This window comes from Thiohalorhabdus denitrificans, from assembly GCF_001399755.1.
Classification (GTDB): domain Bacteria; phylum Pseudomonadota; class Gammaproteobacteria; order Thiohalorhabdales; family Thiohalorhabdaceae; genus Thiohalorhabdus; species Thiohalorhabdus denitrificans.
The window spans coordinates 458225-513770 of the sequence record NZ_LJCP01000010.1 but is presented as its reverse complement, the minus strand read 5'-3'; the positions used below and the strand labels follow the sequence as shown (position 1 = coordinate 513770).

The following is a 55546-nucleotide window of genomic DNA, read 5'->3' as shown; positions in this document are numbered from 1 at the left end:
GCCCCAGACCGGCCTCGGCGGCGGCCTGGATGCCCTCCAGCACCCGCTCCACGGGGTAGCCCACGTCGTTGATGCGGCGGAACACCGCATCGTCGATGGCGTCCAGGCTCACCGTGATGCGGTTCAGGCCCGCGTCCCGCAGGGCCTCCGCCTTGCCGGGCAGCAGGGTGGCGTTGGTGGTCAGGGTGATGTCCTCAATGCCCTCCACCGCGGCGAGCATGCCCACCAGCTCCTCCATGTCGTGGCGGACCAGCGGCTCGCCACCGGTGATGCGAAGCTTGTTTACGCCCAGGCCGGCGAACACCCGGGCCAGCCGCGCGATCTCCTCGAAGGAGAGGATCTCGGCCCGGGGCAGGAAGGTGTGATCGGAGCCGAACATCTCCTTGGGCATGCAGTAGACGCACCGGAAATTGCAGCGGTCGGTGACGGAGATGCGCAGGTCCCGAAGCGGGCGATGGAGGGCGTCGCGGGTGGTCATGGCGGTCGGGTTCCGTTGCAGGGGCGAAGTCCGAAAGGGGCGGCGGCCGAATACCCGAGGGACATTCTCAGCCATTTCAGACGATTTTAACCCTAGTGCAGGCGGGCATCGGCGTCAAACTACCCCGTCGGGTAGGGAATGCCCGTGCCCCCTGAAAAGAGGGGCGCTCCCGAGGCCTCAGGATGTCGCTGCAGGAAGACATCAGGGAAAACCCTGTATGTGGCGGCCGGGAATGGGGAAACGGGCCCGGGGGAGGCGGCCGGACAGAACCGGGCAGGGCGAGCGTCGGGAAAAGGAGACGAAACTTGCGGGGCGGAAAAGGTAACCCCCGGCCCCAAAACGGGAATCGGAACTGGCGCGCTCCTTGCAATCAAGGGCCGCCAAGACGTCCTACCCATGCCATTGGAGGACTTACGATGTGGAGTTTCCTTTTGCCCGGCCCTCTCGCCCGCTCGGAGTCCCTGCGTGCCTTCGCGGTGGCGGGATTCTCCGCCTTCTTCCTGTTCGCCGCGGTGGCCATGGGGGGCATGGCGTTCTTCGAGATGGCGCGCGGGGTCTACGGACTGCTCGCCGCGGCCATGCACGGCGGCGAATCCGTCACCGCCTTTATCCAGGGCCTGAACACCGCGGTCATTGCCATGGCCGCCTACGATCGGGCCGCCTCCTGGCGCTCCCCCCTGGCTCCGCCTGCTCAGAAGTAGCGCCGCATCTGGCTGACCACCACCCCCTGGATCTCCACCTGCTCGGGGGCGTATTCCTGCGGGGCGTGGTCGGCGTTGGCGGGGTGGAGGATCACCCGGTCCGGCCGCTGCTCGATGCGTTTTAGAGTGGCCTCCTCGCCATTGATCAGGGCCACCACCAGCTCGCCGTTGTCGGCACGGTCGCGCTGCTCCACCACCACCCAGTCGCCGTCGAAGATGCCCTCGTCGATCATGGAGTCGCCGTCCACCTCCAGCACGTAGCACGGCCGGTCGCGCCGTAGCTGGGTGGGGACCTCGAAGGTCTCCGGTTGGGGCAGGGCGGCGATGGGCTGGCCGGCGGCGATCCGGCCCAGGAGCGGCAGCTCGTCGTCGTTGTCGCTCTCGACGGGGATCAGGCGCACGCCCCGCTTCTTGCCGTCCATGGGCTCCACCAGCCCCGCATCCACCAGGGCTTGGATGTGACGGTGCAGGGAGCCCCGCGAGCGCATGCCGAGGGCCCGAGCCAGCTCGTCCAGGCTGGGCGGCGGCTCGTCGGCGTGGGCCTGAAGGTACTCGTAGATCTCGCGTTGCCGACGGGTCAGCGGGATGTCCATGGCGCTTGTCCCTGGATGGGTTTGTCGGCTAGTATCGCATACGGAGAACATATAGAGAACACCTCGTGAGCCAAAGCCTGGACAACCGCCCCCTGGACGTCGCCGACGCCGACCCTGTGGCTCGGCTCGCCGAGCGCCTCATGGCCAAATACCGTGGCCGCATTACCGGCCAGCGGGTCATCCCCGCTCGCGAGGGCGACTACGCCGATTTCCCCGGCGAGCTGGACCCCCGCCTGGCGGCAGCCCTGCGCGCCCGGGGCGTGACCCGGCTGTACAGCCACCAGCGGGCGGCCTGGGACCGGGTGCGCGCCGGCCAGCATACCGTGGTGGTGACGCCCACGGCCTCGGGCAAGACCCTGTGCTACAACCTGCCCGTGCTCCAGGACGTGCTCACCGTGGAGGCCAAGGCCCTCTACCTGTTCCCCACCAAGGCCCTGTCCCAGGACCAGGTGGCCGAGCTGACCGAGCTGAACCAGGTCGGCGAGCTGGGCGTGCGCGCCTTCACCTTCGACGGCGATACGCCGGGGGACGCCCGCAAGGCGGTGCGCACCCGCGGCGACATCGTCGTCTCCAACCCCGACATGCTCCACCAGGGTGTGCTGCCGCACCACACCAAATGGGCGCAGTTCTTCGAGAACCTGCGCTACGTGGTCATCGACGAGACCCACACCTACCGCGGCGTGTTCGGCGCCCACATGGCCAACGTCCTGCGCCGACTTCGGAGGATCTGCCGCTTCTACGGCACCAACCCGGTGTTCATCCTCTCCTCGGCCACCATCGCCAACCCGCAGGAGCTGGCGGAGCAGCTCGTGGAGGACGAGGTGGCGGCCATCACCGAAAGCGGTGCACCCGCCGGGGAGAAGCACCTGCTGCTGTGGAACCCGCCGGTGGTCAACGCCGACCTGGGCCTGCGCGCTTCGGCGCGCTCCCAGGCCACCCGCATCGTGCGCACCGCCGTGCGCGCCGGTCTGAAGAGCATCCTGTTCGCCCGCTCGCGGCTCATGGTGGAGGTGCTCACCAAGTACCTGAAGGAGGTTTTCGACAGCGACCCGCGCAAACCGGAGAAGGTGGCGGCCTACCGCGGCGGCTATCTGCCCACGGAGCGCCGGGCCACCGAGAAGCGGCTGCGGGAGGGCGACATCCACTGCGTGGTGGCCACCTCCGCCCTGGAGCTGGGCGTGGACATCGGCGCCCTGGATGTGGCGGTGCTGAACGGCTACCCCGGCACCATCGCCGCCACCTGGCAGCGCCTGGGCCGGGCGGGGCGGCGGGAGCGGGCCGCCCTGGGGGTGGTGGTGGCCTCCAGTCTGCCCCTGGACCAGTACGTCATCCGCAATCCCGACTTCTTCCTGGGCGCCTCGCCCGAGCACGCCCGCATCGACCCCGACCAGCTCCTGATCCTGCTCGACCACGTGCGCTGCGCCGCCTTCGAGCTGCCTTTCCGGGAGGGCGAGTCCTTCGGCGGTGAGGACCTCGGCGAGATGCTGGCCTACCTGGCGGAGGAGGGCATCGTCCACGGCGAGGGCGACCGCTGGCACTGGGTTGCGGACAGCTACCCGGCCAACAGCGTCAGCCTGCGCTCGGTGGCGGAGGGCAACTTCGTGGTGGTGGACGTCACGGACGGCGGCCAGACCATCGTCGCCGAGGTGGACTACGCCAGCGCCCCCATGACCATCTACGAGGGCGCCATCTACATGATCCAGGCCCAGCCCTACCAGGTGGAGACCCTGGACTGGGAGGGACGCAAGGCCTTCGTGCGCCGGACCAAGGCGGACTACTACACTGACGCCATCGACTACATCCGCCTGAAGATCCTGGAGGCCTTCGAGCGGGCGGGGCAGGGCAGCGGCGAGGCCGCCAACGGCGAGGTCCACCTGGTGCGGCGCATCGCCGGCTACAAGAAGATCCGCTACTACACCCACGAGAACATCGGCTTCGGCGACATCAGCCTGCCGGATCAGGAGATGCACACCACCGCCGTGTGGTGGCAGCTCGGCGCCGGCGTCCTGGAGGCCAACTTCCCCAGCCGCCAGCAGGCCCTGGACGGCTTCCTGGGCGCCGCCTACGCCCTGCACCACGTGGCGGCCCTGCGCGCCATGTGCGAGCCGGGCGACCTGGGCCGGGCGGTGGGCGACGGCGACGCCGAGTGGTTCGCCACCGTGGGCGCGAGCGGCCGCGGCCAGATCAAGCACTTCGACGGCAGCGAGGCTGCCCCCGGCTCAGTTTCGCCGGAAACAAAAGACCTCGGGGCGACGCGAAGCGGCGATCCGGAGGCCCAGGGCCGCTTCGTGCCCGCCCTGTTCCTCTACGACAACTACCCCGGCGGCGTGGGCCTGTCCGCGCCGCTGTACGACCAGCGCCAGGCGGTGGTGACCCAGGCCCGCGAGCTGGTGGCGGCCTGCGACTGCGCCCACGGCTGTCCCGCCTGCCTGGGGCCCATCCTGGCCTCCGATGCCGAGCGGGGCTTCTCGCCCAAGGGGGCGGCGGCGCGTGTGTTGGAGTTGCTGGGCGGAGGGGCGGAGCCGTGAGCCGCCTGAAGGGCCGCCTCGCCGACCTGCGGCGGCAGACCGGCCAGCGGCCGGATTGCCCTGCGCCGGATGCCGGCGCGGAGCCCGCCGGCCCCAGCCTGGCCGAGCGGGTGCAGCGCGTCGGCGGCGCCCGTCGCCCGCCCCGGGAGGACCTGGGCCCCGAGGATCTGGCCGAGCGCATCGGCGCCGAGTCCCTGGCCGAGGGGGTGCTGGTGCGCGACCGGCGTCTGCCCCTGGCCGAGGGCTATGAGGGTGCGGAGCTTGCCAATGCCGAACGGGCCCCGGAAGCATTGCCGGAGGCGGCCGGCCTGGCGCCGGAGCGGGCGGTGTTCCTGGACACGGAGACCACCGGCCTGGCCGGCGGCACCGGCACGGTGGCCTTCCTGGTGGGGTTGGCCCGCATCCAGGGGGACGCCCTGGCCCAGCGCCAGCTCCTGCTCACCCGCTTCGGCGGCGAGGCGGCCCTGCTGGCGGCGGTGGCCGATTGGGTGGGCGAGGGGGACCACCTGGTCACCTTCAACGGCAAGCGCTTCGATGTGCCCCTGCTCACCACCCGCTGCCGTATGAGCGGCCGCCCTGACCCCCTGGCCGGGCGCGACCACCTGGACCTGCTCTACCCCTTCCGCCGGCTGTTCGGCCGCCGTTTCCCCGACTGCCGCCTGGCCACCGCCGAGGAGCGGCTGCTCGGCGTGAGCCGGCCCGACGACCTGCCCGGAGCCGAGGCGCCCCAGGCCTGGTTCGACTTCCTCCAGGCCGGCGACGCGGGGCGCCTGCCGGCGGTGGTGCGCCACAACGAGCGCGACCTGATGGCCCTGTCCGCCCTGGTGCCCGTGCTGGACCGCATCCACGCCGAGCCCGCGCCGTGGGGCGGCGATGTGCTGGGCGCAGCCCGGGCCCATTTCCGGTGTGGGCAGGAGGCGCGGGCCCGGGAGGTGCTGGCGGCCAACCGGGAGCACCTCGACGCCGAGGGCCTGCGCGAGCTGGCGCGGCTTTACCGCCGCCGGGAGGAATGGCCGGCGGCGCTGGCGATCTGGGAGGCCCTGGCGGTGCGGGGCTGCCGGGATTCCCGGGAGCGCCTGGCCAAGTACTGGGAGCATATCGCCCGCGATGCGGGGAAGGCGCTGGGTTGGGCGGCGCCGTTGGCGGGGACCCCGGAAGGGGACCGACGGCTGGCGCGGCTGCGGGCGAAACGGACGGGCCATCCCCCGGGCGCCCCCGAGGGATAGGGCGGAAGGAACCGGGGGGGTGTCCTCCGGGGGTCAGCCCTGCGGGCTATGCTCCATGTCCCCGCAATACTCCCGCAGATGCGCCGGAATGTCCGGCGGACACTCCCCGCATCCCTGGTTGCCGGGGACGGCGTGATCGATGAATTTGGGGTAGGCTAGGTTGAGGTTGTTCATGATCTCCAGGAACTCCGCCTCGCTCTTGCCCTGGCCAAGACGCGGGTTGCGGCCCTTCTCCTGCCCGATGGTGGATACCCACCGGCCGTGGTAGTCGTGGCCGGGGTGGACCAAAGTGTCATCGGCCAACGTGAACAGCTTGTCGTGGATGCTGTGGTAGAGGGTGGAGGCGTCGCCGTTCTGGAAGTCCGTGCGCCCGCAGCCGTCGATCAGCAGGGCGTCCCCGGTCAGCGCCCGTTCCCCCACCACGTAGGCCATATGGTTATCCGTGTGCCCTGGGGTGTGCAGGGCCTCCACGCGGATGTCCTCCACCACCAGGGGATGGTCCTCGTCGACGCCCACCTCGGTGCAGGGCAGGCCGTCCAGGGACGGCCCGGCGATGCGGCTGCCCGCCTCCTGCTGGAGCATGCGGGCCGAGGTGATGTGGTCGGCGTGCACATGGGTCTCCAGGGTGTACGCCAGCCGGAGGCCCAGGTCCCGGATAACCTCCAGGTCCCGCTGCCAGGTGGGCAGTACCGGGTCCACCAGAACGGCCCGCCCCGTTTCCTGGCTGCCGAGCAGGTAGGTGTAGGTGCTGGATATATCCTCGAAGAGCTGACGGAAGATCATGGCGCGTCCTTGCGATGATTGCGGGTCCATATAGTGGGGCCGTTACCAGGCCCTTTCCGTTCCCGGGCAACAGGAGGCGAAGGACCGGCATTGACCCAGGGCGGAAAAGGCCATAAATTTTTTGTGTGAAAACGGCTGCCACCTTTTGGGGGAGGAAGCAATGTCCACGTCCGGATCCAGCCCGGGAGCCCGTCGATACTGGTGCCGCAAGTGCGGCAAGGAGGTCGTTCTGGAGAACGATGAAGACATCCTGCCGGTCTGCCCCGCCTGCGGGCACACCGAATACCTGCCCTGATCCCGTTAGGCCCCAGGAGCCCGGCTCGCTCCGGGGCCGCACCCACCCCGGCAGCCCCCCGTCCCCCCTCAGCTCGTTAGCTCTATCTCCGTGCCCGCCTCCAGGCGGATCGCATCCTCGGACAGGCCCCCGGGGCGGTTCAGGGAGATGCCCTTCTGTAGGCAGAGTGACGCCCAACACGGCGAGCAGGCGCTGCCGACCGTTGACACGGCGCCCAGGCGGTCCCCGGGGCCGAGGCCGTGGGCCTCGGCGAAGGCCTCGTTGACGGCCGGCTGCCGCTCTGGCCCGGGCTCCAAACACCGGACCATGTTCCCGGTCACCCTGTGGTAGCCTTTGGGCCTCCGGGTTCTTCGTCCCCACCGCCCACCGGGAGACTCGATGGCCCCCGCCCTCCGCCGAGCCCTAGCGGTCCTGCTGTTCGGGGCCCTGTGCGGTCTCGCCCTCTGGCTGCGGGACCTGTACCCCGGGGTCTCCGGTGTCCAGCGCGACTTCCTTCGCTTGGCCCCGTTCGTCCTTGGGGGCGTCGCCCTGGCCATGGCCCTGTGGTTCCACCGGGGCCGGGTGGCGCTCGCCCTGGGAGTGCTGCTTGCGGCCTACGGCGCCTTCTCCAGCCTTTCCGTGTACGGACCCGCCGCAACCGTGCTGTCCTCGGGAGCGGCCCTGCTGGTGCCCATCAATCTGGCCCTTCTGGGCCTGCTGCCCGAGCGCGGCCTGTGGACTGCCCGCGGCCTGATTCGGCTGGGCTTGCTCGGGGGCCAGGCCGGGCTGCTCGCCTGGGCGGTGGCCCACCCCCAGGGTGCCCTCGGGGAGCTGCTCCAGGGCCCCTGGACCGCGCCGGGGAGCCTGCCCGGGACGGAGCTGGCGCCGGCATCCCTGGGGGCCTACGCCCTCGGCGGCGTGGTCCTGCTGGGGCTCTGGCTGTACCGGGGAAGCCCCCTGGACGGGGGTCTGCTTGGCGCCCTGACTGCCACCCTGCCGCCGCTGCACACCGGGGGCGACGGGGCCACGACGGTGGTCTTCTGGGGCCTGGCCTGCCTGCTCCTCGGCGTCTCCCTGGTTCAGGAATCCTACCGTCTCGCCTTCGTGGACGAGCTCACTGGCCTCCCCGGGCGGCGGGCCCTGGAGGAGCAGCTCCAGCGCATGGGTCCGGGGGTGGTGGTGGCCATGCTGGACGTGGACCACTTCAAAAAGTTCAATGACAGATATGGACATCAGGTCGGGGACCAGGTGTTGCGCAAGGTGGCCGGACACCTGAGCCGGATGGAAGGGGGCGGCCGCGCCTTCCGGTACGGGGGCGAGGAGTTCACCGTCCTGTTTCCCGGCAAATCCCTGGAAGAGGCCGCGGAGATCATGGACAGGGTGCGCCAGCGGATCGCGGCGTCGGGGTTTCGGGTGCGGACCCCCGCGCGCTCCGGCGGCAAACAGGGCCCGGATCACCGCGGCCAGGGGGGAGGCAGGGAGGTGAAGGTGACCGTGAGCGTGGGCCTCGCCGGACGGGGCGCGGACCGGGCCGGGGATGTGCTCCAGGCCGCGGACCAGCTCCTCTATCGGGCGAAGAGGAAGGGGCGCAATCGGGTATGCCGGTAAGCGGGCGGCGGTCCGATCCATCGACTCCCCGGGGCCGTTGGCCGGTGGGGGTCGGGGTTCTGGCCGGGGCCCTGCTGGCCCCGGCGGTCCCGGCCCAGGAAGGGGGAGGGAGAGACGCCACCGAGGCCGAGCCGCAGGAGCTGGCGGAGGAGCTGAAGACCCAGGAGGAGCGCCTGCAAGAGCTGCGCCGGGAGCTGGAGACGCTCGAGACCCTGGTTCCGGGCTCCCGGGAGACGGCGGCCGAGGAGCCCGAGAAGCCCGAGGAGCCCCCTGTCGAGATCGGCGGCGCCGCGCGGCTGAACTACACCTGGCAGGAGTTCTCCCCCGGTTCCCGGGAGCGTGGGGGCGATCTGGGCCTGGAGCTGTTCCGCCTGGACGTGTCCGGCACCGAGGGGGGCATCGAATTCTCCGCCCAGTACCGCTGGTACCCCTACATGGACACCGTCCACCACGCCTGGGCCGGGGTCGAGGTGGGGGAGACCGGCACGGCGCGGGGGGGCATCATGCGCGTGCCTTTCGGGCTGCTGCCCTACGCGGCCCACAACTACTGGTTCGGGGTGCCCTACTACATGGGCTTCGCCGACGACTACGACGCCGGCGTCCAGTACCTGCACCGGCAAGGGGGCTGGGACCTGCGGGCGGCCTTCTTCAAGAACGCCGAGCTGGGCAGCCCCGCCAGCCTGGAGCGCTATTCCATCGACGTGGTGGAGGTGGAGGGCTCTCCCAACCAGGAGACCAACCAAGCCAACCTCCGCGCGGCCTATACCTTCGGCGCCGAGACCCCCTGCGAGATCGAGGTGGGCGCCTCGGGCCAGGCCGGGCAGCTCTACAACGCCGAAACGCGGCGCAACGGCGACCGCTGGGCGGCCGGGGGGCACATGGACCTGCGCTGCGGGCGCTGGAACCTCCAGCTGGAGGGCTTCCGCTACGCCTTCAATCCGGAGAGCCCGGCGGACCGCACCACGGACACCATCACCGTAGGCGCCCTGGCCACCTCCTACGAGCTGGCCAGGCGGGGCACGGTGGGGGTGGCCAACGTGGCCTACAACCTGCCGGTGGATTGGCCGCACATCGATCTGGTGACCTGCTACAACGATTACAGCATCCTGGCGAAGGACGCCGACAACGCCCGCAATTCCGCCCTCAACACCACCGGCTGTGCGGTGGGCTCCGGCCCCCTGTTCGTCTATCTGGACCTGATCCAGGGGCGGAACATGGTGTTTTTCGGCGGGGACGGCTCCCTCGGGGTAGATGGGGACGCGGACTGGGAGACCCAGGTGAACCTCAACGTGGGCTACTACTTTTGAGCACGAGCGAGCGACCCGGGAAAGCCGCCGCCGGCCGGCCTTCGACCGGATGGCCGGGACAGGCGGTGCTGACCGTTCTGGCCCTGGCCCTGGCAGGAATGGCGCCACCGGCAGCCGCCGAGGACGGGGAGCTGACCGTGGTGTCCTGGGGCGGGGCCTACACCCGGAGCCAGATCCTGGGCTACATCCGCGCCTACGAGGAGGAGACGGGCGTGGATGTGGAGGTGGTGGACTACAACGGCGGGCTCCGGGAGATCCGCAGCCAGGTACGCTCCCGCAACGTGAAGTGGGACGTGGTGGACCTGGAGCTGGCGGACGCCGTCCGCGGCTGCGACCAGGGCCTCCTGGAGGAGCTTGACCCCGACCGGCTCGCCCCCGCCCCCGGGGGGATGGCGCCCGAGGAGGATTTCCTGGAGGGAGCGCTGGAGCGTTGTGGCGTGGGCAGCGTCTTCTGGTCCACCGCTTTCGCCTACGATCCCGAGGACTACCCCGACCGGGCCCCGCGAACCGTTGAGGACTTCTTCGACGTGGACGCCTTCCCCGGACGGCGGGGAATGCGGCGGACGCCCAAGGGCAACCTGGAGTGGGCCCTCATGGCCGACGGCGTGGCCCCCGAGCGGGTCTACACCGTGCTCGACACCCCGGAGGGCCTGGACCGGGCCTTCCGGGTCCTCACCAGCCTCAAGCCCCACGTGGACTGGTGGCGCACCGGCTCCGAGGCGGTCCGCCTGCTGGAAAGCGGCCGGGTGGCCATGTCCACGGTCTGGAACGGAGCGGTCTACGACGCCAATGTGAACCGGGGGCTCGGCCTAGCGCTGTTCTGGGACCACCAGATCCTCAGCCTGGACCTGTGGGGGGTGGTCCGCCATTCCCCCAACCGGGAGCTGGCCCTGGACTTCCTGCGCTTCGCCACCTCCACGCGCAGCCTGGCCAACCAGGTGCGCTACATCCCCCACGGCCCGGCGCGCCGCTCCTCCCGGGAGCTGGTGGGCGAGGAGATGGAGGCCTACCTGCCCACCCTCCCGAAGCGCCTGGACGGCGCGCTGCGCCTGGACGCGCAGTGGTGGGCGGAGAACTTCGACCGGGTCAACGCCCGCTTCCAGCGCTGGCTGGAACGGCCCGTCCGGGTCCCCCGCTACCTGCCGCACTGACGTCCCGGGAGCGCCCCGCCATCCCGCACCGGGCTCTGCCCCTTCGCATGGGGACGGGGCCCTTCCGTTCCCCGCGCACCTTCCCCGTTCCGGTGAATCCACCGGTGTCCACCGAGTCTCAATGGTAGGGCTCCGGCCCGCGGCCAATTGAAAACGGATACCGGGGAGGAGCGCTCATGGAGGGCAAGCTCTCGGGACGGCGCGTCGCCCTGTTCGCCGCGGATCTCTTCGAGGACATCGAACTGTACTATCCCCTCTACCGCCTGGGAGAGGAAGGCGCGGAGGTGGTGGTGGTCGGACCTTCCCGGCGCACCTACCAGGGCAAGCATGGGCTGTCTATTGAGGCCCGGGCGGGCCTGGAGGACGTGCGGCAGGAGGACTTTGCCGCCCTGGTCCTGCCCGGCGGGTACGCCCCCGACCACCTCCGGCGCCAGGAGCGCCTGCTGGAGATGGTGCGCGGGGCCGACGGGGCCGGGAAGCCCATCGCCGCCATCTGCCACGCCGGCTGGGTCCCGGTCTCGGCGGGGATCGTCAAGGGCCGCCGGATGACGGGCTTCTGGTCCATCAAGGACGATCTGGTGAACGCCGGAGCCGCGTATGAAGACCGGCCGGTGGTGGAGGACGGCAACCTGATCACCTCCCGCTATCCCAACGACCTCGGGGCCTTCTGCCGGGCCATCATCGCCGCCCTGTCCGGATGACCACCGCCCGGATCGGCCGCTGTCCCCCCGCGGCGGGTACGGGGCGGCCTGCCTTGCCCCGTTTAACGCCCATGGGGTAAGGAGGGGAATGGGGGGCCTTCACCCGGTCCTCAACTTCCCCGCGACCATGAGGCGGCCATGCCCCGGAACGTGTTCGTGATCGGTCCCGATGCCTTCAACCAGGCCCGGCTGGAGGCCCTGTCCGTACCCGGGGATATCCGCTTCCATCCCTTGCTCGCCTACCAAAATGTCCGCGGGGACGCCTATCCTCTGGAGGAGCTGATCGACCGGGCCGAGCGGCAGCTGCGGGATTTCCCCGGGTCCGTGGACGCGCTTGTTGGCTTCTGGGACTTCCCCGTGAGCGACATGGTGCCCATCCTCTGTCGGCGCCTCGGTCTCCGCGGCCCCTCCCTGGAGGCGGTGGTGAAGTCCGAGGACAAGTACTGGAGCCGCCTGGAGCAGCGCAAGGTGGTGGCCGATTGCGTGCCGCGCTTCTGCCGCTTCGATCCCTTCGCCGCGGATCCCCGCGCCCAGGTGGACCTGGAGTACCCCTTCTGGATCAAACCGGTGAAGGCCTGGCGGTCGCAGCTGGGCTTTCGGGTGCGGGACGACGCCGAGCTCCGGGTGGCCCTGGAGGTGGTGCGGGAGCGCATCGGCCGGTTCGCGGAGCCCTTCAACCGGCTGCTGGGCATGCTGGAGCTGCCGGAGGGGATCCCTCCCGAGGAGGGGCGGTATTGCGTGGCGGAGGAGATCATCGGCGGCCGGCAGTGCACCCTGGAGGGCTTCGCCCTGGACGGCGCGGTGGAGGTCTACGGGATCGTCGACTCCGTCCGCTACGCCAACGAGACTACCTTCGCCCGCTACCAGTACCCCTCCGACCTCCCCGCGGACATCCAGGCCCGCATGATCGAGAGGTCCCGCGCCCTGGTGACGTTCCTGGGCCTGGACAACACCACCTTCAACATCGAGTTCTACTACGACGAGAAACGGGACCGGACCTGGCTGCTGGAGATCAATCCACGCATCTCCCAGTCCCACAGCGATCTGTTCGATAAGGTGGACGGCTACTCCAACCTGCGGGTCCTGGTGGACGTGGCCCTGGGGGGGCATCCCCGGCGCACCCCGGGGGGCGGGCCGTTCCGTTACGCCGCCAAGCACTTCCTGCGCCATTTCGAGGATGCCCGGGTGGCGGCGGTGCCGGGGGAGGAGGACATCCACACCCTTCAGGAGGAGGTGCCGGGGACCCTGGTGGAGATCCACGTGCGGCCGGGCATGCGGCTGTCCGAGCTCCCGGACCAGGACAGCTACAGCTACGAGCTGGGCTATCTGTTCGTGGGGGCCGAGGACCCCCGCCAGCTCCTGGAGCGGATCCGGCGCTGCGAGGAGCTGCTGCCCTTCGAGCTGGAGCCCGTGGGATAACGGGTCCCCCCTCCGCGGAGGTCAGGTGCGGCGCTCCAGGGTGGAGGTGGTGAAGGGGTAGGCGTGGTCGGGGTCCACCGGGTGGTGCTCGCTGCTGACCTCCCGCCACTTCCGGGGATCCGGGTCGGGAACGAAGGTGTCCCCCTCGAACTGGCCGTGGACCCGGGTGAGCAGGATGCGGTCGGCGAAGGGCCAGGCCTCCATGAACACCGAATGGCCCCCGGCTACCATGAGCTCCTCCTCGCCCAGGGCCTCCGCCATGGCCAGCCCCTCCTGCACCGAGCCCACCGGCACCACCTCCTCGCATTCCAGGGGGAAATCCCCAGGGCGCCCCGTAACCACCAGGAGGATACGTCCGGGCAAGGGGTTGGGCCGTTCGGCGGTGGGGCCCAGGGAATCGTAGGTCCGCCGGCCCATGAGGACCATCTTCCCCCGCGTCTGTCGGGCGAAGAAGCGCAGGTCGTCGGGCAGGGCCCACGGCAGTCGGTTGTCGACACCGATGACGCCGTTGTCCGACGCCGCCATGATCATGGTGATCTGCATGGTTCCACCCCCGCGCCCGTGCCGGGCTATGGACAGTGACTACCCCCGTTAGGCCAATTTCCCACCTCTCCCCCCGCAACGGAACACCTCCCCCCGGCCGGGAACCAATCTTGAAAGGGGGAGGTTCCGGGCCCCAGCGGCTCGCCGTCGCCCAACAAGCCGGCAATAGCGGGAAACGCCATGCTCTTCGAACAGTTCTATCTGCCCAGCCTCGGGCATGCCTCGTACTTGATCGGGTCCGAGGAAACGGGGGAGGCCCTGGCCCTCGACGTGCGCCGGGATGTGGACACCTATTACCGCTACGCCCAGGAGCATGGCCTGCGGATTCGTTACGCCGCCGATACCCACCAGCACAACGACTTCCTGTCGGGCATCACCGAACTGCGGCAGCGGGGTGACCTGGAGCTGCTGGCCAGCGCCCGCGCCGAGCTCGGCTACCGGGCCGAATCCCTCGCCGACGGCGACCGCCTGTCCATGGGGGAGGTGGAGCTCGAGGTCCTGCACACCCCCGGCCACACGCCGGAGCACATCAGCCTGTTGGTACGGGACAGCTCGCGGGGCGAGGACCCCCTCATGCTCCTCTCCGGGGGAGCGCTGCTGGTGGCGGACGTGGCCCGCCCGGACCTGCTGGGGGACTGGGAGCGGACCCAGAGGCACGCCCGCGAGGTCTGCCAGACTCTGCGCGACAAGATCCTGCCGCTGCCGGACCACGTGATGGTGTTCCCCACCCACGTGGCCGGCTCCCTGTGCGGCGGTTCCATCGGCAGCATGCTGTTCACCTCCCTGGGCTACGAGCGCCGCCTGAACCATATCCTCCAGTCCGTGGAGGACGAAAACGAGTTCACCCGGCAGTGCCTGAACCTGGAGGGGCTGCCCACGGTGCCCCCGTACTGGCCGCGGATGCGCCAGGGCAACCAGGCCGGGCCCGAGGCGCTGGGGGTCCTTACCGAGCCGCGCCCCATGGGGCCGGCGGAGGTGGAGCACGCCCGGGACGAGGGGGCCTACCTGGTGGACTGCCGGACCCCCGAGGCCTTCGGCGGCGGGCATGTCCCCGGGGCGCTCAACATCGGCCTGGGCAACGCCTTTCCCACCTGGGCCGGTACCGTGCTCCCGAAGGAAGCGCGCACGGTGCTCGTCCTGGACGACGCCTCCGACCTGTGGACCGCTACCTGGCACCTGCTGCGCATCGGCTATCCGGTGCCGCTGGGCTGGCTGGGGGGCGGGATGGCCGCCTGGCGCACCTCGGGCCGGGAGCCGGAGATGCTGCCGCAATGGACGCCGCGCGGCCTCGACGAAGAGCGGCGCCGGAACGGCGACCTGGTGATCCTCGACGTCCGCCAGCCCGGGGAATGGAGCGCGGGACACGTGCCCGGGGCCCGGCACCTGTCCGGGGGGGAGATCAACGACCGCCTGGAGGAGGTGCCCGAGGGCCGGCCGGTCGCCGTCTATTGCGGCAGCGGCTTCCGCTCCTCGGTCATCGCCAGCGTCCTCGCCCGCGCCGGGCGCGGCCCCATCTTCAACACGCTCGGCGGGTTTGGTGGCTGGAAGAACGCCGGCCTGCCGGTGGAGGATTGAGCCCGGCCTGCCGGCTTGGCGCCGGATGCGTCCTGGGGCAGGATGGGTGGATCCAGGCCACCCCGGGAGGCGCACATGGCGGTGGACGACTACGCCTTCGGCCGCATCACCATAGCGGGCCGGGTGTACACCAAGGACGTGCTCCTGCTGTCCGACGGCGTCCATTCCCCGTGGTGGAGGAAGGAGGGGCATTCCCTCGACCCCGGGGATCTGGAGGGCGTCCTGGCGGACCCGCCGGAGGTCCTGGTAATCGGCACCGGCTACTACGGCAACATGGACGTGCCGGAGAAGACCCTCAAGGCCCTGCGGGACAAGGGCATCGAGCCCCGTGTGGCCCGGACCACCCAGGCCGTGGAGGAGCTCAACCGACTGATGGGGGACTCCGCCCGTATCGCGGCCGCCCTGCACCTCACCTGCTAGCCCCTTCCGCCGATCGATCCCGCCGCATCCCATCCCCGGTTTGGGCCTTGGGGCGCCGCCTCCCGCGCCATTGGATCCAGGGTTCGGCGTCCCTTGCCGGCCGCATGGGCCACGCCAAGCCCCACGGCCTGTGGTACCGCCCGCCGGAGGGGCAGTTCCGGCGCGTACGGGTAGAGGAGAAAGAGATCACGGGAAAGGGTTTGGAGCTTGCCGCGGGGGTGGTGGTGATCCGGCCGGTGGCCGAGGGCTGCCGGTTCCTGTTGCTGCGCGCCTTCCGCTACTGGGACTTCCCCAAGGGGCTGGTGGAGCCGGGGGAGGTCCCCCTGAACGCGGCCGTGCGGGAGGTGGCGGAGGAGACCGGGATCGCCGATCTCAGCTTCCCCTGGGACCGGGACCGCTACGAGACCGAGACTTACAACCGGGGCCGCAAGAAGGCCGTGTACTTCGCCGGCCGCACCGCGCAGACGGAGGTGGTGCTGCCGGTGAGCGCGGAGCTGGGTTGCCCCGAGCACCACGAATACCGCTGGGTCACCGCCGCCGAGGGCCGGGAGCTGCTGGGGGACCGGGTGCGCGGGGCCCTGGAATGGGCCCGGAGGTACGCCGGCTGCCCGGAGGGTTAGAGATGCCGGGGACGGCTGCGCGCCAGCTCCCGGCCCTCGGCGTCCACGTAGAGGTCGCCCAGCTGCAGGCCCCGGATCCGGGTCGGGGGCACGGGGGTCCACAGGGTCAGCCTCCGGGTCCGGAAATCGAGGCGCGCCAGGCGGGCCAGCCCCAGGCAGCGGCCGTCGGCGTCCAGGACGCCGCACAGCAGGTCCCGCTCGAAACCGGCCGGGAGGCGTTTGGTGGTCCCGTCGGGGACAGGCCGGTTGCCTACCACCAGAGGGCCTTCCGGGGTCTCCTCGGCGTGTAGGAATCCTCCCGGGTCCACGGTCCGGCCCGAGAACAGCAGGCAGCGCTCCAGGTGGAAGGTCTCCAGGTCCAGCACCGCACGCCCGGCGTTCCGGAAATGGGCCCGGAAGGCCCGCTGCCGGGCCGCCTTGCGCTCAGCGGGGCTCCGGGGCCGCGCAGACGGGGCGGGGCGGAGCCGGTGCACCGTGGCCCCCAAGGGCGCGGGCACCGCGCCGGCCTCGCCTTCCGCCTCCAGGGCCACCACGTGGTCGGGGTCCAGGGCCTCCATCTGATAGTGCCGCAGGATCCGGCCGGGTCCGTGGACCAGGCCGTCGGTGTTGACGATGACCGGCTGGGCTCCGGCCTGGGCCAGAAGCCGCCCGGCTCCCACCGCCACGGGCAGGAAATGACCGCGTGGGCTCACGGCGCCCACGAAATAGAAGGCGTGCGGCCCGTCCTCGGGCTCCCGCCCGGGGGCGCGGAACCCCAGGGTGAGGGCCGCCGGGGGACCGAGGTCCTTCTGGCCGATGTCGGCGTCCAGTAGGGCCACCTCCTTGCCGGCCTCCAGGAAGCGGCCGGTCAGGTAGCGGCAGAAGCTGGACTTGCCCCGGTCCGCGGCTCCGGCGACCACGATCCGGCCCCCGCCGGCCGCCAGCATCGCCTCGGCGGCGCGTACCCAGTCTCGAGGGATGTCCAGGGGGGCGGGCTCCCCGGGCGGTGGGCTGGACAAGGGTGCTCCCTCCCGAGGGGTTGATCGGCAGTGGCTATTGGGCATGATGCACCACATGAACGAGCATGACTTCCTGATCGTGGGCGGGGGCCTTGCAGGCAGCCTGCTGGCCCTGGCCCTCCTGGAGCGCGGCCGGCGCGTGGCCCTGGTGGATCAGCCCCGGGCGGCGTCCGCCTCCCGGGTCGCCGCCGGCCTGCTCACGCCCATCGGTGGGCGCCGGCTGACCCGGGCCGGGCCCCTCGAGGAGCTGCTGCCCGCGGCCATTCGCACCTATCGGCGCGCGGAGGAGCGGACCGGGCGCGCCCTGCTGCGGGAGGTGGACACCCTCCGGCTGTGCCGGGGCGCCGAGGAGGCGGAGCACTACCGGCGCCGGCGCGCCGACCCGGATTTCCGGCCCTACCTCGGGGCGCCGGTGGCGGGCTCCGAGGAGGAGCCGGAGGCCTATCCCGTGCACGGGGGCGGGGTCCTGGATACGGAGGCCTTTCTGGAGGCCGCGGCAGAGATCGTCGCCGCGAGTGGGACCCTACGCCGGGGAGTGGTGGACCCGAAGGACGTCACGGTGGGCCCGGAGGGTGTGGCCTGGGGGGAGCTGCGCGCCGACCGGGTGGTCTTCTGCGAGGGCTACCGGGTGCGGGAGAACCCGTGGTTCCACTGGCTGCCGCTTACCCCGGTGAAGGGGGAGGTTCTGGGCGGTCGGCTGGAGGAGGGCCTTCCGGACCGGCCGGTAAACCGGAAGGTGACCCTGGTCCCCTGGGGGGATCAGGAGTTCCTGCTCGGCTCCACCTTCGATCGCCACAATGTGGACGAAGTCCCCACCGCCGCGGGCCGGGCGGAGCTCCTCCACCAGCTCCCGGGTCTGCTCGGCGAGCGGCCGGAGGTGGAGGTCACCGAACATCGCGCCGGCATCCGCCCCGCCCCCACCGATCACCATCCCCTGCTGGGCTGCCACCCCCGCGAGTCGCGCGCCTGCGTGCTCAACGGCCTGGGGGCGCGGGGGGCCCTGATCGGCCCCTACTACGCCGAGCGCCTGGCCGAGCATCTGGTGGAGGAAGCCCCGCTGCCGCCGAAGGCGGACATCGCCCGCTTCCGGGACCGCGCCTAATGGCCGCACGGGGGGCCGTGGGCCGGGCCCACCGGGCGGCGGCCGCATGCCTGTACCCGGGGGCCTGGGCGGTGGACGCCACCGTGGGCAACGGGCACGACACCCTGTTCTTGGCCCGGGAGGTGGGTCCGCAGGGGCGGGTGGACGGGGTGGACAGCCAGGCGGCGGCCCTGGCTGGCGCCCGCCGGCGCTTGGAGACGGCCGGAGCCCTGGAGCGGGTGCGCCTGCACCACGGCGGCCACGAGGACCTCCTGCGGCTCCTGCCCGACGAGGCCCGGGGCCGGGTCGGTGCGGTCCTGTTCAACCTGGGCTACCTGCCCGGGGGCGACAAGGCCGTGATCACCCGGGCCGAGACCACCTTGGCCGCCCTGGAGGCGGCCGTGGCCCTGCTGGCCCCGGAAGGGCGTATCGTCCTGGTGGCCTACCCGGGCCACCCCGGCGGTGCCGAGGAATGCGAGGCGGTGATGCACTGGGCCCGGAGCCGGCGTCCCGAAGGACTAGCGCTCCTGGAGCTGGATCCCCCCGACCAGAGCGGGGCGGCGCCCCGGCTCCTGGTGCTGGAGTCCCGGCCCGGGACCTGACCGGCGTTCCCGGGGTGGGGATTGCCGGGGACTTTTCCGCAGGGCCCCTCGCGGCCATCCTGGGCGCAGGGGTTCGAGGCAGGAGGGCGGCATGGATGTTCGGGTGGGCACCTGCGGGTTCGCCGAGGCTCAGGACCGGATCTTCCGGGACCTGGACATCCTCGAGGTGCAGAAGACCTTCTACCAGCCGCCCCGGGTCGCCACGGCGCGGCGCTGGCGCGAGCGGGCGGGGGCCGGATTCGCCTTCGCGGTGAAGGCCTGGCAGCTCGTCACCCACCACGCCGGCAGCCCCACCTACCGCCGCCTGTCCGAGCCCCTCGACGCGGAGCGGCGCGCCGAGGCCGGCGGGCTGCGCTGGAACCCCACTACCCGCATGGCCTGGGAGCGGACCCAGGGGATCGCCGATGCCCTGGCGGCGGAAGCGATCGTCGTGCAGACCCCGGCCAGCTTCCGGCCCTCCGCCGAGAACCTGGATAATCTGCGCACCTTCTTCGCCCGCGCGGACCGGCGGGGGCGGTACCTGGTCTTCGAGCCCCGAGGCCCGGCGTGGACGGACGGGCTGCTGGCGGAGCTTGCGGATGAGACCGGGCTGGTGCACGGGGTGGATCCTTTCCTACGGCCGCCGGCCACCGCCGGATACCGGTACTTCCGCCTTCACGGCCGGCCCGCCTACCACTACCGCTATCGCTACGCGGACGACGAGCTGGAGGAGCTGGCGGCCCGGGTGGAGGGAGCGGCCCCCGTGCGGATCCTGTTCAACAACGACGCCATGGCCGGGGACGCCCGCCGGCTGCGGCGCAGGCTGAATTTGACCGGGACTGCGGGATAGGGGATTGTGGAGGGTTTCCAGGGGGTTATAGTCGTAGGAACCCCCTGCAGACAAAAGGTCCCTGCTGTCATGCTCCAGCTCCTGGCCCGCCTCCTGAAGGCGCTGAACGCGGAGAACAGCCCCGCGCAGCTCGCCGGGGCCGTGGCTCTGGGCGTCGTCGCCGGTTGGACGCCCTTGTGGTCCCCGCCCAATCTGCTGGTCTTCCTGTTGGCCCTGGTACTGCGCATCAACCTGACCACCTTCATCCTTGCCTGGGGTCTGTTCACCGGCTTGGCCTACCTCTTCGACCAGTGGTTCCACGCTCTGGGCCTGGCGATGCTCACCAGCGAGGGGCTGCGCGGCTTCTGGACCGTCCTGTACAACACCGCCCTGGGCCGTCTGTCCGGCCTCTTCAACACCGTGACCCTGGGGAGCCTTTTGGCCTCCTTGGCGGCGGCCGCGATCCTCTTCCCCGTGACGGTTCTGCTTGTTCGCCGTTACCGGCAGCACGTCCTGGCCCGGGTCAGGCGCTCCCGGATCATGACCCTCCTGCGGGCCAATCGCTTGTACCGGCTCTACGCCGAGCTGCGGGGGTAGGGCGTCATGGGCCGGTTCGTGCGCTGGTGGGGTTTGGGGGTCTTCCTGGGCCTAGTGGTCCTCGCGGGTGGGGTCTGGTGGCTGTTCGCCGATTATTGGCTGGAGCGGGCGGTGGAGTCCGCCGGGAGCCGCGCGGTCGGTGCCCGGGTGGAGCTGCGCGGGGCCGAGCTGGACCTGTTCCCGGCCCGCGTGCGGCTGCACGGGCTCCAGGTAACCAACCCCCGGGACCCCATGCGGAACGCCTTTCAGGCCGAGCGGGTGGCGTTCGACATGGACCTGTCCTCCCTGGTCCTCGGCCGGACCCGCATCAACGAGGTGGCGGTGGAGGGGGCCGCCGTCCAGACCCCCCGGAAGCGCAGCGGGGCCCTGAAAGACGCCCCCGCACCGGAGCCCGAACAGGAGTTGAGCGGGGTTGGGGATTCTCAGGGTCTGGGGGAGCTCCGGCTCCCCGACGCCGAGGAGGTGCTGGCCGAGGCCGATCTCCAGACGGTGGAGGAGGCGGAGCGGCTGGAGCGGGACATCCGCCGGGCCCGGGAGGACCTTGAGGAGCGCGTCCGGGACCTGCCGGACCGGGAGGCCATCAGGGCCTATGAGAAGCGGGTGGACGCCCTCAAGGACACCGACGGCGGACTCGCCGGGCTGGTGAAGGGCGGTCAGGAGGCGGCCCGCCTGCGGAAGGACATCCGCGCCGACCTGAAGCGGGTCGAGGCGGTGCAGGCGGACCTGGAGGGCGAGGTGAGCGGTTCCCGCGAGCGCCTCGCCCGCCTCAAGGAGGCCCCCGGGCGCGATGCCCGACGGCTGGTGGAGAAGTACGAGGCGACTCCCGAGGGACTGGGGAACGTGGCCTCCCTCCTGTTCGGCGAGCGGGTGGGCCGATGGGTGGGGTCGGGCTGGTACTGGTACGCCACCCTGCGCCCCTACCTGGAGCCGCTGCGGGAGCGGATCGGCGGCGAGGGGGAGGTGACGGCCAGCAAGCCCCTGCGCGCCCTGGGCCTGGACATCCGCTTCCCCGAGGAGCCTGCCGAGCCCGAGACGGTGGTCCGCACCATCCGCCTGTCCACGCCGGAGGAGCCGCTGGAGGGTGGCCTGGGCGTGGAGGGCCTGGTGGCCGACCTGAGCTTCCAGCCTTCGCTGTGGCCCGAGCCCATCACCGCGGACATCCGAGGACGCCGGGCGGGGGAGGAGGCCCGGGTGCGGCTGGAGGCGGAGCTGGACCACCGCCGTCCCGAAAGCCCGGAGGACCGGCTGGACCTGGGGATCACCGGGGCCGACGCGGCGGGCTGGCGCTTCGGAGGCGACGGTCCGCTGGAGGTGCTCCTGGAGGAGGGCCGGGCCGACCTGGAAGGGCGGGCGATCCTGCGCGGCGAGGAGATGGATATCCGCCTGCAAGGCGACTTCGCCGATGCCCGGTTGGCCGCCGCCGGGGAAGGGGAGCTGGCCGGCGCCCTCGCCGAGGCCCTGGCGAATGTGAGGGAGTTCACCCTGTCCGGCCGAATCACCGGCACCCCGCAATCGCCGCGTGTGGCCCTGGAATCCTCCCTGCAGGAGGTTATCGGTCAGAAAGTGGAAAGGATGGTCGAGGACCGTCTGGCGCAGCTGGAGGGCGAGGTGCAAAACCTCCTGGAGAAGCGGGCCCGGCCCGCGCTCCAGGGGGCCGAGGAGGCCCTCGCCGGACTGCAGGGTCTGGAGGAAACCGTGGCCCAACGCCTCCAGGCTCTGGAGGACCTGCCGGATCTGGGCGGGTGACCGGTCGCCTCCCCGGCGTGGCACCCGGTGGGCGTGCGCCGGAACCGCTGTGCGGAACGGACATTCCGCTGCCCGCCAGGACCTTTGCCCACCTTCGCCGGCTGGATATTTCCCGCCCCCTGTGCTACCTATTGTTTCTATGAATAATTTTCTTTGTCCCCTGTCAGGATTCGGGGCCGGACACGGGAGACTCGCCCGAATTGGAGCAAGAGAGCCTGGCAAGCCAGGTCCCCATCGAATGGAACGCCGGGGGAGGCCGGCTCACTTTCCATGGTCTCGATGCGGTCCTCCTGTGGAAGCATCCCTCCCTGCTGTCCTTCCTGAAGCCCCTTCGCGAGGCCCTGGGCGAGGACCTATTCGCCCTGCTGGTGGCGAACGAGGCGAGCAAGGGCGCCCACGAGGACTTCCACCACCTGATGGCTGACCGCGGTGAGGATCTCGCCGAGGGGTTCGCCAACTGGGGGCGCGCGGCCTCGGGTGCGGGTTGGGGGGTGTTTTGGATGGAGGAGATGGATCGGGAGGGGGCGTGCGCCCGGGTGCGGGTGGACCGCCCCTGGGAGCTTTCCCTGTTCTGGCCGGAAAACCGCCAGAACGCGGTCCCCTTCCTCGGCGGAAAGCTCTCCGGGCTCTTCTCCCGGGCCTTTGCCGCCAACTGTCGGACCCGGGTCGCGGAGCTCGGCCAGACCGCCGACGGTCCCTATGTCCTGCTGGACATTGCCGCCTCCCCCGAAACCCTGGACGCGGCGCTGCAACGCCTTCTGGATAACAGCGAACCTTCCCTGGGGTCCCGGCTCCCGGCGGTCCGTCCCCGGCTCCGCGAGGAGCTGAACCGGTTCATCGAGGTGGTGGAGGCCACTGGGGAGTTCGTCTGGGAAACCGACAGGGGCTTCCGCCTCACCTATGTCACGGGGAATCTGGGGCGGGTGCTGGGCACGGACGCCAACCGGCTACGGGGCGAGGACTTCCGGGCGCTCCTTACCCCGGACAGCCGCGGGGCGCTGGAGCAGCTGCTGGAGAGAGGGCCGGAGGGCCGCTCCGGGAGGGAGTGCGAGGTCGCTGCATGGACCGCCGCAGGCGCGGTGCGCCATCTGCTCCTGGCGGCGACCCCTACCCGGGATCGGCACGGCGAGGTCACGGGGCTACGGGGCGTCGGTCGGGATTTCACCGACCAGAAACGGGATCGGGAGGCCATCCAGCGTAGCCACCAACGGTTGGAGCGGCAGGTCACGGCGCGCACCCGGGAGCTGGAGCGTCTCCATACCCACACCCGCCAGCTACTTGAGAGCATCGGCGAGGGAATCTTCGGGGTGGATGAAGAAGGGTCCTTCACCTTCATCAACCCCGCCGGGGCGGAGATGCTCGGCTACGCCCCGGAGGAGCTGGAGGGCCGGGACAGCCGCCTTTTGTCTTCCAATGACCGCGGTTCCCGATCCGGTGAGGACTTCTCGATCCGGGCCGTCCTCGCCGACGGGAAGCCTCGCCGTCGGTCCGAGGAATTCTTCTTCCGGAAGGATGGCACGGCCTTTCTGGTGGAGCTCTACGCTGCCCCGGTGCGGGAGGAAGGGCGAGTAGCCGGGGCCGTGGTCTCCTTCCGCGACATCCGCGACCGCAAGGAGGCCGAGGAGGCCCTTGTGGCTCGGGCCTATTACGACGAGCTGACCGGGCTTCCCAATCGGACCCACCTGATTGAGCAGGCCGAGCGGACCCTGGGCGGTCGGAGCGGGGGGGAGGGGAAGGTGGCGCTGATCCTCCTCAACCTGGACCGTTTCAAGGACATCAACGACAGCTTCGGTCACGCCGCCGGCGATTGGCTCCTGCAGCGGGTCGCCGCCCGCCTGTATCACCGCAGCGCCCCGCACGAGAAGCTGGCCCGGCTGCATGGTGACGAGCTCGCCTGCCTGGCCGTGGGCGTGGAGTCCGTCCAGGAGGGGGCCGCGGCGGCCCGGCGTTTCCTGGAAAGCTTCGCCGAGCCCTTCGCCGTGGGGGACCACACCGTGGCGACCCGTGCCACCGCGGGGATCAGCGTCTTTCCCGATCATGGCCGCTCCGCCGAGGTCCTGCTCCAGAACGCCGAGGCCGCCCTGCACGAGGCAAAGAAGAAGGGACGGGGCGGGTACCGTTTTTATTCCCCCGACATGACCCGGGCCGCCTCCCGGCGGGTACGGGTGGAAGCGGAGCTGCGCCGGTCCCTGGATGAAAGGACCCTGGCGGTGCATTTCCAGCCCCAGGTAAAGCTTTCCACGGGGGACGTGGTGGGTGCCGAGGCCCTGGTGCGCTGGCGCCATCCGGAGTGGGGCTGGGTTTCCCCGGGGCATTTCATCCCCGTCGCCGAGCGGACCGGCATGATCCATCCCCTTGGGCGGGAGGTGCTTCGCGCTGCCTGCGTGCACGCCTCCCGATGGCGCAGCGAAGGTCTTCAGCGGGTGGCAGTGAATCTGTCCCCGGTCCAGCTGGAGGGGGAGGGTCTGGAGGAGGAGCTAAGGGAGAGCCTCGCCGAGGCGGACCTGCCTCCCGAAGCCCTGGAGCTGGAGGTCACTGAGGAGGTGTTCCTGCGGGACCCCGATCGGGCCTCCCGCGTGCTGAGCCGGTTCCGGGAGCAGGGGATCCAAGTGGCTATCGACGATTTCGGGACCGGCTACTCCTCCCTCGCCTATCTCAAGGTCCTCCCGGTGGATCGGTTGAAGATGGATCGCTCCTTCGTGCAGAGCTTGCCGGATGACAGCCAGGATGTGGCCATCACCCAATCCGTTGCCACCCTGGCCCGGGAGCTGGGCCTGGAGGTGGTGGCGGAAGGGGTGGAGACTTGCGCGCAGGCTAGATTCCTGCGGGAAACGGGCGTTCAGCAGGCGCAGGGCTTTCTCTACGGGGCCGCGCTGCCGCCGGAGCGGTGGGAGGGAATCCTGAACCTCTCCCGGTAGCGGGCGCCGGACGGAGTCCGGGGCCGGCCGGGCTTCGAGGCCGATCAGGGCGCGCTCGGCACCCCTCCACAGAGCACAACCCGATTGCGCCCCTTTTCCTTGGCGGCGTACAGGGCGTGGTCGGCCCGCTCCAGCAGGTGATCCAGGGACTCACCCGCGCGTATCTCCGCCACCCCGAGGCTGATGGTCACCGCCCCGACGCCGGGGAAGGGCGCCCCCGCCACCGCTTGCCGCACCCGTTCGGCCAGGTGCCGGGCACCGGATCCGTCCGTGTGACGGGCGAGGATCAGGAATTCCTCGCCGCCCCATCGCCCCAGTGCATCCGCCTCGCGCAGCGAATCCCCCACCCGGAGGGAAAGCTCCCGCAGGACCGCGTCGCCGCTCTGGTGGCCGAACCGGTCGTTGACGGCCTTGAAGTGGTCGATGTCGAACATGACCACGGAGAAGGGCGTTCCGTAGCGGCGGAAGGCCTCGCAGGCCACCTCGAGCTGCTCGTAGAGCTTGGCCCGGTTCGAGATGCCGGTGAGGTAGTCGTGGGTGGCCAGGCGCTCCAGCTCCTCGGTGCGCTGGCGTACCTTTTCCTCCAGATTGCGACGCTCGGTTTCCAGCTCCCGGAAGCTTGCGGCCAGGGAGCGGGCCATGGCTGTGAAGGAGCGGTTGAGACCGTCCAGCTCGGCGACCGGGCCGGCAGGCAGGGTGGGTCGTTCCCCTTCCCGGAGCCGCTCCGGCAGGTTCCGGGTGGCGCGGCGCAGCTCCGCGAACGGCTCGGAGATGCGCCGCGCCAGGACGGCGGCGACAAGCAGCCCCGTCAGGGCCAAAAGGGCCAGGGCAACATGGCCCCGGAGGTTTGCCTGGGCCAGTCCCAGGACCGCCGCGCGGGCGGGATGGACGAGGAGGATGCGCTCTCCGTGCTCGCCCTGGGGGTGCGATTCCACGGCGAAGTAGGCTTCTTCCCAACGGGCCATGGCCGGGGCCCCGCTTTCCGGCGGCGGCAACAGCGCCAGGAGGCCGGGTCTAAGCCGGCGATGTTCGGCCTGCTCCAGCCAGGGAGGCGTGTTGTAGCGGGTGGTCCAGGTGCCGTCCTCTCCGGCCAGGGCCGCTCCCATCGCGCCGATCGTTTCCGGAAGCGCGGGGGCGAGTGCGGCCTCGTTCCCGACCGGGCCCAGGCGCTCCGTTACCGCGGTAAGGGCGGTGGCCAGCAACTGCTCGTAGAGGCGATGCTGCTCGGCCCGGATCTGGGCCGCCTGGAAGGCGATCAGGGCCACGCCCGGAAGCAGCATGCCCCCGAAGAGCATGGTGAACAGCACCTCCCGCAGCGGCGGGGCCCACCGCCGACTGGCCAGCAGCAGGGCCGTCCCACTGGCCAGGGCGGCGTTGAACAGAGCGTTGACCGGCTGCTTGAGGGCGATGAGCCCGGCCTGGGGGACCGACATCCCCATCACGCCCCAATAGAGGGCCAATATCAGGGGCACGCCGAGCACCAGCCAGAAGGCCAGATCCGCCAGGATCAGGTTGGGTAGACGCCGGCGCAGCACGCCCACCGCACCGGCCTCCAGGGTGAACAGCAGAAGGGCCCAGGGATGACCCCACAGCTCCAGGGTGTACAGGCCGCCCACAGCGGCGACCAGGACGCCGGCCAGGGGGCCGACCCAGGCCGCGGCCAGCAGCGCCGCCACGGACCCGAACAGGTAGTCCACCCCGAAAAACAGCGGGATGTGCAGGGCGTTGCCGGCCAGGGCAAGGGCGGCCAGCGCCGCGATGATCGGTAGCTTCCCGCCGTGCGCCCCGGAGGGCTGCTCTACCCCGGCCTGGGCGGTTTCGAACCGGGCAGGGAGGGAGGGTTCTTCGGCGTGCTGGGGATCCGCAGAGGGCATGGGACCTTCTATCGGGTGGCGTTTCCGTTCGGCCCCCCTTACCGGATGCGGAGCCTAGGAAAAATGGGGCTCCCGGAAAAGCCCTGGTTTGCCAGCGGGGGCAGGGGCCTAACGAGTGGGAGGTGTCACACGATGAGCGGTGTCCAGCACGCGCCGCACGCGCGGCTCGCGGCGCCGGCTGACGGGGATGGCGGGTGCGTCGGGGGTGTCCAGGCGCAGCAGGAGGCGGTTTTCGCGGCGCAGCAGAGCCTGAACCCGGTCCATGTTGACGATGTAGCTGCGGTGGGTGCGCAAGAAGCTGTCCGGGAGCGCGGAGGGGAAGCTGGACAGGGGGGTGCTGGTCATCAATCGGGCGCTGTCCAGGAAGATCTGCGTATAGGGGCCATGGGCTTCCAGGTAGCCGATGGCCGCGGGATCCAGGAAGCGGGTTTCCTGGTACAGGGGGACCGCCAGCCGCGAAGAGAGGTCCGGGCCGTCCTCGGCGGTACCCGCCTCCGCCTCGGTGGTACCGAAGTGCGGCACCATGAGGGCCAGCAAGCGGTCCCCGGTCGGGGCCCTCCGGGTGACCAGTGTGAGGCGGACCACTAGGTCCCGGTCCGGCTGGCGCATGGAGACACCCCCTTCCCAGAGCCCCTCCTCCAAGACCGCCGGGAGGGATTCCTCCCGGATCCGCGCGCGGGACCAGGGGCAGAAAAGGTCGGCGAGATGCTCCGGCGGGGGATCCAGGGCGGCCACCCGCCGGTGCAGGGCCGGGTTGAGGTGCTGGAGGGCCCCCTCGGCGTCCGCCAGGGCGACCAGCAGGCCGCCCTGCTCGAGGAACCGGGCCACCTCCTGGCCCAGGGCCTCGTCCAAGGCGGACCCGGGCGGAGTATCCTCCCAACCGGAATCGCTCATGCGTCCCCTCCGCTGCGTGCCGTCACGGTCGGCCCGTGACGACCTTGCCCGGTCCCCTCCCTTTTGGGCCAGGATCAGGGTACCCCAACCCGGGCCCTTCGTCGTCCCCGGTTGGCGCTTGCATCCTCGTTCAGACCCTGGAGGATGGTGGCGTGTCCACAAAGGGGAGCTGGAACATGGTAGACCCGAAAGCGGGGGGAAGGTTCGGCGTGCTGCTCGCCGCACTGGCGGGGACCGCTCCGGCGGCCGCCGAGGACGTCGTCACGGTGGAGGCCATGGCCGCCGATTTCCGCTACGAAGAGCCCAAGATGGAGGAGCACGGCCCGCTGTTCGGGGTCCGGGCGGAGTGGTGGGACCGCTACGACACGGGCAAGGCCATCCGGGTGAGCGGGGGCGTTCTGGCCGGCGGCACCGACTACGACGGCGTGACCTGGGGTGGGGATCCGGTGGAGACGGACACGGACGATGCGGTGCTGTGGGGCGGGATCCGCCACGGCTGGCCCTCCGGGGCGTTGGAACCCTATTTGGGCCTGGGGGTTCGCTACTGGCGGCAGACCCTCAACGGTCCCGGCGGCTACGACCGGTCCCACACCTACTTTTACCTGCCGGTGGGGCTGAGTCTGGGCAGTCCCCAGCGGGGGCCGGGCTGGGGCTGGCGGGCCCGCGCCGAGTATCGCCACCTGCTAGGGGGGATGGTGGTCTCCGAGCTTAGCGACGCCGATCCCCGGGTGGAGGATGCCCGCAACGACCTGAACAACGGTCTGGGCCTGCATGGTGAGGTCACCGTTTCCTATCGGGATGCCGACGGCCCGGCTTGGAACCTGAGCCTGTACGCGGAGTACTGGGACCTCGACCGCTCCGACTACGACACCATAGGTTTGCCGGACCCGGTGTCCGAGCCCGCCAACGAGACCACCGTGGTCGGCCTGCGGGCCGGGGCCGCCTTCTGAGCGGGCGCCCGCGCCCCGGCAGCCCCGGGGCCGTTCCGGCCTAGAAGCGCACCCCCGCCTTGGCGAGGAAGCGGCTGTTGTCCACGTCCGTCTCCGCCGCGCCGAGGTCGGCCTCCTGGGTCCACTGGTAGCGGGCCTCCGCGCCCAGGAACAGGGGGCCGCGGTGGTAGTGGAGGCTGGCGCCCGCCTGGAGGGCGAACACCCCGTCGCTGTCGCCGCCCTCGGCGTCGGCGGCCACGTAGCCCAGCCCCGGTCCGACGCCAAAAGATAGGTTGGAGCCCAGGTCCACGAGATAGTGGGGGTTGAGCTCGAAGCTGGTGAGCTCGAGGCCGTCGTTGTCGAAGCGGGTCAGGCTGATCTGCTGGCGGATCTCGCCGCGCGGCGGGGTGAGGGTCGGGCAGCTCAGGGAGAACTCCACGCCGTAGGCCGTGTCGCTGTCCACGTTGCCCACATCCGGATCCTGGAGGCCGCCGAGGACCGCCAGGGCGGCATCGGCCTGGTAGCCGGCCTGGGTGGCCGGCAGGAAGCTCCAGCCGTCGGCCTGGGCGTGCAGGGGCAGGGCGGCGGCGAGGGCCAGGGCGGGAACGGTCAGTGCGCGCTGCATGGTGTCCTCCGGGTGGAGTGGAAGTGTCGGAATATTAGTCATCCCTGATCATTCCCACCCTAGGGCCCGGAACGCGCGGGGCGCAACTGCGGGGGTTCCCGGCCGCCCCAAGCTGTTCGGTCCCTCAGCGCAAACCGCCCCCGGAAGGCCGGGGGCGGTTGTGGGCGTGGCCGCTGCTCCGCTTCAGAAGGCGTACTTGGCGGAGAACTGGAGGCGCTGCATGGTGCCGTCGCTGTCGTCGATGTTCACCCGCTCGGCGTGGCTGTACTCGATGCCGAAGGTGGCGGCGTCCACGGGGGAGTACATGAGGTTCAGGTGGGCGCTGGCGTAGCGCTCGGCCTCGCCGCCGCCCACGTCGGCCGCCTCCACGTCGGCCTCGGCCATGGACACGGACAGGGTGGAGCGCAGGCCCTCGGTCCAGAAGTGGCGGTAGGCGGCCAGTCCGCCCAGGACCGGGGTGGGGTTGATGTCGCCGTCGTCCTCGACGAAGCCGCCGGCGAAGGCGTTGAGGCCCAGGTAGCGGCCCAGGTGGCCGTAGTTGGCCATAAAGCGGAAGTCGTCGCGGCTGCCCACCTTCAGCCGGCCGGCCAGGCTCACGCCGCCGCCGTAGGCGGTTTCCAGGTCGCCATCGGCGTCCTCGTAGGCGAGCTGGCGGCCCAGCACGGCCAGGGAGACGTTGGAGCCGGCGTCGCTGCGCAGGTCGTAGCGCAGGGCCAGGTCCGGGGCGCCGCCGGCGTTGGCTACAAAACGGGCGTTCGGATTATAGCCCCGGGCGGTGGGGTCAGCCTCGGTGACATTGATATTGCCATTGTCGTTGAGGCTGGACTCGGCGTTTTCCACCGCCACATGCCAGGTGCCGTAGCTCGTATCCGCGCTGTAGCGCACCTGCGGCTGGCGGTTGAAGAGGGTGCCCACTGGACCGACGAAGTCGTTGAGCTCGGGCAGGCTGGAGACGTTGTAGAAGGTGGACCAGGTCTGGCCGAACAGGAAGTCGTCGAAGGTAAAGAAGGCGTGCCGGACGCGCGGGGAGTTGGAGTTGCTGATGCGCTCGTCGCTGCCCGGGACGTCCGTCACCATGAAGTCCAGCTCCAGGTGGGTGCCGAGCCGGTGGCCGTCCAGGTCGGTGTCGGTGGTGAAGCGGATGCGGCTCTCCCGGGCGTGGCTGTTGTAGCGGACCTGCTCGTCGTCGGCGCCGGTGGGGATCAGGCTGGGGACGAAGAACTCGTCCATCAGGGCGTTGCCCGGAGCGCCGGCGCTGTACTGGGTGGCCATGGCGTCGAGCTTGATGAAGCCCGAGACGTCCACCTCCGTGTCCGCGGCGGCGGAGAGGGGCAGGGTGGCCGCCACGGCGGCCGGGAGAGCGCGTCGAAGCATGTTTGGTCCTCCGGGCTGCGAAAAAGTTCCGTAAGGGTACCGTTCCCGGAAAACGGTGCAACCCCTTATTCCACTCGGGGATTTTTGCGGGCCGGAGGAGGCCCCGGGCTCAGACGCGATGCAGCCGTGGCCGGTGGCGGAGCTTGATGTACATGAGGGCGGTGGTGAGGGCGTCGCTGAAGGCGTCGTGGCGGCCAAGGTCCGGGATGCCCAGGTCGCGGCGCATGGACTCGAAGCGCAGGTCCACAAAGCCCCGGGGAATGGCGGCCTGCTTGGCGTCGTGGTAGAGGCCGGACACCTCGATGCGGGGGTTGGGCAGGGGGCCGCCCAGCCGGGGGCGGGCGATGCGGCCGATGAGGGCGCAGTCGAAGGTCAGGTAGTAGCCCACCAGGGGGCGGGGGCCGATGAAGCGCAGTAGGCGGTCCACCGCCGCCTCGGGGTCCATCCCTTGGGCCAGGTCCCGGTTGCGCAGGCCGTGGATGCGCACGTTCTCCTTGTCCAGGGGGCGGTCGGGTCGCACGGTGAGGTGCAGCGCCTCGCTGGTACGGACCCGGTCCCCCTCCACCGGCAGGGCGGCGACGGCCAGCAATTGGTCCTTGCGGGGGTCGAGGCCGGTGGCTTCGGTGTCCAGGCAGACCACGCGGCCGTCGGGCGGCGGGTCGAACAGGTAGGCCAGCTCCGGATCGCGCAGGCGGAGGCGGCCCAGGATGCGGCGCAGGGCGGCGCGCATCAGGTCACCAGGTTGAGGTGGAAGTGGTGGGCCACAAGCCGCTTGAAGGCCTTCACCGCCTGGAAGGCGTCCTTGAGCAGATCGCGCTCCAGCCGGGACAGCTCCGCGGGCCGGACCAGGTCGTCCGGGGCCCGTCCCGCCCGGTGGGCGGCCAGCAGGGCGCGCAGGCGCAGGCCGCTCAGGAAGTCCAGGGCCTCGATGAGCTCCTCGGCGAAGGCCGCGTCCAGGACGCCGTCCTCCGCCGCCCCCCGCAGCCGCTCGGCGGTCCCGGTGGCCTGCCGGCGGGCCTCCAGGGCCAGGCTGCGGGCGCCGTGGACGATGGGAAAGATGCCGCCCTTCTTCACGTCCAGGGCGTCGCCGCCGCTCCCCGCGCCGGTACGCAGGTGGGCGAAGGCCCCCAGGGGGGTGTCGAACTCGAGGACCGGCCGGGCGAAGGCCGAGAGCAGGCTGGGGTGTCCGGTCAGCCGCCCCAGCCCCGCGGTCCGCCCTTCCTCCCAGAGCTCGGTGTCCCCCGCCACCGCCGTCCCGTCCAAGAGCACGGCCAGGTCCATGAGGGCCTGCCCCTCGGGGTGCCGTCCGGCTTCGGCGATGCGCTCCTCCAAATCCGCGGGGGTGAGTCTCCAGCGGGGGTTGGTGACCATGTAGCCGCCGGGGCAGGGCGGGTAGCCCAATTGCTCGAAGCCCTTCCCCAGGGCCTCGGCGGCCCCCCGCACGGCCTCCGGGTCCGCCCCCGGGCGCAGGACCAGGAGGTTGTCCTGATCGGTCTTGAGCATCTGCTCCCCCCGCCCCCCGCTGCCCAGGACCACCAGGCAGCAGTCCCGGGCTAACTCATCCGGCACGGTCAGGTCGAACAGGCGGGCGAAGAGCTGGCGGTCCAGCGCGCTTACCAGGCGCTGGATGTGGCGGGGCTTCACGCCCCGCCCCGACAGGGCCCCCACCATGTCCACCAGACGCCAGCCGGCCCGGGCCAGGTCCTCCACCGAGCGAGCGCGGCGGATCTCGGTGACCACCAGGTGGGAGTGGTTGGCGTAGTAGCTCATCAGCGACCCCAGCTCCAGGAAGCCGCAGACGCCACCGTTCCAGCCTTCCTCGCGCACAGCCACGCGGCTGATGCCGTGCCGGGTCATGGCCAGCATGGCGTCGAACAGGCTGGCGTCGCGGGGCAGGGCCACCAGGCCATGGCGCGCCAGGTCCGCCACCGGGGTGGTGGCGGGCCGGCCCCGCACCACCACGGCGCGGTAGAGGCTGGAGACGGTGACCAGGCCCGGATCCGCCGTATCCCCCGGGCTGCCCACCAGGGCGGCGTTGGCCCCCGCCGCCTCCATGGCCTGGCCCGCCTCCTGGGCAGTGGCCTCGGGGGCCACCCAGACCGGCGGGTGCAGATAGGCTTGGTCGATGCGGGCGAGCATCACCGAGGCCAGGTCCTGCTGGCGCTCCCGCGCCAGGAGCCCGTCCAGCTTGGTGGCCAGGTCGTCGTGGAAGTGGGCCTGGAAGGCGGGATGCTCCCGGCACAGGGCCCGGAACCGGTCGGCCGGAAGGAGGTAGGCCACCATCTCCTCGGCCACCCGGAAGGTGGAGCGGTAGCCGCCCCGCAGGAGGGCCAGGGCCCCGAACAGCTCCTCGGGCCCGAAGACCCGGATCACCTCCTCCTCCCGGAGCTCCTCCACCCGGCCCTTGAGCAGGACCCACAGGCCCTCGGGGGTATCCCCGGGGCCGGCGAGGCGCTGTCCGGCCTCCGCGTAGACCACGTCCATGGCCCGCGCGGTCTCAGTGAGGGCCGCTCCCGGCAGGCGGTCGAAGGGGGGGATGGCGGCCAGGAAACGTAGGGTGGGCTCCAAAGGGGCCTCCGCAAGGGTGACAGGAGGTTAGACCCTGGAAATGATGCGGTTTCGCGGGGCGGACCACAATCCCGGCCGGGGAGCGGGTGGCGGAGACCGGTGGGAGGGCCCATAAAAAAGGGCCGCCCGGAGGCGGCCCTTGAACGTCGCGGGAGAGGGCGCCGCTTAGTGCGCCGACGCGCCCTCGGCGCCGATGCCGGTCTGGGACCGGACGAACTGGGCCTCGAAGTCCTCCCGCTCGCGCTGGCTGGCCTCGCTCTTGTCCGTGATGGAGAAGAACCAGATGCCGGCGAAGGCGATGGCTACGGTGAACAGGGCCGGGAACTTGTAGGGCACCAGGGGATCGCCCATGCCCATGATCTCGCTCCACACCGTGGGGCCGAAGAACACCATCACCACGGCGGAGGCCAGCCCCAGCCAGCCGCCGATCACCGCGCCCCGGGTGGTCATATCCTTCCAGTACATGGACATGATCAGCACCGGGAAGTTGGCGGAAGCGGCGATGGTGAAGGCCAGGGCCACCACGAAGGCGATGTTCTGGTTCTGGAAGGCGATGCCGAGCAGGATGGCGACCACCCCCAGGACCGCTGTGGCGATGCGGGACACCCGCATCTCCTTGTCTTCGCTGGCCCCCTTGTTCACCACGTTGGCGTAGATGTCGTGGGAGATGGCCGAGGCGCCGGCCAGGGTCAGCCCGGACACCACCGCCAGGATGGTGGCGAAGGCCACGGCGGAGATAAAGCCCAGGAACAGGTCACCGCCCAGGGCGTGGGACAGGTGCACCGCGGGCATGTTGCTGCCGCCGATCATGTTCCCGTCGGCCCCGAAGTAGGAGCCGTTGCCCAGGACGAAGGCCACGGCGCCCACGCCGATGATGAAGGCCAGGATGTAGAAGAAGCCGATGAAGCCGGTGGCGTAGAACACCGACTTCCGCGCCTCCTGGGAGTCCGGCACGGTGAAGAAGCGCATCAGGATGTGCGGCAGCCCGGCGGTGCCGAACATCAGGGCGATGCCGAGTGAGATGGCGCTGATCGGGTCGGAAACGAAGCCGCCCGAGTACATCATCTCGATGCCGTCGGGGTGCTTCTCCACGGCCATGGCGAACAGCTTGTCGAAGCTGAAGCCCGCCTTGTACATCACCGCGATGGCCATGAAGGTGGTCCCGGCCAGCAGCAGCACCGCCTTGGTAACCTGCACCCAGGTGGTGGCCAGCATACCGCCAAAGGAAACGTAGGCGATCATCAGCGCGCCGACGATGGCCACCGCCCACTCGTAGCGCAGGCCGAAGAGGGTCTCGATGAGCGATCCGGCCCCCACCATCTGCGCGATGAGGTAGAGGATCACCACCGAAAGGGAGCCGAAGGCGGCCAGGGCCCGCATGGGGGTCTGGCGGAAGCGGTAGGAGGCCACGTCGGCGAAGGTGTACTTGCCTAGGTTCCGCAGCCGCTCGGACATGAGGAACATGATGATGGGCCAGCCCACCAGGAAGCCGATGGCGTAGATGAGGCCGTCGTAGCCGTTGGCGTACACCGCGGCGGTGATGCCCAGGAAGGAGGCCGCGGACATGTAGTCACCGGCGATGGCCAGGCCGTTTTGCAGGCCGGTGATCCCGCCGCCGGCGGTGTAAAAGTCCTTGGCCGTGCGGGTGCGGTTGGCGGCCCAGTAGGTGATGCCCAGGGTGCCCATCACGAAGATGAGGAACATGGTCACCGCGGGGACGTTGACGCTGTCCCGGGCGCTGCCTTCCATCCCGCCGCCGGCGGCGAAGGCGGCCGTCCCGGCCAGCAGGGCGGCGAGGGCCAGGCTGTAGATCAGGGTGCGGGCCACGTTATTCCACCTCCTTGCGGATCTCTTCGGTGAGGCGATCGAACTCCCGGTTGGAGCGGCGGACGTAGATCCCGGTAAGCACGAAGGCCAGCAGGATGATGGCGATGCCGATGGGGAAGCCGATGGTGGTGTGCTCGCTGATGTGGGTCCGGAAGAATTCCGGATTGAAGGCCAGCACCAGGATGAAGCCGTAGTAGGCCACCAGCATCACGGCGGTGAGCAGCCAGCTCAGGGAGGAACGCTTGCGCACCAACTCCTGAAACTTGGGGTGGGCCTTGACGGCCTCCAGGGTCTCTTGGTTCACGGTTCCCACCTCCCTCCTTTTGGGTTTTGACGTCGTCACACCGGGGGCAGGGCCCTCCGGCGGTGGCGGACCCCGGACGGAGTACCGTGGAGGGACCCTCCGGGGCGTGGTAACCATACGACGAATGCGGCATTTGACGCCAGAGGTTTTGTCCTCTGGCCAGAAAGTCCCGGGAAACAGCGGGTTGCGCTTTAGTCGGGTGCGGTGATGTCCAAAAAAAGCCCCTACCGCATTGGGTAGGGGCTATCGCGCCGAAAGGCGGCTTCGTATGGTGGGCGGAGCTGGGATCGAACCAGCGACCCCTGCCGTGTGAAGGCAGTGCTCTCCCGCTGAGCTATCCGCCCGAAGAAGGCAATATTCTGCCTGTGTTAGGATGCCAGGGTCAACCCTTCGGACCGAGGAAAATGTCTTGGACGCCCGCAGCCAGCGGATCTATCTGAGCGCCCTGGGTACCCCGCTTTACCGGCGTCGCAGCCGGGAGGCGGCCCCGGACGATCCCACCGCCCCGGCCATGGAGTCCCAGCCCCCGCTCCTGGAGGAGGAAGGGGGCGATTACGGGCCGCTGGCCCCGGAGGGAAGGGAGGGCGCCCTGGCGGCCCTGCGGGAGGAGGTGGCGGGGTGCACGGCCTGCCCCCTCCACGAGAGCCGCACCCAGACGGTGTTCGGCGTGGGCGATCCCCACGCCAGGGTCATGTTCGTGGGGGAGGCCCCGGGCGGGGAGGAGGACCGCCGGGGCGAGCCCTTCGTGGGGCGCGCGGGCCAGCTGCTGGACGCCATGCTGGCGTCCTTGGGCCTGGATCGGAAGGAGGGCGGCGTCTTCATTGCCAACGTCCTCAAGTGCCGTCCCCCCAACAACCGGGACCCTAAGCCCGAGGAGGTGGCCCAGTGCGCGGGCTATCTGCGCCGGCAGATCGAGCTGGTCCAGCCGCGCGTCCTGGTGGCCCTGGGCCGGGTGGCGGCCCAGCAGCTGCTCGGCTCCCAGCAGCCGCTCGCCCGGCTGCGCGGACAGGAGCACCGCTTCCACGAGACCCCGGTGCTGGTGACCTACCACCCGGCCTATCTGCTGCGGAACCCTGCCGACAAGGCCAAGGCCTGGGAGGACCTGAAGGCGGTCCGCCGCCGGGCGGCGGGGGACTGACCGCTCCTAGTCCACCCAGCCCCGCTCCACGTCGTCCGGATAGACCCGCACCACGGTCACCGTCTGATGGCGGGTCTTGACCACCTCCATGGGATGGCCGCCCACCTTGAGACTGGTGTTGTCGTTGGGTATGGCCTCCAGCTTCTCGATGACCAGCCCGGCCAGGGTGCGGGGGCCGTCGGTGGGCAGGTCCCAGCCGAGCTGCCGGTTCAGGGAGCGGACCTCGATCTGGGCGTCCACCAGCAGGCTGCCGTCCTTTTGCGGGCGGATGCCGCGCATGGGTAGGTCGTGCTCGTCTTGGATCTCGCCGACGATCTCCTCGAGGATGTCCTCGAGGGTGACCAGTCCCACCACGTCCCCGTACTCGTCCACCACCAGGCCCAAGTGCTGGCGGCGCCGCTGGAACTGGATCAGTTGGTCCTGGAGCGGCGTGGTGGCCGGGATGAAGTAGGGCTCCCGCACCAAGCCGGCGATGGTCTCCCGGGAGGGCTCGCCCTCCATGTCGTTCAGCCGGAGCAGGTCCTTGCCGTGGATCACCCCCACGATGTGGTCCGGATCCCGCCGGTAGACGGGGAAGCGCGTGTGCGGCGAGGCCCGGAACTGGGCGAGGATATCCTGCCAGTCCGCGTCGATGTTGATGGTGGCCATCTCGGTGCGGGGGACCATGACGTCCTCCACGATGACCCGCGACAGCTCGAAGACGTTGAGCAGCATGCGCTGGCGGCGCGAGGACAGCAGGGCGCTCTCCTCGACGATGACGGTGCGCAGCTCCTCCTCGCTCAGGCTGGTCCGCACCGGTCCCTGGGTGAGCCGCAGGGCCCGGAGCAGAGTGTTAGCGATGGCGTTGATGGCCACCACCAGCGGATAGAAAACGAGGAGGAGGGGCCGGAGTACGGGCGCCGCCACGAAGGCCAGACGCTCCGGATAGGTGGCCGCCAAGGTCTTGGGGGCCAGCTCGGAGAAGATCAGGACCACCACCGTGAGGATCACGGTGGAGAGGAACAGGCCCGCCTCGCCGAGCAGATGGATGGCGATGATGGAGGAGACGCTCGCCGCCGCGATGTTGACGAAGTTGTTGCCGAGCAGGATCACCCCGATGAGCCGGTCGGGGCGCTCCAGCAAACGTACGGCGATCCGGGCGCCCCGGTGGCCCTGCTCCGCGCGGTGACGCAGGCGGTACTTGTTGAGGGCCATCATGGCCGTCTCGGAGCCGGAGAAGAACCCCGAGAGGGCCAGCAGGACGCCCAGCAGGAGGAATAGGGTGCCTAGGGAGGTGTCCATTGGAGGGGTGGGGGCCTTCTCGGTCTAGGCCTTGAGCTCTAGGATGAAGCGGACGCCGAAGTAGGCGAGCAGGAGCAGGCCGTAGCCGGAAAGCGTCCAGCGGACGGCGGTACGGCCCCGCCAGCCGTAGTGGCTGTGGCCCCACAGCAGGAGGGCGAACACCGCCCAGGCGATGAGACTGAGCACCGTCTTGTGGTCGAAGGTGAAGGGCCGGTCGAAGATCTGCTCGGAGAAGATCACTCCCGTCAGCACCACCAGGGTGAGGAGCCCGAAGCCGATCCGCAGCAGATGGAAGAGCAGGCGCTCCATGGGCTGCAGGGGCGGCAGGATGCGGCTCATCAGACCCGTACGCTTACGGCGGAGCTGGCGTTCCTGGGCCCCGAGCAGGACGGCTTGCACGGCGGCGATGGTCAGGGTGCCGTAGGCCAGCAGGGACAGGGTCAGGTGGCCGAGCAGGGCGGGCTGGCTCACGTCGATCCGGAGGGCGTGGCCGTTGGGCGCGAGGATCTCCACCACCATGACCACCGCCGCCAGGGGGAACAAGACCAGACCGAAGAGGTCGATCTTCAGGAACGGTACGGCGAGCAGGAACTGTAGGACCGCCAGCCAGGTGAACAGCGACACGGCGTAGGCGAGCCCGAGATTCAGGGCCCCGCCGCCGGTGACTACCTGGCCGCCCACGGCCACGGTGTGGAGGACCAAGCCCGCCGCACCGAGCCACAGGGCCGGGGTGAGGCTGTGCTGGCCGCGCTGGCGGACGGCCGTCCACCCCTGGGCGGTGGCGGCGGCGTAGCCGAGTGCGGCGAGGATCTGCAGCCAGAAGATGACCGCTGGATTCATGGGATATGGTAACGCGAGATCGTGTGGTACCCCTGCCCCTGGCAGGCCGGGGATCCTATCCGTTGGTTCCTGAGTAGATCCACCGTAAAATACGACGGTTTCGGCGCGAACTCAAATACGGAAGCGGCCAACACTATGTTCGAGAATCTTTCCGACCGACTGCAGGGCGTCTTCAAGGACCTCAAGGGCCAGGGCAAGCTGACGGAGAAGAACATCTCCGATGCCCTGCGGCAGGTGCGCATCGCCCTGCTCGAGGCGGACGTCTCGCTGCCCGTGGCCAAGGCCTTCATCGAGCGGGTGCGCGAGCGCGCGGTCGGTCAGGAGGTGCTGAACAGCCTGACCCCCGGACAGGCGGTGGTGGGCGTGGTCAAGGAGGAGCTGGAGCACCTCCTGGGTGACCAGAACGACAGCCTGAACCTGGCGGTGCGGCCGCCGGCCGTGGTGCTCATGGCCGGCTTGCAGGGCTCCGGCAAGACCACCACCGTGGCCAAGCTGGCCCGCTACCTGCGCGAGCGGGAGAAAAAGGAGGTGGTGGTCACCAGCGCGGACATCTACCGGCCCGCCGCCATCGACCAGCTGGAGACCCTGGCCGGCGAGGTGGGCGCCACCTTCGTTCCCAGCGAGAGCACCGAGGACCCCGAGGCCATCGCCGAGCGGGCGGTGGAGCAGGCGCGCATCCGCAGTGCCGATGTGGTCATCGTCGACACCGCTGGCCGCCTGCACATCGACGAGGACCTCATGCAGGAGATCCAGGGCCTGCAGCAGGCCCTGGATCCCGCCGAGACCCTGCTGGTGGCCGACGCCATGACCGGCCAGGACGCCGTGCAGACCGCCGAGGCCTTCAACGGCGCCCTCGACCTCACCGGCGTGGTGCTCACCAAGACCGACGGCGACGCCCGCGGCGGCGCCGCGCTGTCCATCCGCCACGTCACCGGCAAGCCCATCAAGTTCCTCGGCGTGGGCGAGAAGACCGAGGCCCTAGAGCCCTTCCACCCCGACCGGCTGGCCTCCCGCATCCTCGGTATGGGGGACGTCCTGTCCCTGGTGGAGGAGGCCCAGCGCACCGCCGACGAGGACCAGGCCGAGAAGCTGGAGAAGCAGCTCAAGTCGGGCAAGGGCATGACCCTCGCCGACTTCCAGGACCAGCTCAAACAGATCAAGCGCATGGGCGGCCTCACCAGCATCTTGGATAAGCTGCCGGGCGGGGAGAAGCTCGCCGGCGGGGCGGCCGGTATGGACGAGACCCAGATCAACCGCATGGAGGCCATCATCAACTCCATGACCCCCTGGGAGCGCCGCCACTCCGACGCCATCAAGGCCAGCCGCAAGCGGCGCATCGCCAGCGGCAGCGGCACCTCGGTGCAGGAGGTCAACCGCCTGCTCAAGCAGTTCGCCCAGATGCAGAAGGCCATGAAGCAGATGAAGAAGAAGGGCGGCATGAAGAAGATGATGGCCCAGATGGGCGGCGGCGGGGGCGACCAAGGCTTTCCGTTCTAGGCCAAATCCGGTATATTTCCGCGTTTTCACACGGTCCGAAGCAGTTCCTCAGGAGTCGAAGCTCAATGGTCACTATCCGTTTCGCCCGCGGGGGCGCCAAGAAGAAGCCGTTCTACCAGATCGTCGTTACCGAGCACGCCAGCGCGCGTGACGGCAACTTCATCGAGCGCCTCGGCTACTACAATCCGACCTCCAAGTCCAAGGACTACAAGCTGGACGTGGAGCGGACCAAGGCGTGGCTGGAGAACGGCGCCCAGGTCTCCGGCTCCGTGAAGGGCCTGCTGCGCAAGGAAGGCCTGACCACCGCCTGAACGCTCATGGTCCCGACCGAGCCTTCCCCGCGGGATCCCGCCGCCGACGGCGACTGGGTGACGGTGGGGCGGATCCACGGCCTCTATGGCGTGCACGGCGGGGTGCGGCTCTACTCCTACCTGGACCGTCCGGCCGACCTGCTGCGCTTCGACCACCTCTGGCTCCTCTTGGAGGGGCGGCGGGAGCGGCGGCGGATCCACGACCGGGAGGAGAAGGGACCGCGCCTGGTGGCCCGCATCGAGGGCGTGGACGGACGGGATGCCGCCCGATCGCTGCTGGGAACCCTGCTCCAGGTGCCCCGCGCGGAACTGGGCGGCACTGCCGCGTCCGGGGAGTACCTCTGGGCCGATCTGCTCGGGCTGAGCGTCGAGACGGTGGACGGGGTCCCGCTGGGCGAGGTGGACAGCCTCATCGAGACCGGCGCCAACGACGTGCTGGTGGTGGCGGGGCCCGACCGGGAGCGCCTGATTCCATTCACCGAGGAGGCGGTCCCTGAGGTGGACTTGGCCCGGGGCCGCATCCGGGTGGACTGGGACCCCGATTTCTAACCTCCGGAGTCGCGGTGCGCTTCCATGTACTGACCCTGTTCCCGGGGCTGTTCGAGTCGGTCCTGTCCTACGGTGTCCTGGGCCGGGCCGTGGAGCAGGGGCATCTGGGGCTCGAGCTCACCGACATCCGGGACTTCTCCCGGGACCGGCACCGGACCGTGGATGACCGGCCCTTCGGAGGCGGCCCCGGCATGGTCATGCGGCCGGAGGTGACGGCGGCGGCCGTGGATCACGCCCGGGCCCGGATGCCGGCGGAAGCGCCGGTGGTGTACCTCTCCCCGCAGGGGGAGACCCTCGACCACCAGAAGGTGGCCGAGCTGGCCGATCTTCCGGGGCTGACCCTGCTCTGCGGTCGCTACGAGGGTATCGACGAGCGGGCCCTGGAGAGCCGGGTGGATCGGGAGCTGTCCATCGGCGACTACGTGCTCTCCGGAGGCGAGCTGGCGGCGCTGGTGGTGATCGACGCCGTTTCCCGGCTGCAGCCGGAGGTGCTGGGCGAGCCCGCCTCGGCGGCGGAGGACAGCTTCGTCGAGGGTTTGCTGGACTGTCCGCACTATACCCGGCCGCAGGATTTCGAGGGCCGGGCGGTTCCCGAAGTGCTGCTGTCGGGGGACCATGGCCGCATCCGGCAGTGGCGGCGGCAGCAGGCCCTGGCCCGGACCTGGGAGCGCCGGCCGGAGCTCCTGCGGGAGCGCGGCCTCTCGGGTCCGGAGCGGGCCCTGCTGAGCGAATACATACGGGAAACCGGCGGCGACCCCGCTGCCCTGGAGGAGCTTCCAGGCCGGGTGGAGTGAGGCGCCCGGTTCCCCTTGTCCGAAATGTTTTGGCCCGAATCCAGATAGGGAGCAAGGACCATGTCCGACATCATCCAAGAGCTTGAGCGCGAGCAGATGAAGACCGATATCCCCGATTTCGGTCCGGGGGACACCGTGCGGGTGCACACCCGCGTGGTGGAAGGGAACCGGGAGCGGGTGCAGGCCTTCGAGGGCGTGGTCCTGGCCTACCGCAAACGCGGCCTGCATTCCGCCATCACCGTCCGCAAGGTCTCCTACGGCGAGCCCGTGGAGCGGGTCTTTCCCCTGCACTCCCCGCGCATCGAGAAGATCGAGGTGCAGCGGCGCGGCCGCGTCCGGCAGGCCAAGCTGTACTACCTGCGCGAGCGCGAGGGCAAGGCGGCCCGCATCCCCGAGAAGCGGACGGCCAAGTAAGCGGACGGCTCGTGCTGGTTCGGTTCTCCCGTACCGGGCGGCTGCCCGCTTGGCGCAGGCTGGGGACGGAACGGCCGGTTAACGCGGAGGGTGGCCCTCCGCGTTTTTTTGTGGCCGTCACCCTGGCGGCCATGGGCCTGCTTCCGGGGCTCGGCGGCCCCGGCGGGGCGTCGGCCGCCGACCTGGATACCGCGGCCAGCCAGGTGGCCTCCGGGCTGGGTAGTCTCGCCCTGGAGACCCTGGCCGAGGAGCCGCCGGAGCCCGGGGAAGCTGCCTGGGAGCGCTGGGCTCGTCTGCGCGCCCAGGCCCTGCGGCAGAAAGGGGCGGTGGAGGAGCTTGGCCGGTTCGCCGAGTCCGTGCCCGAATCCGCCAGCGCCGAGCTCCGGCGGTGGGTGCGGCTGCAGGCTGCCGAGGCGGAGCTGGAGGCCGGTTCGCCCGCACAGGCCCGGCGCCGCTTGGCGCGTCTGGTAGCCGCCCACCCGGGAGCCCCGGAGGCTCCGCAATGGCTGCGGCAGATCTACCGCGCCTATGCCGCGGAGGGGCGCTGGCAGGACGCGGCCACCGCCCTGCGCCGGCATCGGGAGGTGGAAGGGGGCGGTCCCCCAGAGGAGTCCTCCGTGGCCACCGAACAGGCCCGCATCCTCATGCGGGCCGGGGAAGAGGAGGATGCCCTAGCCCTGCTGGGCGAGGAGCCCCGGCATCCGGAAGGCCGACCCCTCCGCATCCGGCTGCTCGCTTCCCTGGACCGGACAGGGGAGGCCTACGAGGAGGCCCAGGCCTGGGCCGAGGAATCCGGGAATCCGCAGCCTGGACGGGCCTGGCGCCTGGTGGCGGACCTTGCCGGCGAGCAAGAGGGCCTGGACGCGCGCGTGGCGGCCCTGGAACGGGCCCTGCAGGAGGGCGTACCGCAGCCTGCCGCCGTGGTGGAGCGTACCTGGGAGGCCTACCTCCAGCTCGGCGAGCTCCTGGGGAGCGAGGAGGAGCTTCCGGCGGGGGAGGACGCCGCCTGGATCGAGCGGGCCGATGAGCTCGGCGGTCCCCAAGGGCGGGCCCTGCTGGCCCACGTGGCCCTGCTCGGGGGCTCCGCGGAGGCCCGCACGGACGCCCGGCTCCGCCTGGCCCGGGAGCTGGAGGAGGCCGGCCTGGATGGAACCGCCTCGCTGCTTTACCGGAAGGGGCCGGCCTTCGAGGGAGGAGAGGCGCTCTCCCCGCTGGTGCGGGTCCACCTGGGCCGGATCGCCCAGGCGGGAGAGCGGCTCGAGGACGCCCTGTACTGGATGGATCGCGTCGAGGAACTGCCCGAGGAGGTGAAGGCGGCCCCCTGGTGGCTGACCCGTGCCCGCCTGCGCGTCCGGCTGGGCCGGTACGCGGCTGGAGCCGAGGACCTGGAGCGGATCCTCGACGAGCCCGGCCGCCTAAGCGACTCCCAGTTCCGCCAGCAATTTCTCCAGGTGGCCTTCGATCTCCAGCAGGCGGAGCGCTATGCCACCGCCCTCGAGGTATTCCGGGGGGTCTACGAGGCCGTGGAGAAGGACAAGGCGCGGCGAGAGCTGCTCTACTGGATGGGAGAATGCCGGGCGGGCCTGGGTGAGCACCGGGAGGCCGCCAACCTCTTCCTGCGTTCTGCCGCCCACCGGCCGGGAAGCGTGGCGGACCGCTGGGGCCGCACGGCGCGGTTTCAGGCCGCCCGCTCCCTGGCCAAGGCCCGCCGCACGGAGGAGGCCCGACGGCTGTTTCGGGACCTGCTGGGCACCGGCACCGCTAGCCAGGACCGGGCCATCCAGCGGCGCATGAACCGTCTGATGGGAGAGGCGGTTGAAGACTCCGAGCGGCCCTGAAACGGAGTTGATCCTCCCCACCCCGGTGGGGTCCCTCGCCATTCACGGGGAGGGCCGGGGCATCACCCGCATCCGCTGGTTGCCCGAAGGGCCCACCGCCAAGCCATCGGCCGCCGGCACCCCCCTGATCCTGGACCGGGCCCGGGCCTCCCTGGAGGCCTACCTCCGCGACCCCGGTACCCTTCCCACCGGCGTGCCCCTGGCCCCGGTGCCCGCTACCCGCTTCCAGCGCCGGGTCTGGCGATACATGCGGGCCATCTCCCCCGGGCATCCCCTGACCTACGGGCAGCTGGCCGCTTACCTTGGCAGCTCGCCTCGGGCGGTGGGCAACGCCGCCGCCGCCAACCCCTGGCCCCTGCTGGTGCCTTGCCACCGCGTCGTCGGCCGGGCGGGCCCCGGCGGGTACCTCGGGGAGGCGGTGGGCGCGGGTCCCCGGATCAAGCGGTGGCTCCTGGAGCAGGAGGGTTGGCGGGCCGATGGCGTCTGAGCCCCATAGGGGACAGTCCGGCGGGGAGCTGGTGGAGCGGTTCCTCGACCGTCTGTGGCTTGAGGCCGGTCTGTCCGACAACACCCTGGCGGCCTATGGCCGGGACCTGCGCCGTTTCGCGGAGTGGCTGGGGGAGGGAACCCCCTTGGACCAGGTGCGGCGGGAGCAGGTGCTCGGTTTCATGGCCATGCAGATGCGGTCCGGGGTCAAGCCGCGCACCATTGCCCGGCAGCTTTCCACGCTGCGGCGCTTCTATCGCCACCTCCTGGACGAGGGGTGCCTCCGGGAGGATCCCTGCCGGGAGGTGGAGCCGCCCCGCCTGGATGCCCGCCTGCCCGATACCCTTACCGAGGCGGAGGTAGAGGCCCTGCTCAACGCCCCCGATCCCGGCGATCCCCTGGGGATGCGTGATCGCACCATGCTGGAGGTAATGTACGCCACGGGCCTGCGGGTGTCGGAGCTGGTGGGCCTGCCGCTGGGCAGGCTCCGCCAGGACGCGGGCTACGTGATGGTCACGGGCAAGGGCGGCAAGCAGCGCCTGGTGCCCCTTGGCGAGGAGGCCCTGGGCTGGTTGGGCCGGTACCTGGACCACGCCCGCCCCGCGCTCCTGGAGACCCGGGCCAGCGACCGGGTGTTCGTGTCCCGGCGCGGGGGCGGGCTGACCCGCCAGGCGGTCTGGTACCGGATCCGCAAGTACGCCCGCGAGCTGGGCATCGACAAGCCCCTGTCCCCGCACACCCTGCGCCACTCCTTCGCCACCCACCTGTTGAACCACGGCATGGATCTGCGGTCTCTACAGATGTTGCTGGGGCACAGCGACCTCTCCACCACGCAGATCTACACGCACGTGGCGCGGGAACGGCTCAAGTCGCTGCACGCCAGCCACCATCCCCGGGGCTGAGACGAAAAAAGCCCCGGCGGTTGCCGGGGCTTCAAGCAGCGCTTGTATGGCGCTCCCAAGGGGACTCGAACCCCTGTCTTCGGCGTGAGAGGCCGACGTCCTAGACCGCTAGACGATGGGAGCGTCGCAATGCGTGAGGAAGTATAATGAGATGCATCCGGATGTTCAACCCTTGCCGGGATCCGGAGGGCGGTTTTTCCCGCCGAGGTTTTACGTTTCCCCTTCGCTCGGCTACCCTTTGACCATGACATATTTGCCCCATCCAGAAAACCCGGATGCGCCTATCGAGTTAGAGATGAACCAAAGCTCCGCTGCTCAACCCCCGACCGCGGAAGCCGAGGGCCGGGACCCCATCATCCCCCGCCCGGAGCACGAGGTCTCCCGCCAGCAGATCTGCCCCAACGCCCTCAAGGTCCTTTACCGTCTGCACGGCAAAGGCTACGGCGCCTATCTGGTCGGCGGCAGCGTCCGCGATCTCCTCCTGGGCCGCGAGCCCAAGGACTTCGACATCGCCACCGACGCGCGGCCCGAGGAGGTGCGGGAGGTCTTTCGCAACTGCCGGCTGATCGGGCGCCGCTTCCGCCTCGCCCACGTGCACTTCAAGGGCGACATCGTGGAGGTGGCCACCTTCCGCGGCTCGGGCTCCGACGCCGAAGGGGAAGGGAAGGTGCGTACCGAGGAGGGCCTCATCCTCCGGGACAACGTCTACGGCACCCTGGAGGAGGACGCCTTCCGCCGGGACTTCACCGTGAACGCCCTGTACTACAACATCGACGACTTCTCGGTGGTGGACTACGTGGGCGGGCTGGAGGACCTGCGGGCCGGGCGCCTGCGCCTCATCGGCGATCCGGCGACCCGCTACTGCGAGGATCCGGTGCGCATGCTGCGTGCGGTGCGCTTCGCCGCCAAGCTGGGCTTCTTCATCGAGGCGAACACCGCGGCGCCTATCACCCGGATGAGCCACTTGCTGGAGGACGTCCCGGCGGCGCGCCTGTTCGAGGAGGTGAACAAGCTCTTCCTGTCGGGAACCAGCGTGGGCGCCTATCAGCTCCTGCGCCGCTTCCGGCTCTTCGAGCGGGTCTTCCCCGAGACGGCGGGCCTGCTCGAGGAGGAGGAGAACAACTTCCCCCACACCTTCCTCACCCACGTCTTCGAGGATACGGACCGCCGGGTGGCGGGCGATCTGCCGGTGACCCCGGCCTTCCTCTTCGCCGCCCTGCTCTGGCATCCCCTGCAGCGGGAGCGCGCCGTCCTGGAGGAGGAGGGGTATCCCCCGGAGGACGCCATGCAGAAGGCCGCCGGCCGCATCCTGCGCCGGCAGACCCGCCACGTGGCCCTGCCCAAGCGGTTCGCTGAGGGGGTGCGGGAGATCTGGGCCCTGCAGGGGCGCATGGAGCGCAGCCGGGGCAAGCGTGCCCTCCGCCTGCTCGGCCACCCCCGTTTCCGCGCCGGTTTCGACTTCCTGGCCCTGCGCGGGCGCTCCGGCGAGGCGGACCCCGAGCTGGTCCGCTGGTGGCAGGACCTGATGGACGCCCCCGAGTCCCAGCGGCCCAAGATGGTGGGCCTCAAGGGGGGCGGACAGAACCGCAACGGCAACCGGCAGTCCGCCTAGCTCGGCCGGACCCCCCATGGCCCGCCAGCACCCCGCCACGGTGGCCACCAGCCACCCCAACGCCGACCTCGATGCCGTGGGGTCCATGGTGGCGGCCGCGCACCTGGAGGAGGGCGCCGTTCCCGTCCTGGCGCACGGCGCCGAGCCCGCCGCGAGCTGGCTCCTGGCCCGTCTGGGCGACGAGGCGCCGCGGGTCCTGGACGCCCGGGAGGTGGACCCGGAGGCCATCCGCACCCTGGTGGTGGTGGACACCCGCGACCTGGACCATCTGGGGCCTTTCGCCGAGGTGGCCCAGGATCCCCGCCGCCGACTGGTAGTCTATGACCACCACGGGGGCAGGGAGCTGCCCGACCACGCCGAGGTGGTGGCCATCGAGGCCGGCTCCAACACCGCCGGCATGGTGGAGCGGCTTCGGCGCGAGGGCGCGACCCTGACCCCCGCCGAGGCCACGGTGCTCGCCGCGGGCGTCTACGAGGACACCGGCATGCTCACCTTCGCCGGGGTCACGGCGGCGGACTTCGAGGCGGCCCGCTGGCTCCAGGAGCAGGGGGCGGACCTGCCCCTTGTCGGGCGCCTCCTGCGCCAGGAGCTTGCCCCGGCCCAGATCCATCTCCTCGACCAGCTGCTGGAAAACGCCGAGCCCGTCTCCGGCCTGCGCCCCGACGTCCTCCTTTCCGCGGTGCGGGACGAGGAGGAGGTTCAGGACGCCGCCAACGTGGTGCAGCGGTTCATGGACAGCGTGGAGGCGGCGGCCTTCTTCGCCCTCATCCAGCAGGGGAGCCGGGTATTCGTCATCGCCCGCGCCCGCCCCGGCGGTCCCGATGTGGGGCAGGTGCTGGGGGAGCTGGGCGGGGGCGGCCACGCCCACGCCGCTTCCGCCTCGCTTCCGGGAGTGCCCCTGGCGGAGGCCCGAGAGCGGCTCGTGGAGGTGCTGCGGCGGCTGCACGGCCATCCGCGAACCGTGGGGGAGCTCGCCACCCGCCAGGTGCACAGCCTAGCCGCCGAACAGACCGTGGCCGCTGCCGCCGAGCGCCTGGGCCGGTACCCCCTGGCCCGGATGCCGGTGGTGGACGCGGAGGCCCGGCCCGTGGGCTGGGTGGATCAGGCCATGCTTGGCCGGGCCCGGGCCCACGGCCTGGGCGAGCAGTCCCTGCGCGAATACGCGGCCCCCCTGCCGACCCTCGGCCCGCACGATTCCATCCACGCCGCGGAGGGCTGGGTTCTGGATCGGGACTACCCCATGGTGGGCGTGGTGGAGGAGGGGCGGCTGGCCGGGGTGCTGACCCGCTCCGACCTGATCCGCAGCTGGCGGGAGGAGAGCCCCGAGCTGCCGGAGCCCCTGGCCTCCGGCGGCCACGGGGGTAGCCGCCGCAACCTCGCCGGGCGCCTGCGGGAGATGCTGCCCCACCGGACCGTGGCCGCCCTGGAGCGGCTGGGGGAGCTGGCCGCCGAGGCGGGGGAGCGCGCCTTCCTGGTGGGGGGCCTGGTGCGGGACATCATCCTCCATCGCGCCAACACCGACGTGGACGTGGTGGTGGAGGGTGACGCCATCGCCCTCGGCAAACGCTTCGCCGACGAGGGGGGCTGGCACCTGCACGCCCACCAGCGCTTCGGCACCGCCGTCCTGGTGGGCCCCGGGGACCAGCGCCTCGACCTGGCCTCCTCCCGCATCGAGCACTACCCCTATCCGGCCGCCCTGCCGGAGGTGGAGACCGGCTCCATCAAGGCGGATCTGTTCCGGCGCGATTTCACCATCAACGCCCTGGCGGTGGAGCTTGACGGCCCGCGCTTCGGCCGCCTGCTGGACCTGTTCGGCGGCCTGCAGGACATCCGCCAGGGCACCATCCGCGTCCTGCACAGCCTGTCCTTCGTGGAGGACCCCACCCGCATCCTGCGGGCGGTGCGTTTCGAAGCCGAGCTCGACTTCCACATCGACGCCCAGAGCCTGCGCCTGATCCGCAACGCCGTGGACCTGGATCTGCCGGCCCGGCTGTCGGGGCACCGGCTTTTCCGCGAGCTGCGCTACCTCTTGGAAACGCCGCGGGCGGTGGAGGGGGTGCGGCGCCTGGGGGAGCTGGGCATGCTGTGCTTCGTCCATCCCTCCCTGGAAGGCGAGCAGGAGGCCGCCGTCCGGCGGCTGGGGGAGGGCCGGGAGGTGCTGGACTGGTACCGGCTTCTCTTCCGGGCGGAGGCGCCGGCGGCCTGGAAGGTGATGACGCTGCTGCTGGTCTGGAAGCTGGAGCCCGAGGCGCTGCGCGCGGTGCTGCTGGGCTTCGAGGTGCGGGCGCGGGACGCGGAGCGCCTGGCCGAGGACCGCGACCGGGCCGCGGCCTTCGAGCGCGCCGTGGCCGAAGGGCGCCTGTCCCCGGAGGATCCCGCGGGGGTCTTCGACCACTTGGAGGCCCTTTCCCTGGAAGGGTTGTTGGCCCTGATGGCGGCCACCGGCCACGGCGGGGTGCGCGAGGCCGTGAGCCGCTATGTGCAGCACCTGCGGGGGACCCGGAGCGCCCTTACCGGAGTGGATCTGATCGAGCTGGGCGTGCCCAAGGGGCCGGAGGTGGGCCGATGGCTGAGCGCCCTGGCGCGGGCCCGGGCGGCGGGGAAGGTGGCCAGCGCGGAGGAGGAGCGGGACTTGGTGCGCGCGGGAGGGAACGGCGATGGCTGAGGTGTTCGTGGGAGTGGGCAGCAACCAGGGGGATTCCCGGGAGCTGCTGCGCCGGGGCCTGGCCCGTCTGGAGGCCGTCGTGCCGGGGGATCTGGCCCGGGTGAGCTCCCTTTACCGGACCGGGCCCGTGGGCTACACTCAACAGCCCGATTTTCTCAACGCCGTTGCCCTGTTCCATGGTGAGCCGCTGCCCGAACGATGGCTGCAGCGGCTTTTGGCCGTGGAGGCCGAGCTGGGGCGCCACCGGGACGGGCCGCGCTGGGGCCCGCGCTGCCTGGATCTGGACCTGCTAGCGGTGGGCGCCCGCACCGTGGAGACCGCCTCGCTGACCCTTCCCCATCCCCGTCTCCGGGAGCGCCGGTTCGTGCTGGTCCCCTGGGCCGAGATCGCCCCGGACTTCCGTCTCCCGGACGGGAAGCGGATCGCCGATCTGGAACGGGCCTGCGCGGACGCGGGGCGCGTCGAGCCGGTGGAAGGCCCCGCGTGGGCCGGGAAACGCCCGGAGAATGCCCGAGGATGAGCGCGCTAACCGTTGACGGGCTGCACAAGAGCGGCGGCGACCGGGAGCCCCTGGTGGCCGTCACGGCCTATGACTACACCTTCGCCCGCCTGGCGGACGAGGCGGGGGTGGACATCCTGCTGGTGGGCGATTCCCTGGGTATGGTGGTGCAGGGGGAGGCCACCACGCTGCCGGTGACCCTGGACCACATGGTCTACCACACGCGCTGCGTGAGCCGCGGGCGCTCCCGGGCCCTGGTGGTGGCCGACCTGCCGTTCCGGGCCTACAAGGCCAGCCCCGCCCAGGCCCTGGACAGCGCCGCCCGGCTCATGGCCGAGGGCGGCTGCGAGATGGTCAAGCTGGAGGGCGGCCGCCCCATGGTGGAGACGGTGGCCTTCCTCCAGGAGCGCGACATCCCCGTCATGGGCCATCTGGGGCTGACCCCCCAGTCCGTCCACCAGCTCGGCGGCTACCGGGTGCAGGGCCGCAGCCCCGATCAGGCCGCCGCCCTCGTGGAGGAGGCCATGGACCTGGAGCGGGCCGGGGCGCGGGCGCTGGTGCTGGAGGCGGTGCCCCGCGAGGTGGCCCGCCGGGTCACCGAGTCGGTGGACATCCCCGTCATCGGCATCGGCGCGGGCCCCGATTGCGACGGCCAGGTGCTGGTGCTCCAGGACGCCCTCGGGCTGTTCGAGGGCCTGCAGCCCCGGTTCGCCAAGCGCTACATGGACGGTGCCGGGGCGGTGCGCGACGCCCTGGGCGGCTTCTGCCGCGAGGTGCGCAGCGGCGCCTTCCCCGCCGATGAGCACAGCTTCGAGTAGCGCCGGATCGTTCATGTACGCCACCTACACTGTTGCACAGCTGAGGGAGGTCCTGGCGGGCTACCGCCGCGCGGGTGACCGGGTGGCCCTGGTGCCCACCATGGGCAACCTCCACGCCGGGCACATGGCCCTGGTGGAGCGCGCGCGGGAGCTGGCCGAGCGGGTGGTGGTGTCCGTCTACGTCAATCCCACCCAGTTCGGCCCCGGCGAGGACTTCGAGGACTACCCGCGTACCTTCGAGACGGACCGCGAGCGGCTGCTCGCCGCCGGGGTGGACGTCCTGTTCGCGCCGAGCACCGCCGAGGTCTATCCCGACGGGCCCTCGGCGGTGGCGGTGACGGTGGACCGGGTGACGGAGGGCCTGTGCGGCGCCGGCCGCCCGGGGCATTTCGGCGGGGTGGCAACCATCGTCGCCAAGTTGCTGTGCGCCGCGCGTCCCGATTACGCCGTGTTCGGCAAGAAGGACTACCAGCAGTGGGTGGTGGTGCGCCGGCTGGCGCGGAACCTGCTGCTGGACGTGGCTATCGAGGCAGCGCCCATCGTCCGCGAGGCGGACGGCCTGGCCCTGAGCTCCCGCAACGGCTACCTGAGTCCCGCCGAGCGCCAGACCGCGCCTTGCCTGTACCGCGCCCTGCAGGAGGCGGTGCGGGCGGTGGAGGCGCGAAGCATGGACGCGCGGGAAGTGGAGGGGGAGGCCCGGCGCCGGCTCGAGGAGTGCGGTATGGAGCCGGAGTACGTGGAGGTCCGGAGGCGGGAGGACCTGGCGGAGGTCACGGACCTGGCCGGGCCCCGGGTCTTGTTGGCCGCCGCCTACCTGGGCGGCACCCGTCTGATCGATAACCTGGAATTCGGTCCGTCCGACGGCACGTTGGAGGAATAGGGGACCATGCAGCTGACCCTGCTGAAGAGCAAGATCCATCGCGCCACCGTAACCGACGCCGACCTCGACTACGAAGGCAGCTGCGCGATTGACGCCGACCTGCTGGAGGCCAGCGGCCTGCGTGAGTACGAGCGGGTGGAGATATACAATGTCAGCAATGGCGAGCGATTCGCCACCTACGCCATCCGCGGGGAGCGGGGCTCGGGCGTCATCTCCATGAACGGCGCCGCGGCCCACAAGGCCTCCGTGGGGGATCTGGTGATACTTTGCGCATACGCCGGGCTGGCGGAGGAAGAGGCCGAGGAGCATCAGCCGCGGATCGTCTGGGTGGACGAGCGGAACCGGATTCGCCGCACCTCCGGGGTTCCCGAGCGGGCCGCCTGAGACGCCTCCCTCGACGGCCGGGCCGGCGGCGGACAATGGATAGGCCCCGATGAACAGCGCCGAATGCCTGGTCACGTGTCTCGAGAACGAAAATACGCGCTTTGTCTTCGGCCTGCCGGGCGAGGAGACCCTGGCCCTCTACGAGGCCCTCCGGGAGAGTTCCATCCGGGTGGTCACCTGCCGGCACGAGCAGGGGGCGGCCTTCATGGCGGATGTCCACGGGCGCCTCACCGGGAAGCCGGGGGTCTGCATCTCCACCCTGGGGCCCGGGGCCACCAACCTGATCACCGGCGTGGCGGACGCGGACCTGGACCGGGCCCCCCTGGTGGCCATCACCGGCCAGGCCAGCCTCGACCGCACCCACAAGGAATCCCACCAGTACCTGGACCTGGTCTCCCTGTTCCGCCCCATCACCAAGTGGAACGCCCAGATCAAGCGGGGCGAGGTGGTGCCGGAGATGGTCCGCCACGCCTTCCGCGAGGCCGCCCTGGAGAAACCCGGGGCCACCCACCTGGACCTCCCCGAGGACGTGGCGGACGCGCCGGTGCGCGCCGATGCCACCCCGCTGTCCTCTCAGCCGCTGCCCCGGCCCGAGCCGCCCATGCAGGAGCTGGAGCAGGCCGCCGATTTCCTGTCCCGCAGCCGCAACGCCCTGATCCTGGCCGGCAACGGCGTGATCCGTGCGGGCGCCTCCGACGCCCTGCGCTACTTCGCCCGCAGCCTGAACATCCCGGTGGCGCATACCTTCATGGCCAAGGGCGTGTTCCCCTACAACGACCCCCTGGCCATCATGACCGCGGGCATCCAGGCGCGGGACTACGTGGCGTGCGGCTTCGAGGCCGCCGACGCCATCATCTGCGTGGGCTACGACGCCACCGAGTACGCCCCCAAGAGCTGGAACCCCAACCGCGAAAAGCCCATCCTGCACATCGCCCAGACGCCGGCGGAGCTGGATTCCCACTACACCACCGAGGTGGAGGTGGTGGGGGATCTGGAGAGCGCCCTGAACTACCTGGCGGAGGCGGTGGCCCCGCGCGCCGACAACATCATCCCCCAGCTCCACGATCCGGTGATGCGGGAGCTGCGCGCCCACAACGAGGACACCTCGGTGCCCTTCAAGCCCCAGCGGGTGCTGTGGGACCTGCACCGGGTGCTCGATCCCCGCGACATCGTGGTCTCCGACGTGGGGGCGCACAAGGTCTGGGTGGCGCGCATGTTCCCGTCCTCGGTCCCCAATACCTGCATCATCAGCAACGGCTTCGCCTCCATGGGCATCGCCCTGCCGGGCGCCATCGCCGCCAAGCTGACCCGCCCGGAGCGCCGGGTGGTGGCCGTGGCCGGGGACGGGGGCGCCCTGATGAACATCCAGGAGCTGGAGACGGCGGTGCGGCTGGGCACGCCGTTCGTGCTGCTGGTGTTCTCCGACGGCATGTACGGGCTGATCGAGTGGAAGCAACAGCGTCGCTACGGCCACTCCACGGAGGTGGGGTTCGGCAATCCGGACTGGGTGAAACTGGCGGAGAGCTTCGGGGCCCTGGGGGCGCGGGTCACCACTAGCGAGGAGCTGCGCCCCGCCCTGCAGTGGGCCGTGGACCAGGACCGGCCGGTGATCATGGAGGTACCCATCGACGCCCGGGAGAACCTCAAGCTCACCGAGCAGCTGGGCGACCTGGTCTGCCCGATCTAGCAGGGAATCCGCGTCGGTCCCCCGGGCGGCGGGGAAGTTCGGTCGCGGGAGGCGAAGAAGGACCCGCCCGGGGGCCCCGGGCGGAGGCGCTTCGGAAGATGGTACCGGGGGCCGGACTCGAACCGGCACGGGCCGAAGCCCAGCAGATTTTGAGTCTGCCGCGTCTACCAATTTCGCCACCCCGGCATGGGGACCGCATTCTAGCACCCCCTCAGCCTCCAGAGCCAGCCGGGCGCCAGGAAGGATTTGGAATCCGGGGCGTCGACCGCTACCATTGCCCGCTTGAGCGAACCAGCTAAGGAGTCGTCCATGGCGCAGACTTTCCAGTGGATCGGTACGGCCCACGCCCAGGCAGGCGGCGCCGCGGAGGGCCCCGGCTTCGTGGCCACCCTGGTGCCCCTGATCCTCATCTTCGTCATCTTCTACCTGCTGATCATCCGGCCGCAGAGCAAGCGGATGAAGCAGCACCGGGAGATGGTCCAGAACCTGGAGAAGGGCGACGAGGTGATCACCGGCGGCGGCTTCTACGGCCGTGTGGTGCGGGTCAACGACGACGCCGTAACCGTGGAGCTCGCCGAAGGGGTGCGGGTAAAGTCCCAGCGGGAGAGCATCCAGACCGTCCTGCCCAAAGGCACCCTCAAGGACTGACCGCCCGTCATGAACCGATATCCCCTCTGGAAGTACGCGGTAATCGCCGGCGCCATCCTGCTGGCGATCCTGTATGCCATCCCCACCTTCTTTGGCACCGACCCCGGCCTCCTGGTGAGCTCCACCCAGGGGCAGGCCCGGGATGTGGACCTGGAGGAGGTGAAGAGCGCCCTCGACGACTCCGGCGTGGAATACCGCGGCATCATGCGGCGGGACCGGGGCGTGGCGGTCCGGTTCGACGAGCGCGAGACGCGCGAGGAAGCCCGGGACATCCTCCAGACGCAGCTGGACAACCACGCGGTGGGGCCCATGCGTTTGTCCGCGGTGCCCGGTTGGCTCCAGGCCGTCGGCGGCAAGACCATGGCCCTCGGCCTGGACCTGCGCGGCGGGGTGCACCTCCTCATGGAGGTGGAGGTGGCCAAGGCCGTGGAGCGGGCCTACGAGCGCTATGTGGATGACCTGCGCACGGCCTTCCGCGAGGCGGAGGTCCGCTATCGCGACGTACAGCTGGTGGAATCGGCGAAGGACACCTACCTCCGGCTCAAGTTCGACAGCCCCGCCGAGGCCGAGAAGGCCCAGGATGTCGTCCAGAATCAGTACCGGGAGCTGAGCCTGTCCCCCAGCGAGCGCGGCGGGGAGTTCCTGCAGGCGCGGGTCACCCCCGAGGAGCGCAACCGGCTCCAGGAGTGGGCGCTGGAGCAGAGCATCACCACCATGCGCACCCGCGTGAACCAGCTCGGCGTTTCCGAGCCGGTGATCCAGCAGCAGGGCGAGGACCGGGTGGTGGTCCAGCTGCCCGGCATCCAGGACACCGCGCGCGCCAAGGAGGTGGTGGGCTCCACCGCCCAGCTCGAGTTCAAGCTGGTGGACGAGGAGCACAACCTGGAAAAGGCCCTCGAGGAGGGTCCCCCGCCCGGTTCCGACATCTACTACGGCCGCCAGGAGGGCCAGCCCTTCCTGCTGAAGAAGCGCACCGCCCTGTCCGGGGAGTTCATCACCGACGCCCGGGCCGGCTTCAGCCAGCGGAACAACCAGCCCTTGGTGCACGTGAGCTTCGATTCCCGCGGCGCCCGGCTGTTCGGCCGCCTCACCGGGGACAACGTGGGCCAGCGCATGGCCATCCTCCTGGACGAGGAGGTGATCACCGCCCCGGTGATCCAGGAGCGGATCGGGGGCGGCCGGGCCCAGATCACCGGCATGGAGAACCCCGAGGAGTCCCACGACGTGGCCC

General features: G+C 70.7%; 53 protein-coding genes and 3 tRNA genes (2 of these 56 cut by a window edge). 37 read left to right on the top strand and 19 right to left on the bottom strand.

Translation table 11 applies throughout. The features are described 5' to 3' along the window. On the bottom strand, nucleotides 1-478 hold the start of the coding sequence (gene moaA, locus AN478_RS09030; RefSeq protein ID WP_054966279.1) for a GTP 3',8-cyclase MoaA. The gene continues 530 nt to the left of window position 1, outside the view; only the first 478 of its 1008 coding nucleotides appear in the window; it begins with the start codon at nucleotides 476-478; the stop codon falls past the left edge of the window. A 416-nt stretch (nucleotides 479-894) separates the two neighbouring features. On the opposite strand from moaA, the gene AN478_RS09025 reads away from it, so the two are divergent. After that, the gene (locus AN478_RS09025) at nucleotides 895-1179 is read left to right on the top strand and encodes a hypothetical protein (protein WP_143004044.1); all 285 of its coding nucleotides are present in this window, start codon (nucleotides 895-897) and stop codon (nucleotides 1177-1179) included. On the opposite strand, the gene lexA is transcribed toward AN478_RS09025, so the two are convergent. Beyond that, nucleotides 1170-1772, bottom strand: a complete 603-nt coding sequence (lexA, locus tag AN478_RS09020) for a transcriptional repressor LexA (protein ID WP_054966277.1) — start codon at nucleotides 1770-1772, stop codon at nucleotides 1170-1172. The genes AN478_RS09025 and lexA overlap by 10 nt on opposite strands. A 140-nt stretch (nucleotides 1773-1912) precedes the next feature. Here lexA and AN478_RS09015 point away from each other — a divergent pair, with 140 nt between their 5' ends. Then, the gene (locus tag AN478_RS09015) at nucleotides 1913-4300 is read left to right on the top strand and encodes a DEAD/DEAH box helicase (protein ID WP_082433006.1); all 2388 of its coding nucleotides are present in this window, start codon (nucleotides 1913-1915) and stop codon (nucleotides 4298-4300) included. Then, complete coding sequence (locus tag AN478_RS09010) at nucleotides 4297-5526, top strand: ribonuclease H-like domain-containing protein (RefSeq protein ID WP_054966276.1); 1230 nt, start codon at nucleotides 4297-4299, stop codon at nucleotides 5524-5526. Before AN478_RS09015 ends, AN478_RS09010 begins: the two co-directional genes overlap by 4 nt. Nucleotides 5527-5559: 33 nt before the next feature. On the opposite strand, the gene AN478_RS09005 is transcribed toward AN478_RS09010, so the two are convergent. Continuing rightward, a complete protein-coding gene (locus AN478_RS09005; protein WP_054966275.1) occupies nucleotides 5560-6309 on the bottom strand; it encodes an MBL fold metallo-hydrolase in 750 nt (249 codons plus the stop codon). A gap of 160 nt (nucleotides 6310-6469) precedes the next feature. Here AN478_RS09005 and AN478_RS14495 point away from each other — a divergent pair, with 160 nt between their 5' ends. Next, nucleotides 6470-6604: a zinc ribbon-containing protein gene (locus tag AN478_RS14495; protein WP_074471209.1), complete on the top strand. Its 135-nt coding sequence runs from the start codon at nucleotides 6470-6472 to the stop codon at nucleotides 6602-6604. Nucleotides 6605-6672: 68 nt separating this feature from the next. Here AN478_RS14495 and AN478_RS09000 read toward each other — a convergent pair whose 3' ends face one another. Then, nucleotides 6673-6912: a hypothetical protein gene (locus AN478_RS09000; RefSeq protein ID WP_054966274.1), complete on the bottom strand. Its 240-nt coding sequence runs from the start codon at nucleotides 6910-6912 to the stop codon at nucleotides 6673-6675. Between the two features lie 70 nt (nucleotides 6913-6982). Here AN478_RS09000 and AN478_RS08995 point away from each other — a divergent pair, with 70 nt between their 5' ends. From AN478_RS08995 to AN478_RS14740, 5 genes are all read left to right on the top strand, one after another. Further along, a complete protein-coding gene (locus AN478_RS08995) occupies nucleotides 6983-8191 on the top strand; it encodes a GGDEF domain-containing protein (RefSeq protein ID WP_054966273.1) in 1209 nt (402 codons plus the stop codon). Nucleotides 8192-8235: 44 nt separating this feature from the next. Next, on the top strand, nucleotides 8236-9498 hold the full coding sequence (locus AN478_RS14130; protein WP_054966272.1) for a hypothetical protein: 1263 nt from the start codon (nucleotides 8236-8238) through the stop codon (nucleotides 9496-9498). A gap of 65 nt (nucleotides 9499-9563) precedes the next feature. Next, a complete protein-coding gene (locus tag AN478_RS14125) occupies nucleotides 9564-10649 on the top strand; it encodes an ABC transporter substrate-binding protein (RefSeq protein WP_054966271.1) in 1086 nt (361 codons plus the stop codon). 176 nt (nucleotides 10650-10825) lie between these two features. Further along, a complete protein-coding gene (locus AN478_RS08980; protein ID WP_054966270.1) occupies nucleotides 10826-11350 on the top strand; it encodes a type 1 glutamine amidotransferase domain-containing protein in 525 nt (174 codons plus the stop codon). A gap of 138 nt (nucleotides 11351-11488) precedes the next feature. Beyond that, on the top strand, nucleotides 11489-12769 hold the full coding sequence (locus AN478_RS14740) for an ATP-binding protein (protein ID WP_054966269.1): 1281 nt from the start codon (nucleotides 11489-11491) through the stop codon (nucleotides 12767-12769). Nucleotides 12770-12790: 21 nt separating this feature from the next. Here the strand turns inward: AN478_RS14740 and AN478_RS08970 are convergent, their stop codons facing one another. Next, nucleotides 12791-13312 (bottom strand): dihydrofolate reductase, encoded by a 522-nt coding sequence (locus tag AN478_RS08970; protein WP_054966268.1) that lies wholly within the window; start codon nucleotides 13310-13312, stop codon nucleotides 12791-12793. Between the two features lie 180 nt (nucleotides 13313-13492). On the opposite strand from AN478_RS08970, the gene AN478_RS08965 reads away from it, so the two are divergent. The 3 genes from AN478_RS08965 to AN478_RS08955 all read left to right on the top strand — a co-directional run bounded on the left by AN478_RS08965 (nucleotide 13493) and on the right by AN478_RS08955 (nucleotide 15927). Next, nucleotides 13493-14887, top strand: a complete 1395-nt coding sequence (locus tag AN478_RS08965) for an MBL fold metallo-hydrolase (RefSeq protein ID WP_054966267.1) — start codon at nucleotides 13493-13495, stop codon at nucleotides 14885-14887. A 75-nt stretch (nucleotides 14888-14962) separates the two neighbouring features. Next, the gene (locus AN478_RS08960) at nucleotides 14963-15307 is read left to right on the top strand and encodes an Mth938-like domain-containing protein (protein ID WP_054966266.1); all 345 of its coding nucleotides are present in this window, start codon (nucleotides 14963-14965) and stop codon (nucleotides 15305-15307) included. A 104-nt stretch (nucleotides 15308-15411) separates the two neighbouring features. Further along, nucleotides 15412-15927 (top strand): NUDIX domain-containing protein, encoded by a 516-nt coding sequence (locus AN478_RS08955; protein WP_082432982.1) that lies wholly within the window; start codon nucleotides 15412-15414, stop codon nucleotides 15925-15927. Here the strand turns inward: AN478_RS08955 and AN478_RS08950 are convergent. Beyond that, nucleotides 15924-16925: a Clp1/GlmU family protein gene (locus tag AN478_RS08950; RefSeq protein WP_054966265.1), complete on the bottom strand. Its 1002-nt coding sequence runs from the start codon at nucleotides 16923-16925 to the stop codon at nucleotides 15924-15926. The two genes, AN478_RS08955 and AN478_RS08950, sit on opposite strands and share 4 nt — an antisense overlap. Before the next feature lie 55 nt (nucleotides 16926-16980). Here AN478_RS08950 and AN478_RS08945 point away from each other — a divergent pair, with 55 nt between their 5' ends. The 6 genes from AN478_RS08945 (at nucleotide 16981) to AN478_RS08920 (ending at nucleotide 24677) form a co-directional block, all read left to right on the top strand. Further along, nucleotides 16981-18027, top strand: a complete 1047-nt coding sequence (locus AN478_RS08945) for an NAD(P)/FAD-dependent oxidoreductase (protein ID WP_176758715.1) — start codon at nucleotides 16981-16983, stop codon at nucleotides 18025-18027. Beyond that, the gene (locus AN478_RS08940) at nucleotides 18027-18608 is read left to right on the top strand and encodes a class I SAM-dependent methyltransferase (protein ID WP_054966263.1); all 582 of its coding nucleotides are present in this window, start codon (nucleotides 18027-18029) and stop codon (nucleotides 18606-18608) included. The genes AN478_RS08945 and AN478_RS08940 overlap by 1 nt, the downstream gene beginning before the upstream one ends. A 91-nt stretch (nucleotides 18609-18699) precedes the next feature. Beyond that, on the top strand, nucleotides 18700-19437 hold the full coding sequence (locus tag AN478_RS08935) for a DUF72 domain-containing protein (protein WP_054966262.1): 738 nt from the start codon (nucleotides 18700-18702) through the stop codon (nucleotides 19435-19437). 69 nt (nucleotides 19438-19506) lie between these two features. Continuing rightward, nucleotides 19507-20013, top strand: a complete 507-nt coding sequence (locus AN478_RS08930; RefSeq protein WP_054966261.1) for a TIGR03546 family protein — start codon at nucleotides 19507-19509, stop codon at nucleotides 20011-20013. Nucleotides 20014-20019: 6 nt separating this feature from the next. Then, a complete protein-coding gene (locus tag AN478_RS08925; RefSeq protein WP_054966260.1) occupies nucleotides 20020-21759 on the top strand; it encodes a TIGR03545 family protein in 1740 nt (579 codons plus the stop codon). A gap of 200 nt (nucleotides 21760-21959) precedes the next feature. Further along, complete coding sequence (locus AN478_RS08920) at nucleotides 21960-24677, top strand: putative bifunctional diguanylate cyclase/phosphodiesterase (RefSeq protein ID WP_054966259.1); 2718 nt, start codon at nucleotides 21960-21962, stop codon at nucleotides 24675-24677. Nucleotides 24678-24721: 44 nt separating this feature from the next. On the opposite strand, the gene AN478_RS08915 is transcribed toward AN478_RS08920, so the two are convergent. Together AN478_RS08915 and AN478_RS08910 are read right to left on the bottom strand one after the other, a co-directional pair. After that, nucleotides 24722-26551 (bottom strand): GGDEF domain-containing protein, encoded by a 1830-nt coding sequence (locus AN478_RS08915; protein ID WP_054966258.1) that lies wholly within the window; start codon nucleotides 26549-26551, stop codon nucleotides 24722-24724. A 108-nt stretch (nucleotides 26552-26659) separates the two neighbouring features. Beyond that, a complete protein-coding gene (locus AN478_RS08910; RefSeq protein WP_054966257.1) occupies nucleotides 26660-27445 on the bottom strand; it encodes a LytR/AlgR family response regulator transcription factor in 786 nt (261 codons plus the stop codon). Between the two features lie 176 nt (nucleotides 27446-27621). Here AN478_RS08910 and AN478_RS08905 point away from each other — a divergent pair, with 176 nt between their 5' ends. After that, nucleotides 27622-28395, top strand: coding sequence for a hypothetical protein (locus tag AN478_RS08905; RefSeq protein WP_143004045.1), 774 nt, complete (start codon nucleotides 27622-27624; stop codon nucleotides 28393-28395). 40 nt (nucleotides 28396-28435) lie between these two features. Here AN478_RS08905 and AN478_RS08900 read toward each other — a convergent pair whose 3' ends face one another. The 7 genes from AN478_RS08900 to AN478_RS08870 all read right to left on the bottom strand — a co-directional run bounded on the left by AN478_RS08900 (nucleotide 28436) and on the right by AN478_RS08870 (nucleotide 35416). Beyond that, entirely contained in the window at nucleotides 28436-28999 is a 564-nt protein-coding gene (locus tag AN478_RS08900) for an outer membrane beta-barrel protein (protein ID WP_054966255.1), read from the bottom strand. A gap of 183 nt (nucleotides 29000-29182) precedes the next feature. After that, nucleotides 29183-30373 (bottom strand): DcaP family trimeric outer membrane transporter, encoded by a 1191-nt coding sequence (locus tag AN478_RS08895; protein WP_054966254.1) that lies wholly within the window; start codon nucleotides 30371-30373, stop codon nucleotides 29183-29185. 109 nt (nucleotides 30374-30482) lie between these two features. Next, a complete protein-coding gene (locus AN478_RS08890; RefSeq protein WP_054966253.1) occupies nucleotides 30483-31103 on the bottom strand; it encodes a 3'-5' exonuclease in 621 nt (206 codons plus the stop codon). Continuing rightward, nucleotides 31103-32941 (bottom strand): putative nucleotidyltransferase substrate binding domain-containing protein, encoded by a 1839-nt coding sequence (locus AN478_RS08885; RefSeq protein ID WP_054966252.1) that lies wholly within the window; start codon nucleotides 32939-32941, stop codon nucleotides 31103-31105. The genes AN478_RS08890 and AN478_RS08885 overlap by 1 nt, the downstream gene beginning before the upstream one ends. 165 nt (nucleotides 32942-33106) lie before the next feature. Beyond that, nucleotides 33107-34768: a cation acetate symporter gene (locus tag AN478_RS08880; protein ID WP_082432980.1), complete on the bottom strand. Its 1662-nt coding sequence runs from the start codon at nucleotides 34766-34768 to the stop codon at nucleotides 33107-33109. A 1-nt stretch (nucleotide 34769) separates the two neighbouring features. After that, nucleotides 34770-35072, bottom strand: coding sequence for a DUF485 domain-containing protein (locus AN478_RS08875; RefSeq protein WP_054966382.1), 303 nt, complete (start codon nucleotides 35070-35072; stop codon nucleotides 34770-34772). A gap of 269 nt (nucleotides 35073-35341) precedes the next feature. Then, nucleotides 35342-35416: transfer RNA gene (locus AN478_RS08870), tRNA-Val, on the bottom strand. Nucleotides 35417-35445: 29 nt separating this feature from the next. Between AN478_RS08870 and AN478_RS08865 the strand changes: the two genes are divergently transcribed. Then, nucleotides 35446-36210, top strand: a complete 765-nt coding sequence (locus tag AN478_RS08865; RefSeq protein ID WP_054966251.1) for a uracil-DNA glycosylase — start codon at nucleotides 35446-35448, stop codon at nucleotides 36208-36210. A gap of 6 nt (nucleotides 36211-36216) precedes the next feature. On the opposite strand, the gene AN478_RS08860 is transcribed toward AN478_RS08865, so the two are convergent. Both AN478_RS08860 and AN478_RS08855 read right to left on the bottom strand, forming a co-directional pair. Then, nucleotides 36217-37491 (bottom strand): HlyC/CorC family transporter, encoded by a 1275-nt coding sequence (locus AN478_RS08860; protein ID WP_054966250.1) that lies wholly within the window; start codon nucleotides 37489-37491, stop codon nucleotides 36217-36219. 24 nt (nucleotides 37492-37515) lie between these two features. Then, on the bottom strand, nucleotides 37516-38331 hold the full coding sequence (locus tag AN478_RS08855; protein ID WP_054966249.1) for a cytochrome C assembly family protein: 816 nt from the start codon (nucleotides 38329-38331) through the stop codon (nucleotides 37516-37518). A gap of 135 nt (nucleotides 38332-38466) precedes the next feature. On the opposite strand from AN478_RS08855, the gene ffh reads away from it, so the two are divergent. The 8 genes from ffh (at nucleotide 38467) to xerD (ending at nucleotide 45122) form a co-directional block, all read left to right on the top strand. After that, the gene (ffh, locus tag AN478_RS08850; RefSeq protein ID WP_054966248.1) at nucleotides 38467-39828 is read left to right on the top strand and encodes a signal recognition particle protein; all 1362 of its coding nucleotides are present in this window, start codon (nucleotides 38467-38469) and stop codon (nucleotides 39826-39828) included. A gap of 65 nt (nucleotides 39829-39893) precedes the next feature. Then, a complete protein-coding gene (rpsP, locus tag AN478_RS08845; RefSeq protein WP_054966247.1) occupies nucleotides 39894-40139 on the top strand; it encodes a 30S ribosomal protein S16 in 246 nt (81 codons plus the stop codon). Nucleotides 40140-40145: 6 nt separating this feature from the next. Next, nucleotides 40146-40688 (top strand): ribosome maturation factor RimM, encoded by a 543-nt coding sequence (gene rimM / locus AN478_RS08840; RefSeq protein ID WP_054966246.1) that lies wholly within the window; start codon nucleotides 40146-40148, stop codon nucleotides 40686-40688. A 14-nt stretch (nucleotides 40689-40702) separates the two neighbouring features. Then, a complete protein-coding gene (gene trmD, locus AN478_RS08835; protein WP_054966245.1) occupies nucleotides 40703-41482 on the top strand; it encodes a tRNA (guanosine(37)-N1)-methyltransferase TrmD in 780 nt (259 codons plus the stop codon). Nucleotides 41483-41542: 60 nt separating this feature from the next. After that, complete coding sequence (gene rplS / locus AN478_RS08830) at nucleotides 41543-41896, top strand: 50S ribosomal protein L19 (RefSeq protein WP_054966244.1); 354 nt, start codon at nucleotides 41543-41545, stop codon at nucleotides 41894-41896. Nucleotides 41897-42006: 110 nt separating this feature from the next. Beyond that, nucleotides 42007-43734, top strand: coding sequence for a tol-pal system YbgF family protein (locus AN478_RS08825; protein WP_054966243.1), 1728 nt, complete (start codon nucleotides 42007-42009; stop codon nucleotides 43732-43734). Beyond that, on the top strand, nucleotides 43712-44221 hold the full coding sequence (locus AN478_RS08820) for a methylated-DNA--[protein]-cysteine S-methyltransferase (RefSeq protein WP_143004047.1): 510 nt from the start codon (nucleotides 43712-43714) through the stop codon (nucleotides 44219-44221). Before AN478_RS08825 ends, AN478_RS08820 begins: the two co-directional genes overlap by 23 nt. Further along, nucleotides 44211-45122 carry a site-specific tyrosine recombinase XerD gene (xerD, locus tag AN478_RS08815; RefSeq protein WP_054966241.1) on the top strand — a complete coding sequence of 304 codons (912 nt, stop codon included), beginning with the start codon at nucleotides 44211-44213 and terminating at the stop codon, nucleotides 45120-45122. The genes AN478_RS08820 and xerD overlap by 11 nt, the downstream gene beginning before the upstream one ends. Nucleotides 45123-45169: 47 nt before the next feature. On the opposite strand, the gene AN478_RS08810 is transcribed toward xerD, so the two are convergent. Beyond that, nucleotides 45170-45245: transfer RNA gene (locus tag AN478_RS08810), tRNA-Glu, on the bottom strand. A gap of 172 nt (nucleotides 45246-45417) precedes the next feature. Between AN478_RS08810 and pcnB the strand changes: the two genes are divergently transcribed. From pcnB to AN478_RS08775, 7 genes are read left to right on the top strand one after another with little or no spacing between them, the layout of a single operon-like run. Then, a complete protein-coding gene (pcnB, locus tag AN478_RS08805) occupies nucleotides 45418-46734 on the top strand; it encodes a polynucleotide adenylyltransferase PcnB (RefSeq protein WP_054966240.1) in 1317 nt (438 codons plus the stop codon). Between the two features lie 16 nt (nucleotides 46735-46750). Beyond that, complete coding sequence (locus AN478_RS08800) at nucleotides 46751-49399, top strand: CBS domain-containing protein (protein WP_054966239.1); 2649 nt, start codon at nucleotides 46751-46753, stop codon at nucleotides 49397-49399. Then, nucleotides 49392-49919 (top strand): 2-amino-4-hydroxy-6-hydroxymethyldihydropteridine diphosphokinase, encoded by a 528-nt coding sequence (gene folK / locus AN478_RS08795; protein ID WP_054966238.1) that lies wholly within the window; start codon nucleotides 49392-49394, stop codon nucleotides 49917-49919. Before AN478_RS08800 ends, folK begins: the two co-directional genes overlap by 8 nt. Further along, on the top strand, nucleotides 49916-50716 hold the full coding sequence (panB, locus tag AN478_RS08790; RefSeq protein WP_054966237.1) for a 3-methyl-2-oxobutanoate hydroxymethyltransferase: 801 nt from the start codon (nucleotides 49916-49918) through the stop codon (nucleotides 50714-50716). Before folK ends, panB begins: the two co-directional genes overlap by 4 nt. Before the next feature lie 13 nt (nucleotides 50717-50729). Beyond that, nucleotides 50730-51596 carry a pantoate--beta-alanine ligase gene (panC, locus tag AN478_RS08785; RefSeq protein ID WP_054966236.1) on the top strand — a complete coding sequence of 289 codons (867 nt, stop codon included), beginning with the start codon at nucleotides 50730-50732 and terminating at the stop codon, nucleotides 51594-51596. Nucleotides 51597-51602: 6 nt separating this feature from the next. Next, a complete protein-coding gene (panD, locus tag AN478_RS08780) occupies nucleotides 51603-51980 on the top strand; it encodes an aspartate 1-decarboxylase (protein WP_054966235.1) in 378 nt (125 codons plus the stop codon). A 49-nt stretch (nucleotides 51981-52029) separates the two neighbouring features. Further along, nucleotides 52030-53667, top strand: a complete 1638-nt coding sequence (locus tag AN478_RS08775) for an acetolactate synthase large subunit (protein ID WP_054966234.1) — start codon at nucleotides 52030-52032, stop codon at nucleotides 53665-53667. 99 nt (nucleotides 53668-53766) lie between these two features. Here AN478_RS08775 and AN478_RS08770 read toward each other — a convergent pair. After that, a tRNA-Leu gene (locus AN478_RS08770) sits at nucleotides 53767-53853 on the bottom strand. 123 nt (nucleotides 53854-53976) lie between these two features. Between AN478_RS08770 and yajC the strand changes: the two genes are divergently transcribed. Together yajC and secD are read left to right on the top strand one after the other, a co-directional pair. Next, the gene (gene yajC, locus AN478_RS08765) at nucleotides 53977-54315 is read left to right on the top strand and encodes a preprotein translocase subunit YajC (protein ID WP_054966233.1); all 339 of its coding nucleotides are present in this window, start codon (nucleotides 53977-53979) and stop codon (nucleotides 54313-54315) included. A gap of 9 nt (nucleotides 54316-54324) precedes the next feature. After that, on the top strand, nucleotides 54325-55546 hold the 5' portion of the coding sequence (gene secD, locus AN478_RS08760; protein WP_054966232.1) for a protein translocase subunit SecD. It continues 590 nt past the right edge of the window; the window shows 1222 of its 1812 coding nt (coding positions 1-1222); it begins with the start codon at nucleotides 54325-54327; its stop codon lies beyond the right edge, outside the window.

Coding starts and splice junctions, on each gene's coding strand:
- AN478_RS09025 (WP_143004044.1), top strand. CDS start 895: ATGTGGAGTTTCCTTTTGCCCGGCCCTCTCGCCCGCTCGGAGTCCCTG.
- lexA (WP_054966277.1), bottom strand. CDS start 1,772: ATGGACATCCCGCTGACCCGTCGGCAACGCGAGATCTACGAGTACCTT.
- AN478_RS09015 (WP_082433006.1), top strand. CDS start 1,913: ATGGCCAAATACCGTGGCCGCATTACCGGCCAGCGGGTCATCCCCGCT.
- AN478_RS09005 (WP_054966275.1), bottom strand. CDS start 6,309: ATGATCTTCCGTCAGCTCTTCGAGGATATATCCAGCACCTACACCTAC.
- AN478_RS14495 (WP_074471209.1), top strand. CDS start 6,470: ATGTCCACGTCCGGATCCAGCCCGGGAGCCCGTCGATACTGGTGCCGC.
- AN478_RS09000 (WP_054966274.1), bottom strand. CDS start 6,912: ATGGTCCGGTGTTTGGAGCCCGGGCCAGAGCGGCAGCCGGCCGTCAAC.
- AN478_RS08995 (WP_054966273.1), top strand. CDS start 6,983: ATGGCCCCCGCCCTCCGCCGAGCCCTAGCGGTCCTGCTGTTCGGGGCC.
- AN478_RS08980 (WP_054966270.1), top strand. CDS start 10,826: ATGGAGGGCAAGCTCTCGGGACGGCGCGTCGCCCTGTTCGCCGCGGAT.
- AN478_RS14740 (WP_054966269.1), top strand. CDS start 11,489: ATGCCCCGGAACGTGTTCGTGATCGGTCCCGATGCCTTCAACCAGGCC.
- AN478_RS08970 (WP_054966268.1), bottom strand. CDS start 13,312: ATGCAGATCACCATGATCATGGCGGCGTCGGACAACGGCGTCATCGGT.
- AN478_RS08965 (WP_054966267.1), top strand. CDS start 13,493: ATGCTCTTCGAACAGTTCTATCTGCCCAGCCTCGGGCATGCCTCGTAC.
- AN478_RS08960 (WP_054966266.1), top strand. CDS start 14,963: ATGGCGGTGGACGACTACGCCTTCGGCCGCATCACCATAGCGGGCCGG.
- AN478_RS08955 (WP_082432982.1), top strand. CDS start 15,412: ATGGGCCACGCCAAGCCCCACGGCCTGTGGTACCGCCCGCCGGAGGGG.
- AN478_RS08945 (WP_176758715.1), top strand. CDS start 16,981: ATGAACGAGCATGACTTCCTGATCGTGGGCGGGGGCCTTGCAGGCAGC.
- AN478_RS08940 (WP_054966263.1), top strand. CDS start 18,027: ATGGCCGCACGGGGGGCCGTGGGCCGGGCCCACCGGGCGGCGGCCGCA.
- AN478_RS08935 (WP_054966262.1), top strand. CDS start 18,700: ATGGATGTTCGGGTGGGCACCTGCGGGTTCGCCGAGGCTCAGGACCGG.
- AN478_RS08930 (WP_054966261.1), top strand. CDS start 19,507: ATGCTCCAGCTCCTGGCCCGCCTCCTGAAGGCGCTGAACGCGGAGAAC.
- AN478_RS08925 (WP_054966260.1), top strand. CDS start 20,020: ATGGGCCGGTTCGTGCGCTGGTGGGGTTTGGGGGTCTTCCTGGGCCTA.
- AN478_RS08915 (WP_054966258.1), bottom strand. CDS start 26,551: ATGCCCTCTGCGGATCCCCAGCACGCCGAAGAACCCTCCCTCCCTGCC.
- AN478_RS08910 (WP_054966257.1), bottom strand. CDS start 27,445: ATGAGCGATTCCGGTTGGGAGGATACTCCGCCCGGGTCCGCCTTGGAC.
- AN478_RS08905 (WP_143004045.1), top strand. CDS start 27,622: ATGGTAGACCCGAAAGCGGGGGGAAGGTTCGGCGTGCTGCTCGCCGCA.
- AN478_RS08900 (WP_054966255.1), bottom strand. CDS start 28,999: ATGCAGCGCGCACTGACCGTTCCCGCCCTGGCCCTCGCCGCCGCCCTG.
- AN478_RS08895 (WP_054966254.1), bottom strand. CDS start 30,373: ATGCTTCGACGCGCTCTCCCGGCCGCCGTGGCGGCCACCCTGCCCCTC.
- AN478_RS08890 (WP_054966253.1), bottom strand. CDS start 31,103: ATGCGCGCCGCCCTGCGCCGCATCCTGGGCCGCCTCCGCCTGCGCGAT.
- AN478_RS08865 (WP_054966251.1), top strand. CDS start 35,446: ATGCCAGGGTCAACCCTTCGGACCGAGGAAAATGTCTTGGACGCCCGC.
- AN478_RS08860 (WP_054966250.1), bottom strand. CDS start 37,491: ATGGACACCTCCCTAGGCACCCTATTCCTCCTGCTGGGCGTCCTGCTG.
- AN478_RS08855 (WP_054966249.1), bottom strand. CDS start 38,331: ATGAATCCAGCGGTCATCTTCTGGCTGCAGATCCTCGCCGCACTCGGC.
- ffh (WP_054966248.1), top strand. CDS start 38,467: ATGTTCGAGAATCTTTCCGACCGACTGCAGGGCGTCTTCAAGGACCTC.
- rpsP (WP_054966247.1), top strand. CDS start 39,894: ATGGTCACTATCCGTTTCGCCCGCGGGGGCGCCAAGAAGAAGCCGTTC.
- rimM (WP_054966246.1), top strand. CDS start 40,146: ATGGTCCCGACCGAGCCTTCCCCGCGGGATCCCGCCGCCGACGGCGAC.
- rplS (WP_054966244.1), top strand. CDS start 41,543: ATGTCCGACATCATCCAAGAGCTTGAGCGCGAGCAGATGAAGACCGAT.
- xerD (WP_054966241.1), top strand. CDS start 44,211: ATGGCGTCTGAGCCCCATAGGGGACAGTCCGGCGGGGAGCTGGTGGAG.
- pcnB (WP_054966240.1), top strand. CDS start 45,418: ATGAACCAAAGCTCCGCTGCTCAACCCCCGACCGCGGAAGCCGAGGGC.
- AN478_RS08800 (WP_054966239.1), top strand. CDS start 46,751: ATGGCCCGCCAGCACCCCGCCACGGTGGCCACCAGCCACCCCAACGCC.
- folK (WP_054966238.1), top strand. CDS start 49,392: ATGGCTGAGGTGTTCGTGGGAGTGGGCAGCAACCAGGGGGATTCCCGG.
- panB (WP_054966237.1), top strand. CDS start 49,916: ATGAGCGCGCTAACCGTTGACGGGCTGCACAAGAGCGGCGGCGACCGG.
- panC (WP_054966236.1), top strand. CDS start 50,730: ATGTACGCCACCTACACTGTTGCACAGCTGAGGGAGGTCCTGGCGGGC.
- panD (WP_054966235.1), top strand. CDS start 51,603: ATGCAGCTGACCCTGCTGAAGAGCAAGATCCATCGCGCCACCGTAACC.
- AN478_RS08775 (WP_054966234.1), top strand. CDS start 52,030: ATGAACAGCGCCGAATGCCTGGTCACGTGTCTCGAGAACGAAAATACG.
- yajC (WP_054966233.1), top strand. CDS start 53,977: ATGGCGCAGACTTTCCAGTGGATCGGTACGGCCCACGCCCAGGCAGGC.